Source organism: Cephaloticoccus capnophilus (assembly GCF_001580045.1).
In the GTDB taxonomy this organism is placed as follows: Bacteria; Verrucomicrobiota; Verrucomicrobiia; order Opitutales; family Opitutaceae; genus Cephaloticoccus; species Cephaloticoccus capnophilus.
Map to the genome: position 1 here is coordinate 1 of NZ_LSZP01000032.1, position 57,671 is coordinate 57,671.

Annotated in this window: 43 protein-coding genes, 2 tRNA genes and 3 pseudogenes (1 of these 48 running past the window's edge); 27 read left to right on the plus strand and 21 right to left on the minus strand. The window is 58.0% G+C overall.

All coding sequences use genetic code 11. The features are described from left to right. The 4 genes from AXK12_RS03435 to AXK12_RS03450 form a co-directional block, all read right to left on the minus strand. Positions 1 to 1,002: phytoene desaturase family protein (locus AXK12_RS03435; RefSeq protein WP_068711480.1), on the minus strand; the 1,002-nt coding region annotated here is incomplete at its 3' end. 185 nt (positions 1,003 to 1,187) lie between these two features. Next, positions 1,188 to 2,699 carry a phytoene desaturase family protein gene (locus AXK12_RS03440; RefSeq protein ID WP_068711482.1) on the minus strand — a complete coding sequence of 504 codons (1,512 nt, stop codon included), beginning with the start codon at positions 2,697 to 2,699 and terminating at the stop codon, positions 1,188 to 1,190. 120 nt (positions 2,700 to 2,819) lie between these two features. Continuing rightward, positions 2,820 to 3,077, minus strand: a complete 258-nt coding sequence (locus AXK12_RS03445; protein ID WP_068711484.1) for an acyl carrier protein — start codon at positions 3,075 to 3,077, stop codon at positions 2,820 to 2,822. Between the two features lie 44 nt (positions 3,078 to 3,121). After that, positions 3,122 to 4,360, minus strand: a complete 1,239-nt coding sequence (locus AXK12_RS03450) for a beta-ketoacyl-[acyl-carrier-protein] synthase family protein (RefSeq protein WP_068711486.1) — start codon at positions 4,358 to 4,360, stop codon at positions 3,122 to 3,124. A gap of 68 nt (positions 4,361 to 4,428) precedes the next feature. Between AXK12_RS03450 and galE the strand changes: the two genes are divergently transcribed. Further along, positions 4,429 to 5,421 carry a UDP-glucose 4-epimerase GalE gene (gene galE / locus AXK12_RS03455; RefSeq protein ID WP_068711488.1) on the plus strand — a complete coding sequence of 331 codons (993 nt, stop codon included), beginning with the start codon at positions 4,429 to 4,431 and terminating at the stop codon, positions 5,419 to 5,421. A 106-nt stretch (positions 5,422 to 5,527) separates the two neighbouring features. After that, a tRNA-Ala gene (locus AXK12_RS03460) sits at positions 5,528 to 5,603 on the plus strand. Positions 5,604 to 5,731: 128 nt separating this feature from the next. On the opposite strand, the gene lepB is transcribed toward AXK12_RS03460, so the two are convergent. Genes lepB through fabD form a run of 3 tightly spaced genes read right to left on the minus strand, consistent with a single transcriptional unit; the run spans position 5,732 to position 9,887 of the window. After that, the gene (gene lepB / locus AXK12_RS03465) at positions 5,732 to 7,054 is read right to left on the minus strand and encodes a signal peptidase I (RefSeq protein WP_068711490.1); all 1,323 of its coding nucleotides are present in this window, start codon (positions 7,052 to 7,054) and stop codon (positions 5,732 to 5,734) included. 52 nt (positions 7,055 to 7,106) lie between these two features. Next, positions 7,107 to 8,903: a translation elongation factor 4 gene (lepA, locus tag AXK12_RS03470; RefSeq protein ID WP_068711492.1), complete on the minus strand. Its 1,797-nt coding sequence runs from the start codon at positions 8,901 to 8,903 to the stop codon at positions 7,107 to 7,109. Positions 8,904 to 8,957: 54 nt separating this feature from the next. Further along, positions 8,958 to 9,887 (minus strand): ACP S-malonyltransferase, encoded by a 930-nt coding sequence (gene fabD / locus AXK12_RS03475; protein WP_068711494.1) that lies wholly within the window; start codon positions 9,885 to 9,887, stop codon positions 8,958 to 8,960. A 72-nt stretch (positions 9,888 to 9,959) separates the two neighbouring features. On the opposite strand from fabD, the gene dapA reads away from it, so the two are divergent. Genes dapA through ruvA form a run of 3 tightly spaced genes read left to right on the plus strand, consistent with a single transcriptional unit; the run spans position 9,960 to position 12,365 of the window. Beyond that, positions 9,960 to 10,856 carry a 4-hydroxy-tetrahydrodipicolinate synthase gene (dapA, locus tag AXK12_RS03480; RefSeq protein WP_068711496.1) on the plus strand — a complete coding sequence of 299 codons (897 nt, stop codon included), beginning with the start codon at positions 9,960 to 9,962 and terminating at the stop codon, positions 10,854 to 10,856. Positions 10,857 to 10,905: 49 nt separating this feature from the next. Beyond that, entirely contained in the window at positions 10,906 to 11,739 is an 834-nt protein-coding gene (gene dapB / locus AXK12_RS03485) for a 4-hydroxy-tetrahydrodipicolinate reductase (protein WP_082782621.1), read from the plus strand. Continuing rightward, positions 11,736 to 12,365 carry a Holliday junction branch migration protein RuvA gene (gene ruvA, locus AXK12_RS03490; RefSeq protein ID WP_068711500.1) on the plus strand — a complete coding sequence of 210 codons (630 nt, stop codon included), beginning with the start codon at positions 11,736 to 11,738 and terminating at the stop codon, positions 12,363 to 12,365. The genes dapB and ruvA overlap by 4 nt, the downstream gene beginning before the upstream one ends. A 63-nt stretch (positions 12,366 to 12,428) precedes the next feature. On the opposite strand, the gene AXK12_RS03495 is transcribed toward ruvA, so the two are convergent. Together AXK12_RS03495 and AXK12_RS03500 are read right to left on the minus strand one after the other, a co-directional pair. Beyond that, the gene (locus AXK12_RS03495; protein WP_068711502.1) at positions 12,429 to 13,286 is read right to left on the minus strand and encodes an anti-sigma factor; all 858 of its coding nucleotides are present in this window, start codon (positions 13,284 to 13,286) and stop codon (positions 12,429 to 12,431) included. A 4-nt stretch (positions 13,287 to 13,290) separates the two neighbouring features. Next, complete coding sequence (locus AXK12_RS03500) at positions 13,291 to 13,905, minus strand: RNA polymerase sigma factor (protein WP_068711504.1); 615 nt, start codon at positions 13,903 to 13,905, stop codon at positions 13,291 to 13,293. Positions 13,906 to 14,162: 257 nt separating this feature from the next. Here AXK12_RS03500 and AXK12_RS03505 point away from each other — a divergent pair. Together AXK12_RS03505 and AXK12_RS03510 are read left to right on the plus strand one after the other, a co-directional pair. Continuing rightward, positions 14,163 to 14,237: transfer RNA gene (locus AXK12_RS03505), tRNA-Lys, on the plus strand. A 123-nt stretch (positions 14,238 to 14,360) separates the two neighbouring features. Further along, entirely contained in the window at positions 14,361 to 14,921 is a 561-nt protein-coding gene (locus tag AXK12_RS03510; protein WP_068711506.1) for an OmpA family protein, read from the plus strand. Between the two features lie 183 nt (positions 14,922 to 15,104). On the opposite strand, the gene acs is transcribed toward AXK12_RS03510, so the two are convergent. Next, positions 15,105 to 17,054 (minus strand): acetate--CoA ligase, encoded by a 1,950-nt coding sequence (gene acs / locus AXK12_RS03515; protein WP_068711508.1) that lies wholly within the window; start codon positions 17,052 to 17,054, stop codon positions 15,105 to 15,107. A 249-nt stretch (positions 17,055 to 17,303) separates the two neighbouring features. Here acs and rho point away from each other — a divergent pair, with 249 nt between their 5' ends. From rho to AXK12_RS03545, 6 genes are all read left to right on the plus strand, one after another. Beyond that, a complete protein-coding gene (rho, locus tag AXK12_RS03520) occupies positions 17,304 to 18,413 on the plus strand; it encodes a transcription termination factor Rho (protein WP_068711668.1) in 1,110 nt (369 codons plus the stop codon). A 175-nt stretch (positions 18,414 to 18,588) separates the two neighbouring features. Further along, complete coding sequence (locus AXK12_RS03525; protein WP_231863517.1) at positions 18,589 to 20,352, plus strand: hypothetical protein; 1,764 nt, start codon at positions 18,589 to 18,591, stop codon at positions 20,350 to 20,352. Between the two features lie 147 nt (positions 20,353 to 20,499). Further along, positions 20,500 to 21,282, plus strand: coding sequence for an imidazole glycerol phosphate synthase subunit HisF (gene hisF / locus AXK12_RS03530; RefSeq protein ID WP_068711510.1), 783 nt, complete (start codon positions 20,500 to 20,502; stop codon positions 21,280 to 21,282). A 21-nt stretch (positions 21,283 to 21,303) separates the two neighbouring features. Next, complete coding sequence (locus AXK12_RS03535) at positions 21,304 to 21,894, plus strand: hypothetical protein (protein ID WP_068711513.1); 591 nt, start codon at positions 21,304 to 21,306, stop codon at positions 21,892 to 21,894. Positions 21,895 to 22,064: 170 nt separating this feature from the next. Further along, positions 22,065 to 23,123 carry a Gfo/Idh/MocA family protein gene (locus tag AXK12_RS03540; protein WP_197456981.1) on the plus strand — a complete coding sequence of 353 codons (1,059 nt, stop codon included), beginning with the start codon at positions 22,065 to 22,067 and terminating at the stop codon, positions 23,121 to 23,123. A 168-nt stretch (positions 23,124 to 23,291) separates the two neighbouring features. Then, positions 23,292 to 24,353 carry a 3'-5' exoribonuclease YhaM family protein gene (locus AXK12_RS03545; protein ID WP_068711515.1) on the plus strand — a complete coding sequence of 354 codons (1,062 nt, stop codon included), beginning with the start codon at positions 23,292 to 23,294 and terminating at the stop codon, positions 24,351 to 24,353. On the opposite strand, the gene AXK12_RS03550 is transcribed toward AXK12_RS03545, so the two are convergent. Then, the gene (locus AXK12_RS03550; RefSeq protein WP_068711518.1) at positions 24,334 to 25,602 is read right to left on the minus strand and encodes a type II secretion system F family protein; all 1,269 of its coding nucleotides are present in this window, start codon (positions 25,600 to 25,602) and stop codon (positions 24,334 to 24,336) included. The genes AXK12_RS03545 and AXK12_RS03550 overlap by 20 nt on opposite strands. A gap of 141 nt (positions 25,603 to 25,743) precedes the next feature. On the opposite strand from AXK12_RS03550, the gene AXK12_RS03555 reads away from it, so the two are divergent. Then, the gene (locus AXK12_RS03555; RefSeq protein WP_068711520.1) at positions 25,744 to 26,715 is read left to right on the plus strand and encodes an acetylxylan esterase; all 972 of its coding nucleotides are present in this window, start codon (positions 25,744 to 25,746) and stop codon (positions 26,713 to 26,715) included. Positions 26,716 to 26,737: 22 nt separating this feature from the next. Here AXK12_RS03555 and AXK12_RS03560 read toward each other — a convergent pair whose 3' ends face one another. The 4 genes from AXK12_RS03560 to AXK12_RS03580 form a co-directional block, all read right to left on the minus strand. Then, on the minus strand, positions 26,738 to 28,477 hold the full coding sequence (locus AXK12_RS03560) for a GspE/PulE family protein (RefSeq protein WP_068711522.1): 1,740 nt from the start codon (positions 28,475 to 28,477) through the stop codon (positions 26,738 to 26,740). 289 nt (positions 28,478 to 28,766) lie between these two features. After that, complete coding sequence (smc, locus tag AXK12_RS03565; protein ID WP_068711524.1) at positions 28,767 to 32,696, minus strand: chromosome segregation protein SMC; 3,930 nt, start codon at positions 32,694 to 32,696, stop codon at positions 28,767 to 28,769. 605 nt (positions 32,697 to 33,301) lie between these two features. After that, complete coding sequence (locus tag AXK12_RS03575; RefSeq protein ID WP_082782623.1) at positions 33,302 to 34,363, minus strand: LacI family DNA-binding transcriptional regulator; 1,062 nt, start codon at positions 34,361 to 34,363, stop codon at positions 33,302 to 33,304. 111 nt (positions 34,364 to 34,474) lie between these two features. Further along, positions 34,475 to 38,233: a TonB-dependent receptor plug domain-containing protein gene (locus AXK12_RS03580; protein WP_068711529.1), complete on the minus strand. Its 3,759-nt coding sequence runs from the start codon at positions 38,231 to 38,233 to the stop codon at positions 34,475 to 34,477. Between the two features lie 304 nt (positions 38,234 to 38,537). On the opposite strand from AXK12_RS03580, the gene AXK12_RS03585 reads away from it, so the two are divergent. The 6 genes from AXK12_RS03585 (at position 38,538) to imm9 (AXK12_RS08490) (ending at position 43,835) form a co-directional block, all read left to right on the plus strand. Then, the gene (locus tag AXK12_RS03585; RefSeq protein ID WP_231863519.1) at positions 38,538 to 39,989 is read left to right on the plus strand and encodes a DHA2 family efflux MFS transporter permease subunit; all 1,452 of its coding nucleotides are present in this window, start codon (positions 38,538 to 38,540) and stop codon (positions 39,987 to 39,989) included. Positions 39,990 to 40,075: 86 nt separating this feature from the next. Beyond that, entirely contained in the window at positions 40,076 to 40,291 is a 216-nt protein-coding gene (locus tag AXK12_RS03590) for a hypothetical protein (RefSeq protein ID WP_068711531.1), read from the plus strand. Between the two features lie 168 nt (positions 40,292 to 40,459). Then, positions 40,460 to 41,116 carry a hypothetical protein gene (locus AXK12_RS03595; RefSeq protein WP_156468828.1) on the plus strand — a complete coding sequence of 219 codons (657 nt, stop codon included), beginning with the start codon at positions 40,460 to 40,462 and terminating at the stop codon, positions 41,114 to 41,116. Positions 41,117 to 41,171: 55 nt separating this feature from the next. Next, positions 41,172 to 42,773, plus strand: coding sequence for an Imm9 family immunity protein (gene imm9 / locus AXK12_RS08485; protein WP_082782624.1), 1,602 nt, complete (start codon positions 41,172 to 41,174; stop codon positions 42,771 to 42,773). Between the two features lie 11 nt (positions 42,774 to 42,784). Continuing rightward, positions 42,785 to 43,267 carry an Imm9 family immunity protein gene (imm9, locus tag AXK12_RS03610; protein WP_068711540.1) on the plus strand — a complete coding sequence of 161 codons (483 nt, stop codon included), beginning with the start codon at positions 42,785 to 42,787 and terminating at the stop codon, positions 43,265 to 43,267. Between the two features lie 85 nt (positions 43,268 to 43,352). Beyond that, positions 43,353 to 43,835, plus strand: a complete 483-nt coding sequence (gene imm9 / locus AXK12_RS08490; RefSeq protein WP_082782625.1) for an Imm9 family immunity protein — start codon at positions 43,353 to 43,355, stop codon at positions 43,833 to 43,835. An 83-nt stretch (positions 43,836 to 43,918) separates the two neighbouring features. Here the strand turns inward: imm9 (AXK12_RS08490) and AXK12_RS03620 are convergent, their stop codons facing one another. After that, entirely contained in the window at positions 43,919 to 45,358 is a 1,440-nt protein-coding gene (locus AXK12_RS03620; RefSeq protein ID WP_068711544.1) for an FAD-binding oxidoreductase, read from the minus strand. Between the two features lie 139 nt (positions 45,359 to 45,497). On the opposite strand from AXK12_RS03620, the pseudogene AXK12_RS09380 reads away from it, so the two are divergent. From AXK12_RS09380 to AXK12_RS03640, 5 genes and pseudogenes are all read left to right on the plus strand, one after another. Beyond that, positions 45,498 to 45,701 (plus strand): annotated as a pseudogene (locus tag AXK12_RS09380) (DDE-type integrase/transposase/recombinase); the annotation flags it as partial. 98 nt (positions 45,702 to 45,799) lie between these two features. Then, positions 45,800 to 47,356, plus strand: a complete 1,557-nt coding sequence (locus tag AXK12_RS03630; RefSeq protein ID WP_068711548.1) for a type I restriction-modification system subunit M — start codon at positions 45,800 to 45,802, stop codon at positions 47,354 to 47,356. Continuing rightward, positions 47,353 to 47,520: pseudogene (locus tag AXK12_RS09540) on the plus strand (restriction endonuclease subunit S); the annotation flags it as partial. The gene AXK12_RS03630 and the pseudogene AXK12_RS09540, both read left to right, overlap by 4 nt. A gap of 417 nt (positions 47,521 to 47,937) precedes the next feature. Continuing rightward, positions 47,938 to 48,528: pseudogene (locus AXK12_RS09265) on the plus strand (restriction endonuclease subunit S); the annotation flags it as partial. A 4-nt stretch (positions 48,529 to 48,532) separates the two neighbouring features. Beyond that, the gene (locus AXK12_RS03640) at positions 48,533 to 51,634 is read left to right on the plus strand and encodes a type I restriction endonuclease subunit R (protein WP_068711550.1); all 3,102 of its coding nucleotides are present in this window, start codon (positions 48,533 to 48,535) and stop codon (positions 51,632 to 51,634) included. A gap of 244 nt (positions 51,635 to 51,878) precedes the next feature. On the opposite strand, the gene AXK12_RS03645 is transcribed toward AXK12_RS03640, so the two are convergent. Continuing rightward, positions 51,879 to 52,727 carry a hypothetical protein gene (locus AXK12_RS03645; protein WP_156468829.1) on the minus strand — a complete coding sequence of 283 codons (849 nt, stop codon included), beginning with the start codon at positions 52,725 to 52,727 and terminating at the stop codon, positions 51,879 to 51,881. Positions 52,728 to 52,832: 105 nt separating this feature from the next. Beyond that, positions 52,833 to 53,714 carry a DMT family transporter gene (locus tag AXK12_RS03650; protein ID WP_068711554.1) on the minus strand — a complete coding sequence of 294 codons (882 nt, stop codon included), beginning with the start codon at positions 53,712 to 53,714 and terminating at the stop codon, positions 52,833 to 52,835. A gap of 275 nt (positions 53,715 to 53,989) precedes the next feature. On the opposite strand from AXK12_RS03650, the gene AXK12_RS03655 reads away from it, so the two are divergent. Next, positions 53,990 to 55,087, plus strand: coding sequence for a sugar kinase (locus tag AXK12_RS03655; RefSeq protein WP_068711556.1), 1,098 nt, complete (start codon positions 53,990 to 53,992; stop codon positions 55,085 to 55,087). 81 nt (positions 55,088 to 55,168) lie between these two features. On the opposite strand, the gene AXK12_RS03660 is transcribed toward AXK12_RS03655, so the two are convergent. Continuing rightward, positions 55,169 to 55,807: a hypothetical protein gene (locus tag AXK12_RS03660; RefSeq protein ID WP_068711558.1), complete on the minus strand. Its 639-nt coding sequence runs from the start codon at positions 55,805 to 55,807 to the stop codon at positions 55,169 to 55,171. Positions 55,808 to 55,857: 50 nt separating this feature from the next. Continuing rightward, entirely contained in the window at positions 55,858 to 56,946 is a 1,089-nt protein-coding gene (locus tag AXK12_RS03665) for an AAA family ATPase (RefSeq protein WP_068711560.1), read from the minus strand. 90 nt (positions 56,947 to 57,036) lie between these two features. On the opposite strand from AXK12_RS03665, the gene AXK12_RS03670 reads away from it, so the two are divergent. Continuing rightward, a complete protein-coding gene (locus tag AXK12_RS03670) occupies positions 57,037 to 57,534 on the plus strand; it encodes a hypothetical protein (RefSeq protein WP_068711562.1) in 498 nt (165 codons plus the stop codon). A gap of 42 nt (positions 57,535 to 57,576) precedes the next feature. Here AXK12_RS03670 and AXK12_RS03675 read toward each other — a convergent pair whose 3' ends face one another. After that, positions 57,577 to 57,671: the 3' portion of a PTS sugar transporter subunit IIA gene (locus tag AXK12_RS03675; RefSeq protein WP_068711564.1), read on the minus strand. 388 nt of this gene lie beyond the right edge of the window; only the last 95 of its 483 coding nucleotides appear in the window; its start codon lies off the right edge, out of view; it ends in the stop codon at positions 57,577 to 57,579.

The window sequence follows — 57,671 nt, forward strand, 5'->3', positions numbered from 1 at the left end:
GAGCTCGGCACTGCTGTAGCGCGGCGCATCGGAGGTGAAAACGAGGTCACCGATGTGCGGAATCGACTCTCCCGCACGGATGCCAAAGTAGACTTGGCAACTGCTTGTGTTGAGCCGCACGGCCTCGGCAGCCGCTGCATAATCGGGCGCGAAATTTTCCTCTCCGGCCAAACGGAAAATCGTGTTTTTGATGTTGGCGTTGGAGAGGATCGCCTTGGCGCGGATGACGCGGTCGTGGTGCCCAGCGACAACGCCGACCGCACGGCGAATCACCTTTCCGGTGGCCTCGTCGCGCTGCTCCTCGACGACGATTTTTTTGACGCGCACGCGCTTGCGGCACTCCACGCCGTTTCGCTTTAGCTCCTCGACCATCTTTTTAATCAGCGTGTCAGAGCCGCCTTGGAAGGTGTAGACGCCCGCGCCCATGAAGTTGGAAAACACGATGCCGTAGGTAATCGCGGGGTCTTCGGTTGTGGAGCCGTTGGCATAGGCGATTGGCTCCATGAGGAGCCGGTGCACATCGGCGCGGCCCGGGAAAAATCGCTCGAACAACTCGCCCGTCGTCTCGGGGTTATTGTCGTAATAATTCATTTGGCGCAGATGGTCGTAGAACGCCTCGACCTGCTCGCACGGCACGCCGAACTGATCGACGAGGGCGCGCGTATAGTCCTCGCGCGTAAAAGTCGTGCGCACATCCATCTGCGGGTTGATGAAACGGATGTCCCTTAACTGGTGAATCGAGTCGGCGATTTCCTGCGTCCAGTATTTGCGGCAGCTTTTCTTCATCCCCGAGGGGAAGCCGTGCAGTGAAATATCAAAAATGTGGCCGCCGCGCCGCGTGAACCACGTGGCCAGCCCGCCGAACTGGTAATGGTGCTCAAGGACGAGCACGCGGTGCCCCGCCTTCGCAAGCGTGTTTGCGGCAGTGAGCCCACCGAGCCCGCTGCCGATGACGATGACGTCATACTCATCGTCCACTCCTTTTAACCAGTCGTAAGCCATGCGCGTAAAAGGCGCGGAGAAAACGCACGCCCTCGCCCACTGGCAAGCTCGCGCCGCGTGCACTTAGGAGATTTTGCGTAAGGGCAGCTTAGGACGCTCAAGCGGTAATCTTCAGCCCAAACCGATGCAGGGGCTTACGCGCCTTAACTCATGGTCTGCATCCTTGGGGCGCAGCTGCCTGTAACTTACTCCTTCGCTAAAATATGATAGTTGGCCATTGAGATGCCGCTGAGCATTGCGCCGATAATCCCTAAAAAACCTTGGTCGGTGCCGCACAGATATAGGTTTCCCAAATGGGTGCGCCCACTGCGGATTTTTTCGGGCGAGCCGTAAATCGCTCCGTTTACATGGCCGGTGTATTTGTGAATCGTGCGCGGTGTAAACATATCGGTCGCCAAAACCTCAGGCGTTTTAGCAAGCGGCGGCAAAAAGCGGCGGGCACTTTTTTCGATTTCGGCGAACCACTGTGCCTTGTCCGCACGATAACGCTCTTCGGGCAGCCCAAACCATTTTTGCGGATTGGCGAGACAGGTGAAGCGAACGAGTCCTTCGGAGAGTTGCTGGCCTTCGGGATAGGCAAAGTTGTTGGGCAAGCAGATAACGCCGCTTCGCACATCGACTTGGGACTCGGGGCAGCCGTAAGCGAATTTTTCGGACTCATTGAAAAACACAATCGTGTCTTCCCCCCAACCCAGCTCGGCGGGTTGTTCGCGTAGCACGCTAATCGTTTCCACAAACGAATGAGGGCGCGCTGCCTTTCCATTAGGCGCTGCCGCGCCGGAGCCGCCTACGCTTTCATTAGGCACGACTGCGCCGGGTGTGACTGCGCTTCCAGCTTCAGAAATTTCCCCCTCTCGGATCATGGAGAAAGTTTCCGGTGCACCTGCCGAGCTAAGCACATGCGTGGCGAGCACTTCTTCCCCCGAGTCGAGCACGAGCGCGGCGACACGCCCCCCGCGGGCGATGATTTTTTGTACGCCGCACTTCATTCGGCGGATGCCGCCTGCGTCGCGGTATTTCCCTAAAAGCACGCGCAAAATCACACGGACGCCATCGAGTGGCCGCGCAAAGCCTTCAAAAAAGAGCGCTTTGAACATGATGACGAACTGGCCGAAATCCATGTCTCCCGCGCTCGCACTGCCATAGTACATGACGGGGCAAAAGAGCATGTCTTCGAGCAGCGGGTCGCTGATATGGCGGCGCACGATGGCGCGAGCCGAGACAGAGGCTGCGTCTAGTGAGACATCGTCATAGCTGCGGATCGTCTCAACAAGCGCGCGGAAGCCGTCGATTTGCGCAGGAAAGGTTTTCGCAACCTCGCTCTCTAGGAGCGCAAAATCGTTGTTAAACTGCAGCGTACACTCGCCGCGAGGGCCAAAGCTTACTCGGCTTTGTCGCTGCTCGCAGAGTGCAAATTCGTCGCGGTCAATACGCAGTTGGCGGAGCAGTTTGGTGAGCGGCGTGCCTTTGACTCCCGGGCGCACGTAGTTGGTCACCGCGTGCAGGCCCACATCGTATTTGCGCCCGCCAATCGCGTAAAAGCTGTTGAGCCCACCGATCGCGTTGTGCCGCTCGAAGATACAGACGCGCTTGCCGAAGTGCGCGAGCCGGATTCCGGCTGCGAGCCCAGACATTCCCGCCCCGATGATTGCTACGTCGTAGTGCTCGGGCTGTTGCAGTGAGGTGCTATCAGGCATGCATCTATTCCGACGCAGCCTCTCCCGCTCGCCAGCAAAAAGGCCCGACCAAATCTTAGGCCGGGCCAGCAAGGGGGGAGAAACTGGAGGAGGGCGGAGGTTGCGCGGCGCTTCCGGCACCTATTTTCCGAGCGCAGCAAACTTGGGCGTTAGGTATTCGGCGCAGCTATCGAGACTGGCGAGCTCGGGATAGTCGGCCTCGGGCACTTCGATGCCGTGGCGTTTGCGCAGCTCCATGACGATGTCCAAAAAGTCCATCGAATCGAGTTCGAGCTGGTCGCGCAGGCGCAGGTCGGGCTTGAGGTTGCTCAGGTCTTCATCGGGCGCGATATCGGCGATGATTTCGATGACCACCTGTTTGCATTCGTCTTTTGTCATATCGGTTAAAGGAGCGGAGGGCTTCGTGTAAAAGGGGCGCGGACTCAAGCGGTGAAGCGTTTCACAATCAACGCGGAATTTATCCCGAGCATGCCGAAGGAATTGTTCAAAATCGTGTCCACGCGCACGACTTGGCGCGGCGAGTTGAGGACGAGGTTGGGGAGCGCACAGGCGGGGTCGAGCGCGTCGACGTTAATCGTCGGATGGACGATCCGGTCGTCAAAGGCAGGCAGGTTTCCGGCGAGCTCCAGCGCACCTGCCGCGCCCATGCAGTGGCCGATGTAGCTCTTCGTGTTGTTAAAATAAGTGTCCGGGCAGCCTTCGCCAAAGACAGTGCGCAGGGCCTCGCACTCTTGGATGTCGCCGAGCGGGGTCGAGGTCGCGTGTGTATTGACAATATGGATATCGGCGGGAGTGAGCGCAGCGTGAGCGATCGCCTTGCGCACGCACTGGGCTTGGCGAGTGGGGTTGGGCAACACGTAATCGCTGGCGTCGCTGTTAACGTGGTAGCCCGCGATTTCGCCGTAGATTTTTGCGCCGCGTGCCTGCGCGTCTTCGAGCCGTTCGAGCGTAAAGAGTGCGCCCCCCTCCGAGACGACAATGCCATTACGCGCGCTATCAAAAGGGCGGCTCGCCTTGTGCGGATCGGCATGGCTCGCGAGCGCGTTCTGGCTCTTGAAGCCGGCAAAAATCCCAAAGGTGTGAATGCTCTCGCTGACGCCGCCGCAAATCGCGAAATCGACCTCGCCGAGCCGCAGCATTTGCGCGGCGTGGATTAGCCCGAGGTTTCCCGCCGCGCAGGCCGCCCCGATCGTGTAGGCCGGGCCGGTCACGCCGAGGTTGAGCGATGCCTCCCCCGCCGGATTATTGGCGACGGTGCGCGGGTTGTGGTAGTGCGACCAATACTTCGTGTCGTAGTTAAACTTCGAGATAGCGTAAATCTCGTTCTCCGTCTCGACGTTTCCGTGCTCCGTGCAGCCGATGTAGATGCCCACACGATCTTTGTCCGCTGCTGCAAAGTCCACGCCGCTGTCGACCACTGCCTCTTGCGCACAGTAAATCGCGATCGAGCCCGCGCGGGTGCCGACGCGCAGCTCCTTCTTTCGCTGGTATTTGAGCGGATCGTAGTGGCACACGCCCGCGAGCTGCTCACCCACGTAGCGGATATCCATCCGCTCAATCCCCGCCACGCCCGCGAGCAAATTTGCGCGAAACTCGGCAAGCGAATTGCCATTGGGAGCGGTAAGGCCGAGGCCAGTGATGACGATGCGAGTGTGCTTCATGTGGGCTCAAAAAGAAGGGGGGAATCGTGCTAGCCAATCGGCCCAATCTCACAATACAAGGCTTCGCAGTGAAAGTTCTCGTCATAGGAGGTGCCGGTTACATCGGCAGTCATTGCGTTCGCCAACTAGTGGCTGCGGGACACTCGCCCGTAGTGCTCGACAACCTCGTCTACGGACACCGTGAGGATGTCGCCCCGGACTTGCCCTTTTACAACGCCGACCTTGGCGACGAGGCCACCGTCACTCGCATCCTGCACGACGAGCAAATCGAGCTCGTCATGCACTTTGCCGCCTTTGCCTACGTCGGCGAAAGCGTCACCGACCCGCTTAAATACTATTTTAATAACGTTGTCGCGACGCTCCACTTATTGCGCGCGATGCTCAATGCGGGCGTTAAGAAATTTGTCTTCTCCTCGACCTGCGCCACCTACGGCATCCCCGAGAAAATGCCGATTACTGAGGCTACGCCGCAGTCGCCCATCAACCCCTACGGCCAAACCAAACTCGACATCGAAAACGCGCTCAAAGCCCTCGCACACGCACACGGCCTGAGCTTCGCCTCCTTCCGCTACTTCAACGCAGCCGGAGCCGCCGAAGACGGCTCGATTGGCGAAAAACACGACCCCGAGACGCACCTCATCCCGCTCGCCTTCGACGCGGCGAGCGGTCGCCGCCCCGCCCTACAAGTATTCGGCGACGACTACGACACGCCCGACGGCACCTGCCTACGCGACTACGTGCACGTCGACGACCTAAGCCGCGCGCACATCGCCGTCTTCCCTAAACTCACCGAGCCCGGCACCGCGCTCTTTTACAACCTCGGCACCGGCACCCCCAGCTCGGTGATCGAGGTCATCCGCGCCATTGAAAAAATCTCGGGCCGTCCCGTCCCACACACTTTTGCGCCGCGCCGTGCAGGTGACCCACCGGCCCTCTACGCCGACTCCAGCAAGGCGAAAACCGAACTCGGCTGGACGCCCAAATTTACGAGCATCGAGCCCATCGTGGAAACCGCGTGGAAATGGTATGCGAAAAACGTCTTGGGCGAAGCGTCTGCGTAAACCAGCGGCGGCCCCGCTTTGATGCGCACGATAGTGTAATAAATCGCTTGCAATCCGGCGCACATCCTTGATTTTCGCCGCTTTCCGCTTCGGCGGAACTGGGAACGGGCTCTTAGCTCAGTTGGAAGAGCGCCTCAATGGCATTGAGGAGGTCAGCGGTTCGAACCCGCTAGGGTCCACCAAGGGCACAGCCCCTTGCATTTTTGGCGAGCCGTATTCGCCTACGGTGCCTCTCCCGGTTTCCAAAATACAAAAGCCGCCCATTCACTCGGGTGGCTTTTTTTATAAAAACTTCGAGATCGAAGCGAAGCTAGCGGGCAATTCCGGTGCGGTGGGTAAAGGGGTAGTAGATGAGGATCGGGCGGCCGACGACTTCGGTGGCAGGGACGTAACCCCAATAGCGGCTGTCTTGGCTGTTCGCAGAGTTGTCGCCTAAAGCCATGTAGGCGTCTTTCGGTACGGTCATCGTTTTGCCGAGCGAGAGGGCTTGGAGGTTGCGGTAGCCGACGTAGTCGCCTTCGCGTTTTGCGTTTTTATCAAAGGACACCGAGCCAGTAATGGGCGCACCGTTGCGGTAGAGTGTGTAGTCTTTGATTTCGAGTGTGTCGCCCGGAAGCCCAGTAAGCCGCTTGATGTAGTATTGGGCGATTTGCTGGCCGTTGCGGTCTTTCATCAGCGGACTGTCGATTTTGCCCGTGCGAAAGACGAAGCCTTGGCCGACTTGCGGGCGGACGAAGTGGTAGCTCATCCGATCAACGAGGAGTTGGTCGCCGGTGAGGATGTCGAAGCTGAGCACAGCTTGGCCTTTGGCGAGGTTGCGCCCGAGCGGCACGCGTAGGACTTCCGCTGCACGGCTGACGCCGGGGTAAACTTCCAGAAAGTGACGTTCGATTTTCGTACGATCGCGTTGGAGTGCGCGGAGGTGTTCGGCAAAGCCGCTATCCCCGCCAAAAAGCGTGTCGCGCATGGCTTTGTCTACGCCTTGGAGATCCTGCGGTACTTGGATGCGCACGGGCACACCATCCACGTAAAAGGTGTATTCGCGCACGGTGGTCGGCAGGACAAACCAAGAGCGGCCTTGCTTAAAGGTGTAGGCGAGTTCGAGGTCGTTCCCCCCCGCGCTCACGAAGAAGTCAGCACTGAGCTCACCGCTTCGCGGGGCGACGATTTCGCGACGCTGTGCGCCGAGGCTGAGTAGGCGCCAGAGCCGCCCTGCCCCGCTGGGCGCGTCTTCGGCGGTCTCGAAGTTGTCGATGGTCATCCCGTAGTAACTCGGCCACATGGAGTTGGTAGGGATTTTGAAGGGCTGAATAAAGAAGGCGCGGAAGCCGAGTATCACGATTGCCGCTACGAGGAAGAATTCGACGTTTTCGACGAGCGAGGTTTTCGGGTAGTGCGTGCCGCTGACTTGGCGCAGGACGGATTCGAGGGCGTCAATCGCGAGTTTGAGCTTCATGGGCTCGCCGCGTTCGCGCAGGAGTTGGCGCAGTGCGGCACTGTGCGTTTGGAGGCTGCGAAGTTCGTCCGCGCTCAACCTGTCGCGCCGGTAGTGGTAAACTTTTGTGGCGAGCTCCAACCATTGTTTGGCACTGCGGCGCATCTTTTGTTTTTGGGAGGCGAAGAGGCTAAACATGTGGCGGCGTAGGTGTGGGGAAAAGAACGGCAGAGTGGCGAGTGCGGAAAGCTCAGTTGGTCTTTAGCACTTTGATGAAGGCATCGGAGGGGATGGAGACGCGGCCAAACTGCTTCATCTTTTTCTTACCCTCCTTTTGCTTATCGAGGAGTTTGCGCTTTCGCGAGATGTCGCCGCCGTAGCACTTGGCAGTCACGTCCTTACGCATTTCCTTAACATTGTCGCGGGCGATGATTTTGCCGCCGATTGCCGCCTGGATGGCGACCTTGAACATCTGCGGCGGGATGATTTCGGCGAGGCGTCCGCACAGTTCACGGCCTTTGCCTTCGGCTTTTTCGCGGTGGACGATGGAGGCGAAGGCATCGACGGGTTCGGCGTTGATGAGGATCTCCATTTTTACGAGATCGGCGCTGCGGTACTCTCCGAGTTCGTAGTCCATCGAGCCGTAACCGCGCGTGATGCTTTTTAGGCGGTCGTTAAAATCGACGAGGATTTCGTTTAGCGGGAGCGTGCAGGTAAGCATGACGCGCGAGGCGTCGAGCGTATCGGTATGGTCGATACTGCCGCGCTTTTCCATGATGAGCGCAAAGATGTCGCCCATCGATTCGTTGGGGATGTGGATGGCGGCCTTGATGGTGGGCTCGCGAATTTCGCGGACTGCGGCGGGGTCAGGCAGGTTAACGGGATTATCGACTTCGCGCAGTTCGCCGTCGTCGGTGACGACGTGGTAAATGACGCTCGGGTAAGTGGAGATGATGTCCACGTCGTGCTCGCGGCGGATGCGCTCTTGGATGATCTCCATGTGCAGGAGGCCGAGGAAGCCGCAGCGGAAGCCAAAGCCGAGGGCGACCGAGCTTTCGGAGGCGAAGACAAAGGCGGCGTCGTTTAGCCGCAGTCGGCCCATCGCAGCCTTCAGTTTTTCGTAGTCGGAGCTTTCTACCGGATACAGTCCGCAAAAGACCATCGGGCGGACTTCTTGATACCCGGGGAGCATTTCGGTCGCGGGCTTTTGCGCGAGCGTGATGGTGTCGCCGGTTTTGATTTCGGAGGTGTCCTTGATGTTGGAGACAAGGTAGCCGACGTCGCCCGCAGCGAGTTTTTCGGCCTTCTCCATTTTCGGCGTAAAGATGCCGAGCTCCTTTACCTCCGACTTCGTGCTGCTGCTCATGAGGAGCATGGAGTCGCCGGGCTTTATCTCGCCGGAAAACACGCGGACGTAGGCGATGACGCCGCGATACGAGTCGTAGAGTGAGTCGAAGACGAGCGCGCGAGTTTGCGCGTAATCGCTCCAGCGTGGAGGCGGCACGCGCTCGACGACGGCCTCTAGGATTTCCTCAATGCCGATGCCTGCTTTACCGCTGGCGAGAATCGCTTCCTCAGCGGGAATGGTGAGGATGTCTTCGAGCTGGGTGAGGCAAAGGTCGAGGTTGGCGCCGGGCAGGTCGATTTTGTTGATGACGGGGATGACCTTGAGGTTTTGCCCGAAGGCGAGGTGCGCATTGGCGACGGTCTGCGCTTCGACACCTTGGGCCGCGTCGATGAGGAGCAGCGCGCCTTCGCAAGCGGCGAGACTGCGCGAGACTTCGTAGGAAAAGTCTACGTGTCCCGGCGTGTCCATGAGGTTGAGCTTATAAACCGTGCCGTTTTTCGACGGGTAGAGCATCGTGACCGGATGCGATTTTATCGTGATGCCGCGTTCACGCTCTAGGTCCATCGAGTCGAGGTGCTGGTCGGTGAGCACGCGCTGGGCGACGGTGTTGGTGTGCTCCAGCAAGCGATCGGAGAGCGTCGTCTTACCGTGGTCGACGTGAGCGATGATACAAAAATTTCGAGTATGGGCGATTTCCATGTGCGGCGGCGGCGGGACTGAAACGATCAGTGCGTAGGGCAAACAATCGGCGGCTTACTTCGCCAAATCGTCGAACTCGCTAAAGCTTTTCACGGCCCAGGATTTTTCGGTGCGGCGGGCCAGACCTGCGAGCACGCCGCCCGGGCCGAGCTCCCAAAACTCGCTCGCGCCCGCAGCCACTGCGCTGCGCATGCAGTCTTCCCATAGGACGGAAGAGACGACTTGAGCCGCGAGTGCCGCGCGCAGTTCCTCAGGGTCAGAAATCGCGCGGCCCGTCGTGTTGGTAAACACGGTGAAGGCGGGGCGGGAAAACTCGACCTCGCGCAATACGTCGGCGAAGGCCGCGCGCGCCGACTCCATTAGGCGGCTGTGGTAGGCCCCAGCGACGTTGAGCGGGATGACTTTTTTCCCTGCTGCCTTGGAGGCGGCGACGGCAGCAGCGACCTTTTCCCTCTCGCCCGAAACGATGATTTGGCCGGGCGCGTTAAAGTTGGCGGCCTCGATGTCGAACTCCTTGCAAAGCACCGCGACGGCTTCGCGCGATTCGCCGAGGATTGCCGCCATGCTTCCTACCGTTTGCTCGCAGGCGTGTTGCATGAGTCGCCCGCGCTCAGCGACGAGACGCAGCCCAGTTGCAAAATCAAAGACTCCTGCCGCCGCATACGCGGTGATTTCGCCCAGGCTTAGCCCCAGTGCGTAGCGAGGCGAGGGCTGTGACGCGCCGGCAGCCGTCGCGGAAAGCTTCCCCTGCTCTTCGAGTGCAGCGAGGAGGGCGAGCCCGTGGACGTAGAGCGCCGGTTGGCAGACTTTTGTCTGCGTCAGCTCCTCCTCGGGCCCCTCGAAACAAGTGCGTGTCAATGACCAGCCGAGGATTGAGTCCGCCTCGTCAAAGCGGGCGCGGGCCGCCGCTGATTGCTCGTAAAGGCTGCGGCCCATGCCGACTTTTTGCGCGCCTTGTCCTGAAAATAAAAGTGCCAGTGCCATTAAGTAAAAGGAGCGCAGCGAATCTCTGGCCTTGCGAAAAACCAAGCTCTAAACTTTCACCGCTGCTTACCGATGGCTAAGAAAACCGCTCCCTCCCTCACCGGCACACTGACTGCGCTCGTGACCCCATTTAAAAAGCAGCAGGTCGCCTACGATGATCTCAAAGCCCTCATCGAGTTTCAGATTAAAGGCGGGATCGACGGCTTGGTTGCGGTGGGCACGACGGGCGAGTCGCCCACGCTCACGCACGAGGAGCACATGCAGGTCGTCAAGGCGACGGTGGAGTTTGCCCGGGGGCGTTTACCCGTCGTTGCAGGCACAGGCTCGAACTCAACAAGCGAAGCCATCGCCTTCACAAAACTCGCACACGAGGCGGGTGTAGACGGCATGCTGCTCGTCGCCCCCTACTACAACAAGCCGAGCCAAGAGGGGCTTTTCCTGCATTTTAGCGCAATTGCCGAAGCGACAGACCGGCCTATTTTACTCTACTCGATCCCGGGCCGCTGCGGCATCGAGATCGGTGTCGGTGTAATCGAGCGGCTGCGTGCGAAGTATCCGCATGTCCGCTACATCAAGGAAGCGGGCGGCTCGGTCGATCGCGTTGACCAAATCAAACAAGCACTCGGCAGCGACATCACGGTGCTCAGTGGCGACGATTCGCTCACCCTGCCCTTTATCGCGGCGGGCGCGGAGGGCGTCATCAGCGTCGCCTCGAACCTCTATGTGCGCGAAGTCTGCAAGCTCGTGAGCACCGCGCTCAAAGGCGACTTGCGCGGCGCGGCTAAAGAACACCGCCGCCTCTACCCGATTTTCAAGACCCTGTTTAACGAGCCGAACCCGGTGCCGATAAAGCTCGCGCTGCACAAAGCTGGGATCATCAGCCGCCCGGATGTGCGACTGCCGCTTTGCCCGCCGAGTGCGGAAAACCGTAACGCACTCTTCCGCGTGATGGCCGCGCTCGAAAAGTAAGCGGGCGGAGCTAGGAACCACACCACAGACCACACACTACACGGACGACATGCCCTCCTCTAATCCGCAACACGACGAACCCGCAACGAGGGCTCGCCCAATAAAAGGGTCTGCGACCCTTATTGGCGCACGCGGACGGATGGGCCGCACTATCGCCGAGCTCGCGCCCGAGTTCGGTTTCCAGGTTGCTGCTGCACTCGAAGTTGGGGATGACCTTGCCGCCGGAATCGAGGCGGGCGGCGAGACAATCATCGACTTCAGCTTTCACGAAACGACTGCCGAAGTCATTTCCCACGCGGTGCGCTTCGGCAAAGCACTCATCATCGGAACGACTGGTCACTCGATTGATGCGCGTGCCTCACTGCTCAAAGAAGCGGCCAAAGTCCCCTGCGTATGGGCAGGCAACTACTCTGTCGGCGTCAACCTCCTCAACGCGCTCACCCAGCGCGCCGCCGCTGTCCTGAGCGACGACTACGACGCTGAAGTCGTGGAGATGCACCACCGCTTTAAGAAAGACGCGCCGAGCGGCACTGCCGCGCGCTTGCTGGAGATTATTCTCGCGGCGCGCGGGCTCGGCCCCGAGGCACTGCGGCACGGGCGTGAGGGCATCCCGGGCGAGCGCACGCGCACCGAAGTCGGCATCCACGCGCTGCGCGGTGGCGATGTCGTCGGCGACCACACGGTGATTTTTGCCGCGCTCGGCGAACGGCTCGAGCTCACGCACAAAGCCAGCGACCGAGCGATTTTTGCGCGAGGAGCGCTCCGCGCCGCCCAGTGGATTCGCGGCAAGCGCCCCGGCGTTTACGACATGCAAGACGTGCTCGGGCTGAGCGAGCCAAACGGCAATACAGCCGCCATGAGCGGCCATTCGTCCAGCCGATGATTACCTCGATTCAAGGCGTATTGGCGGCAGCCACACCGCTGCGCGCAGTAGTCGAGCTCGGCGGGCTCGGCTACGAGGTAAACATCCCCGTAACCACTGCGGAAAGGCTCCCTGCTGTCGGCGCAGAAGTCCGACTCCACACACTCGTCATTTACCGCGAGGACTCGCAGACGCTTTACGGCTTCGCGAGTCCGGCAGATCGCGATTTTTTCCGCCTCATGATTGAGCATGTTAAAGGCGTCGGCCCCAAAGTCGCCCTTACCATCATGAGCAAGCTCTCGCTGCCTGCGCTCCAAGCCGCAATCGACGCAGCCGACGTGCCCCTACTCGCCAGGTGCCCCGGCATTGGCAAAAAGACCGCCGAACGACTCGTCATTGAGCTAAAGGGAAAAGTCGGCGTAGGCAGCAGCGCCGCGCTCTCGGCGGCCAGCGCGGGTAAAGGCGACGACGCAGCAGGCGAAGACGGCGGAGCGGCCCCCGCGCACAACTCGCATCACGATGCGATTCTTGCCCTAGGTGCACTGGGCTACAAACCTGCCGATGCAGACAAAGCTGTGCGCACCGCTGCCCTAAAACTCGGTACCGCCGCCACCACCGAAGCCCTCATCAAAGAAGCCCTGAGCTAGTGAGTTGGGGCATGGGCGCGGCGGCTAGTTTCGCACGAGATAACAGCCCGTGCGCGCGCCCGCTCAGCGTTGAAACTGGAAGCGGGTCATTTCCACTCGCCCGCCCTCGAAACGCCGCTCTTTTCGGTGATACACGCGCGGGCTCGGAGTCACTGAAGGGCGGACGCGGAAAGAGGGCAGCGTAGTTTGCTGCTCCATTATTTCCCTAAGGTCGATGAGCGGCCCCCAATCCAAGCGCTCGCGCTCCATCGCAGTTGGCCCCGCAGTATAAACTGCAGAGAAATGGAAAGGCGTAGCGGGGTGGCTAGGCTCATATTCCGGACTGTAGGCAGCCTGCAGTTGTTCAGATGCAGGCGCAGGTGCGGACAGGGCAGCAGCCGTGGCAAATGCGTGCCCCGCAAGGCTGGCCTTATCGCCTCCACCGGCAAGAAGCGCGCGGCCTTCTCCGGCATGCGCCCTAAGCGGTGTGGCAATCGTCACAGGCGAGGGAGTCGGGCTGTTAAGCGGTGCAGCACGAGGCGCAGCGAGTAAGGCAGGCGCAAAAGTATCCGTGCCGCCGCTGAGTGCCGGTGCACTCCTATGCTTGTGCGAAAAGACGAAGAACACGAGTGCGCCACAGGCAGCAGCGAGTCCCAGCCCACCCACCCACGCGCCCCAGCCAAACTTGGCGCGCGAAGCTTCGAGATCGCGTGCGACCTTAGGTGCAAGCGAAGCGCTCTGCGCGGCGGTCATTTCGGACTGTGGCGCGAAGGTACGCGCGAGCTCGAGGCAGCCTTTGTGCATCGCACAGTACTGGCGATAGAGCGTATGTCGGGCGGGGTTGCTCAAAATCTCCGCCTCCAGTACGCGAACCTCATCGGCACTGATCTCGTGGTCGAGGTAGAGGTTGAGCAGCTCGATAAACTTTTTGTCGCTGATCATGGGGTTAACGCAGTTTTACAGAAAAATCTTCCCCGAGCTTTGAGCGCAGGTGTTCACGGGCGCGGGCGATACGGCTTTTCACGGTGCCCACCGAGATTTGGAGGACGCTAGCAATCTCTTCGTAAGAGAGGTTTTTCACATTTCTAAGGACGAGTATTTCCCTGTGCTTCCTACCGAGCTTTTCCATCGCTTCGCCAATGCGTTCGACAAACTCGTGGGTCACCGCGATGTCGTCCGGGGATTCAGTTTGGGAAGGAAGCACATCAGCCAAAGTCATGCTGCCTTCGGGGCTCAGCGGATGATCGAAAGACAGGTTTTTATCACGCTTTCGCCGCCACCAGTACCAGTAACGGTTACGTGCGACGTTTGTCGCAATTTGGTAGAGCCAAGTCGAAAAGGCCGACTCACCGCGAAATTGGGGCAGCCCACGATGCGCACGAATAAAGGCATCTTGAGTGACCTCCTCCGCATCCTGCGTATTGCGCAAGAGCTGGTGAACCATCGCATAGATGCGTGTCCAGTAGCGACTTACAATCTCGTCGAAGGCCGATTGATCTCCATTTTTAAAGCGATCGACCAACAGCCGATCGAGGGCAACTTCTTGGGCTTTGGCTGACATACGTTGGACGCCCCCCTGACCAACGTAGTTTTCTAGGGTTCCCTGAGTTATGGGCTGAGTTGTCGAGAGGCGGCGGCTCATTCGGAGGTGCAGAACAGCGATAAAGGCAAAGTCACAGCGTGCGGTCAACTGAAGCACAGCGACTTAGCCTATTTTGCACTTCCTACGGCGAAAAACTACGCAGCTCCGAGAAAGTGCTTGCCATCGCTTCCGGCCAAAAATCTAGTCCGCGACTCCCCTTCTGCGGAGGGCTTCTTGGGTTGATAGCTCAACGGTAGAGCAGTTGCCTTTTAAGCAATTGGTTCAGGGTTCGAATCCCTGTCAACCCACCACACCAGCGAGCTCCCTATCGGGAGAGATAAGTAACTAAAGGCGGAGTTGGGAAAGAGGCTTGCCGTGCCAACCTGTGCAGCCCTTTTCTGTGCGCTTTTCCAACCGCACGCTTTTCTCTCTCAATGAATACCATCGCCTTTAAGAAACTCTTTCTCGTCCTGCTCAGCGCAGCGGCACTTTCCAGCGGCTGCTTAAAGAAGCCGCAACGGCCCGATCCGAGTGCGACGGTTTTGGGAGGCGGTGCGGGTAGCGGCTACGACTCTTCTCTCGACCCGATAGACCTCTCGCTGCTCGCGCCCGGCACAGGGCTCGAAGGACGTGGCGCGGGCTTTGACCTAAACGGCCAAATGCGCGGCGTGCTGGAGGCGGTCTACTTCGACTTTGACAAGTCCAGCATCAAAGCGGAAGAGCGCGCCAAACTCCAAGCCGCCGCCGAGCACCTGCGCAACAATCCCTCCCACCGTCTCCTCCTCGAAGGGCACTGCGACTGGCGCGGTACCGCCGAGTACAACCTCGGACTGGGCGACCGCCGCGCAAATGCCGCCCGCCAATACTTGGGCACGCTGGGCATCGCCCCGAACCGCTTAGAGACGCTTTCTAAAGGTAGCCTCGAAGCGGTGAGAAATGCAGATCGTGAAACCGCCGCACGCGACCGCCGTGTTGAGTTGGTGGTCATCCAGTAACGGCCATCCGGCTTCCGCTTTATTTCAGCCTAACGAAACGCCCCGATTTTCATCGGGGCGCTTTTTTTTCCTACGCACGGACGGGCTTGCTCCAAGACTCGGCCCCGCCTGCTAAGCGGGGAGAGTCTGTTGCGTGCTTCATCGCGCTCGCACGAGCGTGACTATCAGCGGCGACACGCCGCCTCACTCTTCGGATTGGAGGCTGGCGACGACATTGAAGTCTTCGAGCGTAGTGATGTCGCCTTTCACGTCTCCGCCGGCAGCAATTTCCTTAAGAATCCGGCGCATGATTTTGCCCGAGCGGGTCTTCGGCAGGGCGGCGGCGAAGCGAAGCGCGTCCGGTCGAGCGATTGCCCCGATCTCCTTAGCGACATGAGCGCGGAGCTGATCTTTCAGCTCGTCGCTCGCAGTTTGGTTGCCCTTGAGTGTCACGAAGCAAACGAGGGCTTGGCCCTTCAACTCGTCGGGGCGGCCAACCGCAGCGGCCTCGGCCACGGCGGGATGCGAGACCAGCGCACTTTCCACTTCTGCCGTGCCAATGCGATGGCCGGAGACGTTGAGCACGTCGTCGATGCGGCCCACGACCCAGAGGTAGCCGTCTTTATCAAAACGCGCGCCGTCGCCCGCAAAGTAGAGTCCGGGGACTTCGCTCCAATACTGCTTTTTGAAGCGGGAGTCGTCGCCCCAAAGCGTGCGCAACATTGAGGGCCAGGGCTGCGTGAGGAAAAGTTTCCCGCCTTCGCCGCGCCGCACTTCTTTGCCGTTTTCGTCCAAGATTTTTGGGACAACTCCGAAAAAAGGCCGCGCGCAAGAGCCGGGCTTGGTCGGCGTGACGCCGGGGAGCGGAGTGACCATGATCGCGCCGGTTTCCGTCTGCCACCAAGTGTCCACAATCGGACAGCGTTTTTTGCCAACCATCTTGTGATACCACATCCACGCTTCGGGATTGATAGGCTCGCCAACGGAGCCGAGAAGCCGCAGCGAGGCGAGGCTGTGCTTGGCCAGATACTCGTCGCCCCAGCGCATGAAGGAGCGGATGGCAGTCGGCGCTGTGTAGAAAATCGTGACGCCATGCCGGTCGATGATTTCCCAAAAGCGGTCGGGTGCCGGCTGGTTGGGCGCACCCTCATACATGAGAACGGTCGCGCCGGCGGAGAGCGGCCCGTAGACGACGTAGCTATGGCCGGTGATCCAGCCGATGTCGGCAGTGCACCAGTAGATGTCGGTTTCCTTTACGTCGAAGACGTAGTGCGTCGTCATCGTCGCTCCGAGCAGGTAGCCCGCTGTCGTATGGAGAACGCCCTTGGGCTTTCCAGTGGAGCCGCTGGTATAGAGAATAAAAAGCGGATGCTCACTCGGAAGCGGCTTAGCTTTGTGCACGGCAGGCGCGGCGGCCATCAACTCGTGCCACCACAGGTCGCGCCCCTCCTGCATGGCGACAGTGTTTCCGGTGCGCTTGAGCACGACGACGTGCTCGACGCTCGGGCTCGAGCTGAGCGCACGGTCGACGCTCTCCTTTAGCTCAACAATTTTCCCGCGCCGCCATCCGCCATCGGCGGTGATGACCAACTTCGCATTACAGTCGTTGATCCGATCTTTGATCGCTTCGGAGCTGAAGCCGCCAAAAATCACCGTATGCACGACGCCGAGCCGCGCACAGGCGAGCATGGCGACGGCCGCCTCAGGCACCATCGGCATGTAAATCGCGGCGCGCTCGCCTTTGCGTAGTCCGAGCGATTCGAGGACGTTGGCGAACTTACAGACTTCGCGATGCAGCTGCTTGTAAGTGAGTGTGCGGATGTCGCCCGGCTCGCCCTCAAAAATAATCGCCGCTTTATTTTCACGCGCCGTGCCAAGGTGACGGTCGAGACAGTTTTCAGCGGCGTTGAGCATGCCACCGGTGAACCATTTGGCGTGCGGGGTCTTCCATTGGAGAGTTTGCGAAAAGGGTTTTCGCCAAGTCAGGAAGTCCTTGGCCTGTCGGCCCCAGAAACGCGCTGGGGAGTTGACAGACTCGGCGTAAAGCCTCTTGTAGGCGGCTTCACTCCCAAGATTTGCTTGGGCCTTGAACTCGGCAGATGGCTTGAAAACCCGACTTTCTCGGGACACGGAAGTAATCGTCTGATCAGTCACAAATGCTGGCGGGATTGGGGGTTACGGAGGGGTAAGGAAGACGAACGGGTAGTTCGGTCAGCTTTATCCCAGTGCGATTTTCGAGCGTCAAGAGCGAGCCACATTTTTAAACAACTCTGTATGGATACCAACACCCCGTCCGCGACTGCGGAGACCAACGAAGAGCCCGTGCGTCATGGCGCGACGGATACGCCTGAAATCCCTAGCCAAGCCGAGCCAAATCCCCCCGCTCCTACGCCCGCAGAAAACATGCTCCGTGTCGAAGGGGTGCTCGATATCGACCGCCAGCGCGGTGGGAACGGCCAACTACTCGACCTGTCGCGCGGCGGGAAACGCAGGCCAGACGATACCTTTGTCCCGAAAGAATTGATACGCCGCTTTAAGCTCCGTGAGGGCAGCTTGATTGGAGGCACCGCGTTTCCCCCCGAGGGACGTTTCCCAAATCCAAAGATGCGCTTCATCGAAACGGTCGATGGGGTGCCACTAGAGGAGCGGCGCAGCAAATTTGAATTTACGACGCTCACCACAATCTCGCCCGAAAAGCACTTGAAGCTCGAAACCAAAGACGGGCGCATGACCACGCGTGCGGTCGATTTATTTTGCCCCATAGGCAAAGGCACGCGCGGACTCATCGTCGCGCCGCCGCGCACAGGTAAGACCACACTCTTGCGCGACATGGCACTGGGCGTTCTCGAAAACAACCCCGAGTGCCACGTTATGATTTTGCTCGTTGATGAGCGCCCCGAAGAAGTGACGGACTTTCGCCGAAATGTGCCGGCCGAGGTTTGGGCCTCCTCCAACGACGAGCAAATCGACAACCACATCCGCGTCGCCGATCTGTGTATTGAGCGCGCCAAACGGCTCGTCGAGGTCGGGCGCGATGTCGTGCTCTTCGTCGATTCGATTACGCGGCTATCCCGCGCACACAACACGCTGCGCAACTCAGGCCGCACCGGCTCGGGTGGTCTCGACGTCCGCGCACTCGAAAAACCGCGCCAACTCTTTGCCGCTGCGCGTAACACCGAAGAGTCCGGCAGCCTGACAATCGTCGCCTCCGTCCTCGTCGAAACCGGCAGCCGGATGGACGATGTGATTTTCCAAGAGTTCAAAGGCACCGGTAACATGGAGCTCGTGCTCGACCGCAAATGCGCAGAGATGCGGCTATGGCCCGCGATCAACGTAGCGGCCTCCGGCACGCGACGCGAAGAACTCCTCATCGATCCGAAGCTCTTAGACGGCATCCACTTTTTCCGCCGCGCTCTCGTTCAACAGCGTATCGAAGACGCGACCGAAACGATGATTACGCGGCTCTCGAAAACGAAGACCAATGCCGAATTCCTTAAGCTCATCGCGCAATAACACCGCGTGCTCCTGCGCGCCGAGTCGCCCACGCACCACTGCACTTCTTGTAATTCCCTAGATTCTCTTCTTGCCGCGCCCCACGACGGCGCGTCACAAACTCCCTCCCCAGAGCGACGGCCCGCTGCCCAAGCGGACGCGCCGCCCGAGTCAGACGACATAAAACCTACCACGAATGCATAGCTTCTCCGAGCAGTGTCTCGACATGGCCCGCTCAATGTTGGCCCACAACATTGATTCCATCCAACCCAACGGCACTGTCCTCCCCGTCCCCGGCGAACAATCCCGAAGCGATGAGCCCGGCCACGTCGCCTTCGCCCTTGGCGAATATTACCGAAACACTGGCGAGACTACGCTTGGCGGGCACGACCTGATCGACCTCGCCGCGCGCTGCATCACCGCGCAAATGTTTACCGAGCCCGCCGCGGAAAACGGCCTCGCCTACGCGGCACTCGGACTCCTCGCCTTCGGCCCCTCCAAGGAGCGCAACCCCATCTGGGAACGCCTCGTAGACGAGACCAAAGAGCGCATCGACAAACAGCTCCTGCACCGCAGCGACTACGACAACCACTGGCAGTCCTTTAACATCGCCAAGGCCGTCGCGCGCTTCAGCCTCGGACTCTCTAAGAAAGACGAAACCTCGCGACTCATTGAGCGCATGGTCGACAGGGTGCAGCACACCAGCTCAACCGGATTTTTTGACGACGCCGCGCCCGGCCTCGGCGGTCACTTCAACCTCTACGGCGTGCTCGCCTTCGTCTTTACGCGCTCCGCACTCCAGCTCCACGCCAACAGCGGCGTGCGCGACCGCAAACTGCCCACGCTGCGCACCTACGCCGAGAAATACATTAAAATGATGCCCGACCTCGTCCGCGCTGACGGGCTCGGCTGGGCCTTTGGCCGCGCCGCCGGAGCCTACGGGCAAATGCACTGCATCAGCCTAATCCTCCAAGGCCTGCGCGACGGCTGGATCGCCGATACGGATAAGCCCAAATACTTCGACATCCTTCGCCGCCTCTTCCTGTTTTTCTACCAAACTTACCTCGACCAAGAACACGGCTTCCTCGACCTGCGCGACGACGAGCGCACCGCCTACGAGCCGCACACCACACGCATCGCAAACTTCGATGCCGCACGCTACTTGTGCCAATGGTCACGACTCGCCCAGACGGTGCAAATGCCCGCCGGTGCGGCCGCCCAAGTCCCCCCCCAAGGCAACAGCGGCCGCTTCGTCGTCTTCGACAAAAGCAACCGTAAGGAGCAAGGCGTCTTCCTCTTCCGCGACGCAGCGAGCGGCCTACACGCGCAAATCCCGCTCATCAGCGCAGGCTCGACCGTCACCAGCGACTCGCTCCCCTTCCCGCACTGCCCGGGCGTCTTCGATTGGCCGAACAACGTTTACATGCCCGTCATGGTGCCCGAACTCACCTTCGGCGATAAAGTCACCACGCCCGCCTTCTATGGTCGCAACTGCGTAACAGGACTAGGACTACGCAACAGCTTTTTCTTCCGCTACGAGCAGCCCGACCTCATCACCACTGAGGAAGAAATCCTAAAAGGGCTCGGCAGCGTAAAGGTGCAGTGGAACTTCTCTGGCCGCCAAATCAGTTGTGAATACGCCTACACTGTCCGCCAGCAAGTCACGCTCAACCGCTTCCGCTACATGCTCGTGATTGCCGCGCCTCACTCCCAATACCGTGTGGGTGGCTCGCTCGCACTCGGCACCGAAGGCCACCGCTGCACCGTTTCCAAAAACGATTTCCAGGCCAACTGGGCGGAGACCGAAGTCGTCAGCACCGACCCGAACTACCGCACTAACTACGGAAAAATTCACTACGTGCAAACGCTGCTACGCGACCATCCGCTCATCATGCGTCCCGGCCAAGTCTACCGCCTCGCGGTTAACTTCGACCCCGACGTGGCGCAAATCGAAGCCTAATACGCGTCGGGCTGCGTGTGTGCGCAGCGAAGGGGGGTAACCCGCTTGGGCGCGGCGAAAAATTCACGCGCTCAAACTCGTCTCTCTCGCGAATAAGCCGCACAAAGCCCTTCCTCTCCTGCGCGCAAAACTGACAGTCTGCCTCCTATGCTCAGCCGCCGGATAATCCCCTGCTTCGACGTTCACAACGGCCAAGTCACACGCGGCGTCCAATTCGGCAAAGCCGAGGCGGGAGAACTCACTAACGTGGGCGACCCGATCGCGATGGCGCAGCGTTACGACGCACAGGGGGCCGATGAGTTGATTTTTTTGGACATCACCGCCTCAAGCGAAGGCCGCAGCATCATGCACGACCTCGTCCGCGCAACCGCCGAAAAGTGCTTTATGCCGCTGACCGTCGGCGGCGGACTGCGCAACACCGACGACATCCGCGCCATGCTCAACTCAGGCGCCGATAAGGTCTCGCTCAACACGGCAGCCATTACCGAACCCGAGTTTATCCGCGCGGCGGCGAGCAAGTTTGGCAGCCAATGCGTCGTCGTCGCCATCGATGCGAAACGCGCACCGGACGGCGGCGACTCTTGGCAAGTCTACACGCACGGCGGACGCAAGACGACCGGACTCGACGCGATCGAGTGGGCGCGCCGCGCCGTCGCACTCGGTGCAGGCGAGATTTTGCTCAACAGCATCGACCGCGATGGGACCAAGGCCGGCTTCGACATCGCACTCACGCGCGCAGTGAGCGACGCCGTGCCCGTGCCCGTCATCGCCAGCGGCGGCGCAGGCTCGCTCGACGACTTGGGAGATGCCTTTATTGACGGACACGCAAGCGCAGTCGTCGTCGCCAGCCTCTTCCACTTCGGCACCTACACCGTGCAGCAAGCGAAAGACGCCCTCCACGCACGCGGCGTGCCTGTCAGGCTACCTTAAAGCCAAGTCGCCAAACTACACATGGATTTAAACCTACAGCCTTTGGCGACGACGTGTTTTGTTTCGGGCGAGCGCTTTGAGGAAGGCAGCCGCGTGGTCAGCCTGCTTGTGCGCAATCCGCAAATGGAGGTCGCCCGTTACGATCTGCTCGAAACGCAGCGCGGCGAACTGGCAGTCGAGGGCACGCTGGTGTGCAGTTGGGTGCAGCCCTACAAGCCGCGCCAAAAACAGGAAAATCCCGACAGGGCGTTAAAGATGACGGCGGAGAATCTTTTTCTCACGCTCGCGGACCCGAGTAACGAACCGGAGGAAGAGACACTGCGGTTGATTCAATTCCTTGCGCTGATGCTTGAGCGTAAACGGATCCTCCGCCCGAAGGGGACGCTCAAAGATGGCGAAGACGTGTATCGCGCTCGCTACGAACACGCAAAAACCAAACAAGTCTTTGACTTTCCTCAGTCGGATTTCTCGCCCGAATTTTTCCTCGCAGTCCAAGCGCAACTCAGCGTGCTGCTCGGCGGAACAAGCAAGCAAGAAGTGCCAGAAGCAGGAAAGACACACGCAGAATCTGCCGTTAAAGAGCCAGTGGCTGACGCTGAAACGGTTTCATAAACAGCGCAAACACCTCTTGCTTTTCTTTTTGGAATTAGAAGCGTGCCGGCTGTTTCTCTCATGGCCCCTCCGCGCGCCATTTCCCCCACAAAAAACATAATCCCTCTCATGTCTATCCAAGTAACTGTCTTCTCCAAACCGCGTTTCGGTAACATAAAGGAGGATGCCAAATGAGCACTCCCAAGCCTATCCGCCTTCTTATCGTAGGCACTGGCAGCATGGCTGCCTACCACGTTGAGGCTTTCAAAAAAATACCTAATGTCGAAATCGTCGGCGGTGTCGATGTGCGTGCAGAACAACTCGCTGCCTTCAACGAAAAACACGGCATCGCTAACGGCTTTGCGTCTGTCGAAGAAGCGATCACTTGGGGCCAGTTCGACGCGGCAAGTAATGTAACGCCAGATCGTTTCCACTACCCTACGACGCTATCGCTCCTCGCTGCAGGTAAGCACGTCCTCTGTGAGAAACCTCTGGCGACCAATGCGGCCCATGCACTCGAGATGGCCGAGGCCGCCGCCAAAGCGGGTGTTGTAAACGCTGTTCACTTCTCATATCGCAGGGGAGCAGCGCTGCAGAAGGCCGCTGAGTTAGTGAGCGAAGGTGCGATTGGCGAAGTCCGTTTCTTTGAGGCTAGCTACCTGCAAAACTGGCTACATCTGGAATGGCAGACGCGCCCAGAGTGCCTGTGGCGACTCTCGACTGCCCACGGGTCAAGAGGTGCACTCGGTGATACCGGTGTGCACATCGTAGATTTTACTACCTATGTCGCGGGCCAAGCAGTGACTTCGGTCTCTGGACTGTTAACCACTTACGACAACAAAGCTCCCGGAGGGAAAGTCGGTGACTACGTCCTAGACGCCAATGACAGCGCGACGATGCAGCTTAAGCTGGCCAACGGAGCGGTGGGCACTATCACTACGACCCGTGTCGCCAGCGGCCACGGCAACGACCTTCGCCTAAGGATTTACGGCACTAAAGGTGGCCTAGAAGTCTCAGATAAAGATGGAGCTAGCCAAATGCGTGCCTGCATCGGCGCCGACATGGAAACGTCGGAGTGGCGAGTCGTAGACTGCCCGGCAATAACGCCGATCCACGAACGCTTCATTGCGGCTATTCGGGGTGAGAAGACTCCCCTTCCTCCTAATTTTGCACGTGGAGCGGAAGTTCAACGCGTCCTTGATGCGGCTGAGGAATCCGCAGCGAAAGGCTCACAAATCATAACTTTGTAGGGCTCGCATCGGCCGTTATTTCTCAAAATGCCCGCACCCTTTCTGGTGCGGGCATTTTCCGTTTGCAGGCCCAAACCTTATTGTAAGGCACTGAGCCGCCGAGCACACTGGGGTCTGTTCCCCTGCGAAACCAATCGCTCTTCACTTCGCGACACGCAGTTTAGCGCTATGTCCGCCGAAACCACAACGCCCACAGCCTTACTCTCCGTCTCTCGCTTAAAGGACTACATCGAGGCGGATCGGGGACGCACCTTTGTGAGCCTACTCATTGCCCGCCGCGTCACTCACAAAACTGCGGCCAACGGAAATCCGTTTTGGAGCCTCGAACTTGGAGACCGAAGCGGCTCCTTTCGCTGCACCCTCTTTGGCGATAGCCCAGTGTGCGCTTCGCTGTCCCCTGCACTCGAAGGCAGTGCGCTGCGTTTTGAGGGAAAGGTCGATTTTTACCAAGGGACTTTTTCGCCGCGTCCTACCCACATCACCCCGCTTTCTGAAGCCGAACTCGCCGCGCTCCCGCCCGACGCACTCGACGAACTAATAGAGAAAGCTCCAGAAGAGGCCGCCCAACTTCGGGCCGAGTTTGAGGACTTCATCAAAAAAATCAGTCACGACGAACTGCGGATGACTCTACGCCAAGTGTTCGACGCAATCGGCGAAGCGTTCTACGCCTGCCCTGCCGCAATCGCCATGCACCACGCCTATCGACATGGGCTCCTAGAGCACACTGTGCACATGGCACGAGTGGCGCGCGCGACTCTGCCGCTTTATCCCGAAGTCGATCCCGACCTCGCGATGGCGGGAATCCTCGTCCACGACATCGGCAAGGTAATCGAATACGAAGGCACGCTCGCTGCGCACCGCAGTCGGCGGGGCGTCCTTCAAGGCCACGTCGTTCTCGGCTACCAACTGGTGCGACGCGCTGGGCTAAAAGCCGGGCTCGACGAAGACCGACTCGAACGGCTCGAGCACATCGTGCTTAGCCACCAGGGCGCCCCCGAGTGGGGAGCCGCCGTCTACGCCGCCACACCCGAAGCCGTTTTCGTCTCAATGATCGATAACCTCGATGCGCGGATGGGCATGGTCCAGCGCGCACTCCGCCAAGCCAGCGACCAAAGCGAATTTTCCGAGCGTATCCCCGGACTCAATACTACACTGCTCACCGCCCCAATCGGAGGCGCCCCGCCTACCCCTTCACAAAGGGAGTCGCTGCTCACCCCAAAGACTGGATGATCTGCATAATTGGCAGGAACAACGCGATGACGATCGTCCCGACCATGACCGCCATGATCACAATCATGACGGGCTCTATGAGCGAGGTGAGCGCGTTAACCGAATTATCGACCTCCTCGTCGTAGTTGTCGGCGATTCGGATCAGCATTTCCGGTAGCGCGCCAGTCTCTTCCCCCACCTCAATCATGCTCGGAACCATATCGGGGAAAACCCGCGTCGCGCGTAACGGATCAGCGACCGAGTCGCCCTCCTTCACGCGATCATGCACGAGTGTAATTGCCTCGGCGATACGCATGTTAGCACTCGTATCGCGCGCAATCCGCAGCGCATCCAGGATAGGGACGCCGCTCGGCAGCAGTGTGCCAAAGGTGCGCGCGAAACGGGCAATCGCCGTTTTGAGCAACAAATCCCCCAGCACCGGAATCCGCAGCGAAATCGTATCGATTAAACGAATACCGCGTTTGCTTTTAGTTGCGAAGCGGAAGGAAACCGCGAGCACTGCAGTCAGCCCGACCGCCAGTAGCGAGTGGTCTTTAAAAAAATTACTCGTCCCGATGACGACTTGGGTGAGCCGCGGCAGCGCTTGGCCTTTGAGAGTAGTCGCAAAAATGGCCTCAAACTTTGGCACCACAAAGACCATCAGTGCGACAACGATGGATACGGCCACTAGGATAATGACCATCGGATAAGTCATGGCCGATCGGATACGCCCGTGTAAACGCAGTGACTTTTCCTGAAATTGAGCCAAGCGCTCCAATACCACCGCGAGCACTCCTCCTGCCTCACCCGCGCGGACCATGTTTACATAAAATCGCTCAAAGACTTTGGGGTGCTGCTGTAGCCCTTCCGAGAAAGTCCCACCACCGCGAATTAGATCCCCAAGTGCAGCGATAATCAGGCGGAAGTGCCTATTGCGCTCCTGCCGCTCCAGCACCTCAAGACTGCGCAAAAATGGCATCCCCGCTTTGATCAGCGAGCTAAGTTGACGTGTAAAAACCGCCAATTCCTTCGGGCGCACACTACGACCAATGGTGAAAGCCGATTTCTTTTTCAGGCTAGCCGCAGGCCTCGGCGAAACCTCCTGTGACCCAGCGCCCGACTTCCGTGTTTCGCTCCGCTTAATTTCTAGCGGCACAAGCCTGAGCCGTTTCAACTCGAGGACAGCCGCCTCTTGTGACCGAGCTTCAAGCTCCCCCGACACCTCTCTGCCGGTGTGCTGCTCGATGGCACTATAAGCAAAGCTCGGCATCGGCGAGAATCCCAGTCCCACTTAGAAAAAGCGTCAAGTCAGTGGGCTTAAACTAGGTCTGTTCGCGTTTCAAACACGAACAGACCCTAGGGCTTCTCTTAGCTTGTTTGGCGGAAAAAGTACCACAAGCTACGCAATACTATGCCCCTAATTGATAAGCCCCTCGCTGAACTCTACACCTATCAAGGCCTTAATCCGCGCCCTAGCGATTTTGACGCGTATTGGGACGAGGCCTTGCGCGAGCTTGATGCCACTGACCCGCAGCCCAAACTCGTTCCCAGCACTGCAATCGCACCACAAAACGCTGAGGTCTTTGACCTGTGGTTTACCGGCGTGGGTGGGGCACGGATCTACGCCAAATACCTTCGTCCGAAAAATCGTGCGGCGGGTAAATGCCCGGCCGTGCTTCAGTTCCACGGCTACTCGGGTAATGGCGGCGAATTCTCGCCCAAACTCGCTTACACCGGCGAAGGATTTTGCGTCGCATCGCTCGACGCGCGCGGCCAAGGCGGGCGCTCCGAAGACATCGGCGGGGTGCAAGGCTCGACCTTGGCTGGCCAAATTATTCGCGGCCTCCCCGACCCCGATCCGCGCAAGCTACTCTTCCGCCAAATATTCCTAGACACCGCACAACTCGCTCGCGTGGTCATGGGTTTCGACGAAGTCGACCCCGAGCGCGTCGGTGCGATGGGCCCATCGCAAGGCGGAGCCCTTACTCTGGCCTGTGCCGCACTCGAACCCCGAATCAAACGCGCCGCGTCCGTCTATCCCTTTCTCTGTGATTACAAACGCGTTTGGGAGATGGACTTGGCCTATGGCGCGGCCTACGAGGAGCTGGGGAGGTACTTCCGCACCTTCGACCCGCGCCATGAACGCGAAGAGGAGATCTTTACTCGGCTGGGCTATATTGACTGCCAATACTTGGCCCCGCGCATCAAAGCCGAAGTACTCATGTATACCGGCCTGATGGACACCATATGTCCGCCCTCTGCCCAGTTTGCCGCCTATAACAAAATCTCTTCTAAGAAGGACGTCGTGATCTACCCGGACTTCGGCCACGATCACCTGCCCGACGAAGCCGACAAGACCTTCGACTTCATGCGCGGTCTTTGAGCGACCTTCGCGGCAGCTGCGCTCACGTATAACGCAGCAGTTCGTCTAAGGTCGTTTCCCCATCAAGGGCGGCCCGAAGCCCATCTTCGCGCAAGGTGAACATACCTTGTGCGATTGCGGTTTTGTGCAGCACCAAGGTCGGCTCGCGCATCAAAACTTGCTCGCAGATCTCCTCCGACATCGGCAGCCATTCAAAAATCCCCAGCCGCCCGAGATAGCCCGTGTTATGGCAATGCGAGCAACCGCGCCCGCGATAAAACGGCCTCCCTGCAACCGCTCGCGGGTCGATTCCTTCGCTCGCAAGCAGCTCCGTGCTCGGCTGGTAGCTCGTTTTGCAATGTGGACAAATCCTCCTTAGAAGCCGTTGCGCCAACACTGCCGAAACCGTCGAGCTAATCAAAAACGGCTCCACGCCCATATCCACTAGCCGCGTAATCGCGCCCGCAGCGTCATTCGTGTGTAAGGTCGAGAACACCAAGTGCCCGGTCAACGCAGCCTGAATCGCCACCTGTGCAGTCGCCAAGTCGCGAATCTCGCCGACCATGATCACATCGGGATCTTGCCGCAAAAACGCCCGCAACGCAGAGGCAAAAGTCAGCCCTATCGGTGCATTTACCGGCACCTGCATAATGCCGTCGATTTCGTATTCCACCGGATCTTCCACACTCAGCAGCTTCGCCTCGGTCGTGTTAATCGTGCGCAATGCGGCGTAAAGCGTCGTCGTCTTCCCCGAGCCTGTCGGCCCCGTAACAATCAAAATTCCGTTTGGCCGTCGGATGATTTCGCTGAGCGCGTCATGAATCCTTATGGGCAGACCAAGCTGCGAAAGGTCGAGCTGCACCGCCGCCCGGTCGAGCACGCGCAACACAATACTCTCTCCAAACTGCGTCGGCAGCGTCGATACGCGCAAATCGACTGTGCGTGCGCCCTGCCCTGCCAGCGTAAACTGAATTCGCCCATCCTGTGCCACGCGACGCTCCGCGATATTGAGGTTCGCCATCACCTTCAGCCGAGACGCGATCGGCAAGGCGAGTTGGCGCGGCGGCGGCGTCATCTCGTAGAGCGCACCATCAATCCGATACCGAATCCGAAACTCGTGTTCGAAAGGCTCGAAGTGAATATCCGACGCTTTGTCGCGAATCGCCTGCGTCAGCACCAAGTTCACAAAATGGATAATCGGAGCTTGCCCCGCCATCGCCTCCAAGTCGCGCTCCGCCAGATCGGTCTCCGCAGCCGCCCCCTGCTCGTAATGTCGTATATCAATCGACGTAAGCAGATCCTCCAGCGAACTCGCCCCCTCCCCATAACAACGCTCAACCAGCTTCCTCACCTCATCGGGATCAGCCACCACGAGCCGCACCTCTTTCCCGAGTGCAAACCCAAGGTCATCAACCACCTGCGTATTAAATGGATCGGTTGCCCAAACTTCCAGCAAGTGCGACTCGGCGTGATGCGGAAAAGCGCCATAACCTCGCGCAAGCTCTGGGCTCAGTGCGCCCAGCAATTCGGGAGAAAACTCGCTCTGAGCGATTTTGGAAAACTGGAATCCCAAACCCTTTGCCACCGCGACCAACAACCCATCCCGAGTAATCAATCCGCGCGCCAAGACGATATCCGCCAAAGGCTGCCCGGTCGCCTGATGAACTTCCCACGATTCTTTCAGTTTTTCCCGGTCAATTCCGACTCCACCGCCATCACTAGTCCTTGCCCCTTGATCCGCATTGAGAATCTCGAAGAGTTCTTGGCTGCGCTCGTCGAACATAGCACAGCGACCCTAGACGCCATGCGCATTGTCTCAACTCAAACTCTAGACTATTTGGGTTTGTGGAATAGAGGAGCGTCCGCACTCACGCGTCGATCGGCCGACTCCGCTACCACGGCAATGACTAAAGTTTACGACGCCAAATTAGCGAGCGGCATACACGAGCGAATCGTGCTCAGCTTCCGCCACAGCAAAACGCAGGCACAGGGAGTTAGCTGCAGTCTTTGACTCTGCGAGCATTCAGTCCGAGAGGCGGGCTTAGGCTGTTTTATTTTGGCAGCGGCAGCGGTCACTGCCCGGCCCGAGCGGCGACGACGGCTTCAGCGATGTTTGCCGGTTGGGGGCTGTCGCCGTCGCTGTGCGGGTGGTGGCTGAAGCGCATGGAGACGATTTTCGACACGCCGCGCTCCTCCATTGTCACGCCGTAAATCGCCTGCGCCGCCGACACAGTGCGTTTGTTGTGCGTGATGATGATGAACTGAGAATTGTCCACAAACTGCTTCAAGAGCGTGGTAAAGCGGCCAATGTTTGACTCGTCGAGCGGCGCGTCGAGCTCGTCGAGCAAGCAGAAGGGCGAAGGTTTGACCATGTAGAGCGCGAAGAGCAGCGCGACCGCCGTCAGGGTCTTTTGCCCGCCCGAAAGCAGCGTAATGCTCTTGAGTTTCGTGCCGGGCGGCTGGGCCACGATTTCGATGCCGCTCTCCAAGATGTCGTCGGTCTCGATTAGCTCCAACTCCGCCCGGCCCCCGCCAAAGAGCGTCTGGAAGGTTCCCGCGAAGTTTTTCCGAATCTGCTCAAAGGTGAGTTCAAACTGTTGGCGCGAGGTTTGGTTAATCTCGTCAATCGCGCCAAGCAGCTCGGCTTTCGCGCTGCTTAGGTCAGCCACTTGTTTTTTGAGGAAGTCGTGCCGCTCTTTGAGTTCGGCGTATTCCTCAATGGCGACGAGGTTCACCGCGCCCAAGCTACCGAGCCGCTGACGCAGTGCGTCAGCTTCGTGTTTAACCGCCGCCCAGTCGGTCGCGTCGAGCGCCGCCAAATCGGCCTCAGTCGGCTCGCCACGTTGCTCTTTTTTCTTCCGGCGGCGTTTCGGGGCAACTGCCGCAGCAGCACCGGAAGCCGCCTCGCTCCCCTCGCCTTCGGGTTCAGTCTCCGCAGCAGCCTCGCTGGACTGCGGGGTAGCCGCTTCGCTTGGCTGCCCGCCCTCGTCCTCTTCGTCGAGGTCGAGTGCTTGGATGCCTTCGGGCTCATCGTCGGCGCGCCAAAGCGAGAGCCGCCAATCCACCTCGCCGATCTCGATCGAGAACTCGCGCTGCACTTCCTCGACCAAGAACGCGACGCGCTGCCTCAACTCAGCCAGCTTGACCTCGTGGCGGCCGAGCTCGCTCTGCGCGGCGTCGGCCTGCTGCCGCTCGCTGTGCTGCGTGCCTTCGATTTGGGAAATCACACGCTCAAGCTCCACGAGTTCCACGCGCAGTGTCTCCACCTGTTGCTGCGCAGTTGCTAGGCTGGCCTCTAAGTCCTTCGCACGCACTTGGGCCGTGGCGGCTTCTTTTTCCAAATCGGCAATCTGCGTCGTGCAAAATCCGATCTCGTCGCGACGCTGTTTAAGCACGGCCTCCAACTGCTGGCGGCGGCGCTGCATTTCGCCAAGCCCGCGATCGAGGACTTCGACCTTTTGGCGGTGCTCAGCGAGATCGAGCCGGGCTTGGGCGAGGGCCTCGCGCTTGGCGTCGCGCGACGTGCGCACTTCGAAGGAGCGGGCTTCGGCGCTTTGGATCGTGTCGCGCTGCGACTGGACTGCGGCCTCGGCTTCCGCAAGGGCGGCCTGCGCTTTTTCCCAGCGCAGCTGCGCCTCGCGGCTCGCCTGTTCGAGCGAGCCGAGCTCGCGTGTCATCCGCTCAATCCGTCGGGCCACCTCTTCGCTGGCTTGGGTCGCGCTACGCTGCTCGGCTTGGGCTTGGGCGAGTTGTTGGGTTGCCGCGAGGACGGCGGATCGCGCTTGCTCAAGCGCGGCCTCGGCTTCGGCAAGCGAGGCGGCGATTTTTTCGATAACTGCCTTTTGCGCGTCGTGCGCCTTTTGCTCTTCGGCGAGGGCCTTAGCGGTTTCGCGCAAATCGATTTCGCGCTGCACGATGCTGTTAGCGGGTTTCTTACTCGTGCCTCCGTAAATGAGGCCGCGCCGGTCAACGAGTTCGCCTTTGGCTGAGGCAACGGCAAGGAAGCTAAACTCGGGATTCGCTTTCCAGTAATCGAGAAAGGCGGGCAGGTCGTCGGTGATGTAGCAGGCCGAGAGAATGCTCAGTGCGGGGTGCCCGGGCTCGGGCGCGATGAGGGCTTCGCTCGCCGCTTTAATGCAGTCGCAGGCTGTTTTATTTTGCGAGGCGACGTCGTCTCCTCGTCCCTTAAAATCACCGACATGGAGCACGGCGGCCCCGAGTGATTCGGCTTCGAGCTGGGCGAGGACGCGCTGGGCAGTCGCCGTATCGCTGACGCGAATCGCTTCGGCGGCTGCACCGAGCAGGGCCTCTATCGCGCGAGCGTGAGCGGGGCGGACTTCGAGCCCTTGGGTAATCGGCAGCGGCTTCTCCGCCTCGGCGTTTTGCTCGGTTTCGCCCGTTACATCAGAGCCCTGCGGCCCCTCGCCCGCGCGGGTAAACGCTTTGTTGAGTCGGCCTTGGAGGATAGCCTTCGCGCCTTCGCCAAAGCCTTCCCATTTTTCCTGCAATTGTTGAAGGAGCCGGAGTCGGGCACTGCGTTGAGCGAGTGCGCGGTCGATTTCCTGCTGCTTGCGTTGGGCTTCGCGAAACTCGCTGGTGAGCGCGGCGATCCGCTGCTGCGCGGCGGCGACGGATTCGGTCGCCTTCGTTTTTTCGGTGCTGGCTTCGGCAACGCGGGTGTCGAGTTCGGCGACGCGCTGGGTGCTTGAGGCCGATTGCTCGCGGGCTTGGGCAAGCTCGGCGGCGAGTGTCTCGTGCCGGTGTGCGCTGGTTTTTTGGTCGACTTCGTAGCGGGAGCAATCGGCGCGGAGGCGGGTGACGCTGCTCTCGGTTTGGAGAAGCGCAAACTTGGCTTGGCGGAGCTGTTCTTCGACTTTGCTTAGCTCGCCTTCGACGATGCCGAGCTCGCGGTTGCACTGTTGAAACACGTCGTCGGAAGAGCCGAGGAGCGTGAGTTGCTGCTGCTTGTCTTGCGCGCCGGTGTCGGCCTGTTCGGAGACTTCGCGGAGCTGCATTTCGAGCTCGCCGAGCGTGTTGCGCGAGCCGGTGAGTCGGTCTTCGAGGCCGCTGCGTTTGGTTTGCGCGAGGTTCGCTTGGTTTTCAGCCGCTTCCTTTTGCGAACGCAGATCGTAGGCGGCTTGCTGGGCGTCTTGGACGCGCTGGTTGAGTTGGGCGCGGGCGGCTTTCTTTTCGTCGAGGGAGCCTTGCTGCGATTCGAGCTCGCGGCGGCGGGTGTCCGCCTGGGCGCGAAGCGCGGTCACTTGTACGTCGAGCTCGCCGAGTGTCGCGGAAAGCGCGGCGTGTTGATGGCTGTTCCACGCGAGCGCGAGGTGGCGCATCCGGTGGTTGAGCCGCTTGTAGCGGAGGGCTTTGGCGGCTTGACGGCGGAGGCTACCGATTTGGCGCGAAACTTCGCCCACGACGTCGGCGACACGCGAAAGATTTTGGTCGGTGAGCGCGAGCTTGCCGAGTGCTTCGCGCCGCTGCGCTTTGTATTTGGTAATGCCTGCGGCTTCCTCAAAAACGGCGCGCCGCTCCTCGGGTTTTGAGGAGAGGATTTGGTCGATTTGGCCTTGGGCCATAATCGAGTAACTCATCCGGCCCACGCCGGTATCCATGAAGAGCTTGTGAATGTCTTTTAGGCGGCAGGCGCGGCCATTGAAGAAATACTCGCTCGCACCGTCGCGGTGGACGCGGCGCATGATCTCGATCTCGTGAAACTCGCTGCCGAGCTGTTTTTCACAGTCGGTGAGCAGCAGCGAGACTTCGCAGAGTTGGGCGGCCTTGCGCGCGTCGCTACCCTCGAAGATGACGTCCTGCATCTTGCCCCCGCGCAGTGCTTTGGCAGACTGCTCACCGAGCACCCAGCGAATCGCATCGGCGATGTTCGACTTTCCGCACCCGTTGGGGCCGACGACTGCCGTGACGCCGGGCTCGAGATTGAGGGTCGTGGGGTCGGAAAAGGACTTAAAGCCGTGCAGTTTGAGTGCCTTGAGATACATGAAAAGCCGCCGAGTGTGAAACCGCGTAAGTCGCGGGCAATCTAAACTGCGGGATTTCCCCATTTTGTGGCCGTAGGTAGGTTTTAGTCAGCGCGCCACCCGCTGGCTGCGCGACACGCGCCTAGGGTCTGTCCCCGTTTCAAACGTGGCCGCGACGATACGCTTTTTTCCCACTACGCGTGGGGCGGCAGCGTGTCGCTGCACCCATTTACAGAGCCGCTTGGCCGCCGTGCATGCGCACAATAGCCAAGCGTTCGGTAGAAAGGAACCCAAACTTGGAGGCGGGAAGTTTACTGGTGATTTCCCCCACCTCGCCCAAGCGGGTTATCACTCTACTTTCCCCTCCCTGTCGCAACGCGACAGGGGGAGTGCTTTCAAATTTGGGATTTCGCTTTCGCGCGATAGCGCGTCGCGAAATCCCAAATTGAATGGACGGCGGGCCAACGAGCCCGCCGCCAAATAAAACAGCCTACGGCTGCGCCCCACGCGTAGGGGGAAAGTGCTCCGGCGAGCGTGCGCAGCACACGTGAGTGGCGAGCTTCTAGCCAGATGCCCTGCCCCTTCGGGCTGCGCTCAATCACCGCATGGCCGATTTTTTAGGTCTTTTACCTCTCTATTCTCCGCGCGGTTTCGCCTTCGCACCAGTAGGCGTGCAGCAAAATCGTGCGCGGGATCGCGGGGATGCCGCGTTCGCCGAGGCGCAACTTAGTCATGCACAAGTCCACACCGGCAGCGGAAATCTCGTCGCTACTTTGATCGAGCCCAGCCCAAGGCAAGGGCACGAAAGAGCGGTCGAGCGTCGCGACGGCCACCTCGCCGGGACAGGCTACTCCCGCTTCCTTGAGCCAGCGCAGCATCGGATTTTGGCAGCGGTGCATAATCGAGATCGTCATCACCGCGTCGATGCGGTGTTTGCGCAGCCAAGCGATGAAGGCCGCTGCGCCCATCTCCGCCTCAATTAAGGGCGGGATGTCGCCTAAGTGCGGATGTCGCTGCTGGAGGAGATGAAAGCCATCCACCCATGCGCCGTTGGTATCGGCGACGTGACGTTCTTCGAGCGCAAGTCCGATACGGCGGTAGCCGCGCTCTAGAAGTTTTTGGCCCGCCAGGAGCACGCCGCGACTATGGTCACTGACCACACAGTCGAGCCCCGGGCTGCGCAGCGCATGGCCCACTAAGACGCTCGAAAACTGCCCCCACGGGAAGCTCTCTACAAATGCCTTACCGGGGAAGACCTCCAACACCACTCCCTCAATGCCGCGAGCTAAGAGGATTTTGGCGAGCCGCTCGGGCTCAAAGTCCGGCACTCCGAGCGGGAATGGGGCGACGCCAAAGTTGTAACGCAGCGCGTGCGCCTTGACTGCCGGGCCGTAGCGCCCGAGCCGATTCTTGCTGCCGGCTTCCCAAAACTCGGGCTCCACGAGGTGGGCCAGTGTGCCGAGGAGCCGATCGGGCGCACGGCGGCGCACAAAGCGCATCACCTCGCCGAGGAGCGGGTTACTCTTATAGCCGAGCGCACGCGCGGCAGCCCGCACCCGAGCCTGCGTAGTGGCCCGGACATTACCGACTGTGCCCTGTCGCAAGCAGCGCGACGCCGTGGCAAGCGAGACTCCGGCCCGAGCTGCGACCTCGCGCAGCGTGGCCTTTCGTGATGGGGCAGAAAGCATGGCCGATTATCTGCACGAAATACGTAGCTGCCGCAAGTGGGGGCAGTGCGCCCGCATCCAGTTATGCGCGCGGCTCGTTGGCCGCGCGCCGGTTTACAGAAACACCCTCCACTAAAAACTTAGCGTATTAATGAGGCTCCAGCTTTGGCCGGTGGTGATGCGGTAGGCGGCGGGACGGCCATTTGGATTATAGGTGATCGGGACGAGGCCGGGCCGCTCAAAGGCGTCCTTCAAGTTGAGCTGCACTTTCCAATGCAGCTTACGCGTGAGTTGGCGCGAGTAGCCAATCCATAGGTCGAGGTTGGTCTCGGCGGGGCCTTTGTAGGGACGGCTAAAGTCATATTCGATTTTCAGCGGGTCGTTCGGGTCGCCAGTCGGCGGGTAGCCGAGTGCGATGCTTGACTGGTAGCGGACGCCGCCGCCGATGTTTACGCCTTTGAGCGCAGTTTTATCGAACTCGTAGTTGGTAATGACGTTAACTCGCCACTCGCGCAGCTCGGGAACGGTGGTGTTTTCGTAAAGCTGGGCACGCCGCCACTCGCTGCCGGGCGCACCGGAAAGCCCCTCGCCGTCGAACCAGTTTTTGCCCGCCGTAACGACGTCTTCGGTGCCGTAGTAGTGGTGCATGCGGGCGACGCCATTCGGGATTTTGAGCGCGTCGTTTATGAGGCCCATCAGTTCGCGCATGTTGGCATTGCCGACGTTTACGCGCCGCGCCTCGGTCTGGCTCGCGTTGAGCATTACGCGCCAGTTTTTGGTCGGCTGTGCGCTGAGCTCGATTTCCCAGCCCTCGGAAATATTGTCTTCGGTAATGGAGAATCCAGCGGGCACGCTGTAGGGTGTTTGTCCATCCGGCGGGCCGAAGTCGCCGAAGGTATTAATCCGCCAGGCCTGCCAGAAGCGCGGGTCAACGCTGCGCTGAAAGGCGCGAGTCGCGTCGACGACCGCCTTCTCGCGTGCGGGCGAGACAATCCACTTCCCATCTCCGGAGAGGAATTCTCCGGGCTCGAGTGGGCGGTTGGCGAAGAAGTGGAAGTTGTAGCGCATGGCCGACTCGTCGCCGGTCGCCGAGTCGTAAATGTCGGTATCGCTGCCTGTCGCACCGGGGGCGGTCGCATCGAAGGCCCAGGGCTTGATGTTATACTCGAAGACGTTGGCGAAGTTCTGGGTAAAGGCCATCCACTGACCGATTGAGGCGGCGTTTATCTGTGCACTGCTGGCATTGGAATTGCTCGTGCGGTAGCGCGTCACGCGCAGCGAGTAGCGACCGTCCTTGGTCTCGATGCGCAGACCGCGATCTTCGGTTTTTCCGGCGGGCGCGGGAAGCGGCTCACCGTAGATGCCCACGCGGCTGGCATCGGGCTTGAAGTTTTGCGAGCGGTTATGGAAGAGGCTCACGTTTACCGGCAACCACGCGAGCGCGTCGCGCAGGCCGGGCAGGTCATTTAGGTGGGCGACGAAGCTGTAGGACTTTGACTCGACGGCGATACGCGACGCGTCATTGCCCAGCCGGTAGTTGCCAAAGTCGAGTTGGCCGCGATTGGGCAAAACCGGGAAGTCGCTGGGCGTCATGTCGAAGCTCCACGCCTTGGCGATGTCGCGCCGCCAGCCGATGGTCGAGATGAGCGCGTTATCGAGCCACTTGCCCTGCCAAACGAGTGCACGCGACTCGACCGTGCTTTTGTCTAAGGTGGCACGGCGAGTGAGGCGGGCGCGGTTGGCGGCGGATTGATCCGCATCGACGATGTTGAGCTGCGTAGTCGTCCAGCCGACGTAGTTGGCGGGATTTTCCGACTGCGTGGAGCGTTGCGCCGATGGATCGAGGTAGAACCCGTTTAGCCACGGGTCGCCCGGGTTTACCCCGACGGCATTCCAAGTGGAGTCGAAGTAACGAATCGGCCCGCTCGTAAGCACGTTACCGTTTCCGAGTGTGGGAAGGCTCGCGCCGGCCAGGTCTCGCCCGAGAAGCGAATCGCCAAGGTAGAGGATTTGCAGCGGCGCAAAGGTGTCGAATCGATTTCCGGCGCGGCCCGAAAGCGCATAGTAGTCGTTGTCAAAAAGGCCGTAACGTTGCCACTCGCGGGCATCACTTTTAGCGCGTTCGCGGCCCACGAGGCCGGTGAGCGTGTGTTGCCCGAGCGCGCGAGCCCACCAAGAGGCAGCGCGGCCCTTGTCGCTAAAATCGTGTTGGGCAAAGGCAGTTGCGCGGGCGGCGGTCTGCTCGGTTTCGCTCCTGCGGTTTCCTTGCGTGTTATTGGTGGCGGTAAAGACACGACCGAGATTGGGGTTGGGCGTGCCATCGGCATAAGGGCGCTGGCCGGGGATGAGTCCGGTGTCTGGCGAGCCATCGCCGAAGACGCGGATCGGGTCGATTTGGAGAACGACTTCGCCGGGGAGCGTAGCGCGTTTCTCGCTGTCGTAGCTTTCCTTGGAGAGGTCGATCGAGAGCCCGATCCGGTTGTCGAAATAGGTTTGCGAGAGGCTAAGGTTGCCCACGCCGAACTTTTGGCGTTCGCGCTTGGTGTCGCCGTCGATGAGCCGGTTATGAAAATCGAACACCGAGGTGTCGGTGAGAACGTTGTTTTTCCAAACGCCCGCCGCGGCATAGGGCGCGTTTGCGTTGATGGCCCACTGGCCGGTGGGCGTTATGGTGATTAGCCCATTGTCTGGGATGGAGGCGAACTGGCCGTCGAGCGCGCCGCTCGCATCGAGCCCACCGCGCAGGAAGGCGCCGGTGATCGCCGTCACCCAGCGGTCTTGTGCGCCATTGCCCGGGCTGAAGACTGTGGTGCCATTACCCGCGGTAAAGATCGCCGCCCAAGGTTCGTAGTCGGGGTTGGGCCCACCGGTCGTGAAAAGATTGCGCCGCCATTGGCCGCTGACGGGGCGACCCGAGAGGTGGTCAAAGGCTTGGAATTGGTCATACGTGCGCTGGCCGAGCTCGGTAAACCAAGGCGTCAACCCGTCGGTGGGCGGGAGCATGCGCGGGGCGTTGCTGCGGATGCGCCCGCTCTCGAAGTTGGCTTTGATGGTCGTGCGCACGCCACCGCGATTGAGCGCGCGCGGCTCGTATCGAAGCGCGGCATACACGCGGCTATCCTCCGAGAAGGCGGGTTTTTGGCGATACCTCTCATCGCCGTGCAGGAGCGAGACGCGCAGCGCGAGTTCCTTGGGGAGCAGCACGCGATTTACGTCGAGCGTGCTGCGCGTCGTCCCGTGGCTGCCGACTGTGAAGGCGGCCTCGCCGAAGTTGCGAAACTGCGCGCTTTTTAGGCCGGTATTGATAATGCCGCCCGGGCTGCCTTGCCCGAAGAGGATAGAGTTTGCGCCACGCTGAAGCTCGACGCGGTCAATATTGTAGGCATCCCAAGGGATGGAGCTTCGGAAGTAGTCGCGTGTGTTATCCGCCGCCGAGAGCCCACGGACACGGGTGTTACTGTTTTGCGCGAGCAGGTCTTCGGAGAGTGCCGAGCCGTCGCCCAAACCGGCGAAATTACCGCGCAGGCCGCCGACTTCGGTTCCGACCGTGTATTGGAGGAGCGAGCGGTTATCCGTTGCGCCGATGTCGCGCAAAAGCTCCTCAGTCACGACCGTCACCGCGCTTCCCACATCGCGAAGCTGCGTGTTGAGCCGGTTGCCCGCCAAGGTCGTCGCCGCCGTGTAGCCAGTCGTCTCGTTACCCGTGGAAACCTCAAAGGGAGTCAGGATAAAAAGCTCATCGTCGGCTGCGTGAGCTGCCGCAGCGCGCTCGGGCGGCAGCGCTTGGGCGGAGGCCGGAGAAGTCAGCCGCGCAGAAAACAAAAGCGCACAAGCCGCAATTGCGGCGCAAGCGAGCCGCGCGCCGCGCACTCTAAAAAGAAGCGTAGTCATGGGGTATAGCACTCCGCGAGCGCACGCAGAGCGGGCGGGCGGAGAAAGAGTTGGGGTTAGGGGTAAAACTAAACAGCGAGGGGTCGCCGATTAGCGGGGTAAGAGGGAGTAATGCGTTTTCCAATACACACCGCGCACGCAATCTAATTTCGCTGCGCTGCACGCATTACGTAGGGAGCGCGGCTCGCTTTTTTTGTGGGGCGGCTCGTTCGTGGCCCGCCAAGAAAGCCCCAAGGCCTCTACGCAGTTTCACAATTATACGTGGTGTTGATTCAGGCACGCGACCGCATAGCCCTTTTGCCTAGTGTCTTCCGCATCCGCAGAGCAGCTCTCCGAGTCACCCGCGCCCTCCGACTCCGCAAAGCGCATCCTCCCTTGGCTAGTCGCCATTGCGCTATTTATGGAGCACCTCGACTCCACGATTTTAAATACGGCCATCCCCGCCATGGCGCAGAGCCTGCATGTCGCGCCGCTCGCACTACGCAGCGTTTCCACAAGCTACATGCTGGCACTGGCGGTCTTCATCCCGATTAGCGGTTGGATGGCCGACCGCTTTGGCACGCGGCGCGTGTTTTTCGCGGCAGTCGGGCTCTTCGCGCTCGGCTCACTCGTCTGCGGGCTCTCGCTCAATGTGCAGATGCTCGTCGCCGCGCGGATCCTCCAAGGCATGGGCGGTGCGATGATGACGCCCGTGGGACGCGTCGCGCTCGTGCGCACCTTTCCGCGCTCCGACCTGCTGCGCACCATGAACTACGTGATCGTCCCCGCGCTCGTTGGCCCGATGGTCGGCCCGCTGATCGGCGGGCTAATCGTTCACTGGCTGCATTGGCGGATCATTTTCTTCCTCAACCTGCCGCTCGCGATCTTCGGGCTCTGGCTCGTGCACCGCACCATGCCCAACTATCTCGAGTCCGATACGCCGCCGCTCGACCGCACGGGCTTCCTCCTCTTTGGCGCAGGCATCGCACTGCTCTCTTATGCGCTCCAAGTCTTTGGCGAACACACAATGGCTACTGCGCCACTTAGCCTGTTGACCGCGCTCTCGCTGCTGCTCCTTGCGCTTTACGGCTGGCACTCGCGCCGTGTGGAAAACCCTGTCTTGGCACTCTGGCTGCTGCGCGCACGCACGCTCCAAGTCTCGGTCATCGCGGGCGGTGTCTCGCGGCTCGGGATAGGCGGCATGCCCTTCTTACTTCCCCTGCTCTATCAAATCGGGCTCGGGTTCACGCCGTGGGAAGCCGGGCTGCTCATGATGCCCAATGCGGTGGCAGCCATTCTCATGAAAATCAGTAGCGGGCGCGTGCTCGCCCGACTCGGGCACCGCACGACGCTCATTAGCAACACCGCGATCGTGGGGCTAACCATTGGGTGCTTCTCGCTCGTCGGCCCAGGCGTTTCGGTCTGGGCGCTCGCCGCGCTAAGCTTCGTGCAGGGCTTCTTCATCTCGCTGCAGTTCACAAGCATCAACTCACTCGTCTACGCCGAGGTCGAAGACCGTGACGCCGCCAAAGCCAGCAGCATCGCCAGCACCGCCCAGCAACTCACCTTTAGCTTTGGGACGGCACTGGCCGCACTCTTGGCCGGCTGGTTCTTGAGCGGACTCGACCAAACTAACCCTGCCCAAATCCTACCCGCCCTCCATCGCGTATTTCTGACAATGGGCATACTCACGATTCTCTCCTCGCTGTGTTATCTGCGGCTCCGGCCCAGCGACGGGAGTAACATCAGTGGGCACGGCCAAGGACGCAGACAGTGAAGAGGCGGACAATCTGCGATTGTGAAGAACTCCGACCCTGCGGTCGGAGCTTCTCCTCCACAAGCTAGGGGAGCCTTCGGCTCCATATGACGATGACCTCGCTTGACCTCGCCGTAAACGGCGAGGTGCGCGCTTGGATTCGTGGTCACGACCGCCAGACGCGGCGGCAGCAACTATCGCGTCAAATCAATCCACTCGTAAAGCAGTCGGCCAATTACGACTCCCTCGCTCATTTGCATGAGCAAAATCGCTACTCACGCCTTGCTGCGCGAAAAATCTGGCTCCGTCGCGGCCACGTTTGAAACAAGAACAGCCCCTAGGGTAAGCATCACGCCGTTAACCCTCGTGTTGATCTGCTAATTCCGGCTTGGCAAGCTGCCGACACAAGTAACGCTGAGTCTATCGAAGCTACCGCCCCAGCCCCCCACTGACAATCATCAGGCCAAATACGCCATTAAAGAGCAGATTTTATGACCACTTTTCTTAAAATATTGAGGCGTTTGACCATGATTGCCGCAGCCGTAGCTGGAGCTGGTCGCAGTCCAGAAATAAATGCCCAAGGAGCCAATATGACCCTGACAGCCAGTAATGAACAGTCCGTGAAGTTACCGCGCCCGCCACTCAAAATCCCGATGCCGCTGGGCAAGGCCGGATACAAGGTCGATGTGATGTTTGAGGTGCCACGGTTACCCAGGAGGGCAACGCACCTGAGCCATTTGATCGGGTTACGCATTTTATTCACTACGGGAGATCTAAGTTTACGAGACGCCTTGGAAGCGCATCCCGTTAAAGTGCGCCTTTCTCTGCATCGTATCGAAGACGGCAAGGAAGTTAGAATTCCATTGTTCGACTCAAAAAGGGTTTCTGGCTTTGGTGAATATCCTTATCGATATGAAACATTTGAGATTCCAGAAGGAATAGCGACGGCATCTGGATATTACGCCGACCACTCCGGCGCACCGGAAGGGACGCCCAATGGTTCGACCAGGGTACTGAATTTGGCTCACGCGAGTACGGCCGTTACCCCTGGTGTTGATCGATTTCAAGTCGAAACCTTGGAGGATATTCCCGCGCTGAGTGGCTTCACCTCATTTTTTGTATACGAAAAATACCTGAAAGCTAAATAATACGACGCACTGTTATTGTTAAGGGCACTGTTCTGTCACAACTAGGGGATACGTAATGGAAAATAAACAAATAATGACCATTGTGTCGGCAGATGGACTCTACTGGCTTCGTAATTTCGCCGACCTAGATTCAATTGAGGAAAAAATAGACATTTATGCTGAGTCTATTTTACCAAGGATAAACACTGAAGACCTACCGGAGGGATGGAGCCTGATTTTACAAGTCAACTGCCAATGCACAGACCGTATTGCAATTAATAAAAAACTTTATCAGTATCCTTCTCCAGGAGAATACGGGATTACGATTGAAATACCTATCCCCGATGCTACGCAAGCGCCTTATGGCCTGCCGCTCGACGAAGACGGAACAATTGGCCATTTTTATCGAGCAGAAAGCGGCAGCGCCTATCTTTTGGATCCTGAGTATGACAAATATGCCAATCTTGAACAATATATTCTCGTATCAGCAATAACGGCTATAGAACTTGGCCTCAGCAAAGGTTTCCCTTGTAACGGTAAAGAACTAAAATTTTCACGATTGATAGACACTCCCCCATTAATCCCCCCTCATAGTAAAGACGTAATAAAACACAATCAAGTAAGGGCCCGTGTGCCGATTGAAGTCCCTGAGCTTGATAATTTTGTTGATATAGATTCAATTAACGAAAGAATAAATAACTTTCTTGAAACTATTCCATCAAGGATAAACATCGAAGACCTATGGGGGTGGAGGCTAAGTTTCCGCATTAACTCCTTCTGCACAGACCTCATTGCAATTTATAAAAAAATCTGGGTAAACGAGACAGCAAAGGAATACATAATTCCAATTGCCATCCCCCTCCCCGATAATACGCAAGCGCCTTATGGCCTGCCTCCTGGAGGAAATGGTAGAAGTGGCGCTTTTCCTCCAGTAGAAAGCGATCACTTCTACCCTTTGGCCCCTGAGTATGATAAATATGTCAGTCTTGAACAATATATTATCGTGTCAGCAATAAAGGCGATAGACTTTGGCCTCACCAAAGGCTTCCCTCGCAATGGGAAATCAATAAAATACTCAGACTCGAGGTATAATCGCAGACCACCTCGCAGGGAATTCGTGATAAAATATAAGCAAGTAAGGGAGCGCATGCCGATCGAAGTCCCTAGGCTTGGTGATTTTGCTGACATAAGTTCAATTAACAAAAAAATAAATACTTATGTTGATTCTATTTTGCCAAGAATAAATACTGAAGTCCTATCGGGATGGAGGCTGTTTTTACTCACTAATTATGCATGTACAGACTTTATTGGAGTTGACAAAGAACTCAAGCAGTATGCTCCAGTTAGAGAATACGGAGTTTCGATTACGATCCCCATCCCCGATAATACTCAAGCGCCTTATGGCGTACTGCCTGACAAGGATGGAAAAATTGGCCATTTTCACCCAGGGAAAAGTAAATACTCCCATCTTTTGGATCCTGAGTATGATAAATATGTCAATCTTGAACAATATATTATTGCGGCGGCAATAAAGGCTATAGACTTCGGCTTCACCAAAGGCTTCAACTGTGATGGGAAGGAAATAAAATTTCAGGATTTATGGCGACTCGCAAATTACTCTCCTCCCCATATCAACTCTCAGCGAGGAGGGGGCTTGGGGGGAAAGCGTAAAAAATAAGGGAATCCGTAATGAAACCTAAACAGATAAGTGCCCTCATGTCGATTAAAGTCCCTGGGCTTGGCAATTCTGCTGACATGGACTCAATTGAGAAAAAAATAAATACTTATATTGAGTCTATTTCGCCGGGAATAAGCATTGAAGACCTGTCGGGGTGGAGGGTGACTTTCGACATTAATTCCTTCTGTACAGATCTTATCGCAATTTATAAAAAATTCTGGGGCTATCCTTCAGATAGAGAATACGTAATTTCAATTGCCATCCCCCTCCCCGATAATACGCAGGCGCCTTATGGCATGCCGCCTGGCGAAAATGGTAGAAGTGGCTCTTTTCCTCCAGTAGAAAGCGACCACTTCTACCCTTTGGCCCCTGAGTATGATAAATACGCCAGTCTTGAACAATATATTATTGTGTCAGCAATAAAGGCTATAGATTTTGGCCTCACCAAAGGTTTCACTTGCGATGGGAAGGAAATAAAATTTCAAGACTTATAGCGACTCGCACATTGCTCTCTCCTGATATGGCCTTTCAGCGCCGAGCAATTTTTTTGATAAATCGTAAAAAACAAGGCAATCCGTAATGAAATCTGAACGCGTAATAGTCCACACCTGGGCTGAAGTCACTGCGCTTAGTGATTTCGCTGAAATGGACTCAGTTGACGAAAAAATAACTGCCTATATTGAGTCTATTTTGCCAAGAATAAACACTGAAGACCTATCGGGATGGATCCTAGTATTCAGGGTTAATTACCGATGTGCAGAGTTCATTTCAATTGATAAAAGGTTCACTCGTGTTCCTTCAGATAGAGAATGCGGACTTACGGTCGGTATTCCCATACCCGATAATACTCAAGCGCCTTATGGCATACCGCCTGTCGAAGGTGGAAAACTTGGCTCTCGTTATCCAGCAGTCCCCAAGCACTTCCATCTTTTGGATCCTGAGTATGATAAATATGCCAACCTTGAAAAATATATTTTTGCGGCCGCAATAAAGATTTTAGATTTCGCCTTCACCACGGGCTTCACTTGTTATAAGAAGAAAATAAAATTTCAGGATTTATAATTGCTCGCGCATGACTCTCCCCTCATATAGCCTTTCGGCGATGGGGGAATTTTTTGGCGAAGCGTAGGTCACTGACTGCCGCCTTACTTATGGTCCCAAGGCAGTTTCAAATTGAGCTTCTCTTGTTTCCAGACCTCGAAGACATCGAACATCTTTCCGGGGTTAAGAATGCCGCGCGGGTCGAGTGCGGCCTTGACCGCCTGCATGGCGCGCACTTGCGCGGGCGAGTGCTGGATTCGCAAGAACGGCGTCTTGGCGAGCCCGATGCCGTGCTCACCCGAAATCGCGCCCCCGAGCTCCACGACCTTGCGCATCAAGCGCTCGACCGCGGCCTCGGCCCGTCGCGCTTGGTCGGCATCCTCACGGTTAAACATGATGTTCACATGCAGGTTGCCATCGGCTAAATGCCCAAAGGTCGGAATGTGCAGCCGCGAACTCTTCTTTAGCTGCGCGAGGAAACGCATGAAGCGCGAATAGGCCCGCATCGGCACGACGATGTCCTCGTTTAGCTTGCTGTCTCCAAGCTCGAACATCGCTCCCGAGCACTTCCGCCTCACCTCCCAAAGTTGCTCGGCCTCTTCGCGATTTTTCGCGACGCGCTGCGCCACCGCGTGCGTCTTCGCCCAGGCGAGTAGCTTTTTCGACTCCTCGCGCACCTCACTCGCACTGCCTGCCAACTCAAAGAGCACCACCGCGCGGTCGCGTTGCCCCACAAACACAGGCCGCCCCGTCGCCCGCTCCGCACAGTGCACGCTGTCGCGATCGAGAAACTCGCAAATCGCAGGCTGCACCCGCACCTCACGAAACAGCGCACGCACGGCCTCGACGGCCTCGACCTCACTCGCAAACGCAGTGAGCAGCGTCCAGCGCGCAGCAGGCGCAGGCACCAGCCGCAGCACCGCATCGGTCACCACGCCCAGCATCCCCTCACTGCCGATCCACAAATCGCGCAGATTAAACCCAGCGGAAAACTTCCGCGTCGCCACGCCCCACTGCACCCATTCGCCAGTCGGCAGGTAGCCGCTAAGCGCGATCACGAAGTCCCGCGTCACCCCGTATTTTCCTCCATGCATCCCGCCCGCGTTGCACGCGATATTACCGCCGATTGTGCAATACGCCTTCGAGGCCGGATCCGGCGGATAAAACCAGCCCGCCGCCGCCGCCGCACGCTGCACCTGCGCATTCACTGCACCTGCCTGCACATGCGCCATACCTGCCTCGGCATCAATTCGGACTTTGTTGAGCCGCAACATGTCGATCACCCAGCCGCCCGCGATCGGAGCCGCCGAGCCCATAAGCGTTGTCCCGCGCCCGCGCACAGTCACCGGCACGCCCTGCGCATTGGCCAACTCCAGCACCGGCCCGATATCTTCGTGCCGACGCGGCATGATCACCGCCTCCGGCAAAAACGACAATTTACTGCTGTCGAAAGAGGCCGCCCAACGGCCCTCCTCCGAGGTATCAACAAGCGCAGGCCCGAGACGGCGCACAAGGGCACGAGTGGCTTTGGCAAAAGGTAGCATAGGCTACGACATGAAGAGCCCCTTAGACTCAACATTCAAGTGCAACACTTGTCCTTTTGGCTGTGGCTAGGCCGACCGCCTCGCATCACCTGAGCCGCGCAGGCGGCTCAAGGCGATGCCCAGCGCCTCGCGGGTTGAAATCGCCGATGACCTTGAGCGCGTTGTCCGTACCCTTAACCAGATCGTGGATTGGCGCGGCAAACCGGCCAGCATCCGGTGTGACAACGGGCCAGAATATCAGAGCCGCGCAATCACCGAGTGGGCCAACGCCAAGCAGATCAAATTGGCCTATATCCAGCCCAGACAGCCGCAACAAAATGCGTATATCGAACTGCTCGACAGGAAGTCGCTACGTGCGTTTCCTGTAAAGACAATGCCCCATTTTCTTGGTTCAAGCCCCATGCTTGAGCCAAACCAAAAACTTGAAACAGGAAAAACCCTATGACCAGCACCCAGCAACGCGCCGCCCTGCAACGCCAGATATGGCAAATCGCCAATGACGTGCGCGGCGCAGTCGATGGCTGGGATTTCAAGCAATACGTCCTCGGCACCCTGTTCTATCGCTTCATCAGCGAGAATTTCACCGCCTACATCGAGGCCGACGATGACAGCATCCAGTACGCCAAGCTGTCCGACAGCGTCATCACCCCGGAAATCAAAGACGATGCCGTCAAAACCAAAGGCTACTTCATCTACCCCAGTCAGTTGTTCGCCAACGTGGCCGCCAGTGCCAACACTAACGAAAGCCTGAACACCGATCTCGCCCGTATCTTTGCCACCATCGAAAGCTCTGCCAATGGTTATCCATCAGAGCGTGACATCAAAGGCCTGTTTGCCGACTTCGACACCACCAGCAACCGCCTCGGCAACACCGTGGCCGACAAAAATGCCCGCCTGAGCGCCGTACTCAAAGGTGTCGCCGGGCTGGATTTTGGCAATTTTGAAGACAACCATATTGACCTGTTTGGTGACGCCTACGAATTCCTCATCTCCAACTACGCCGCCAATGCCGGCAAATCCGGCGGCGAATTTTTCACCCCGCAACAAGTTTCCAAACTAGTGGCGCAACTGGCCATGCACAAACAAACCCGCGTCAATAAAATCTATGACCCTGCATGCGGCTCAGGCTCGCTGCTGCTCCAAGCCAAAAAACACTTTGACGCGCATATCATAGAAGACGGGTTTTACGGCCAGGAAATCAACCACACTACGTATAACCTAGCGCGGATGAACATGTTCCTGCACAACATCAACTACGACAAGTTCAATATCCAGCTTGGCGATACGCTGCGCAACCCGCATTTCGGCGATGAAAAACCCTTTGATGCCATCGTCTCCAACCCACCGTACACGCTCAAATGGATCGGCAGCGATGACCCAACGCTCATCAATGACGACCGCTTTGCCCCGGCTGGCGTACTCGCCCCGAAATCAAAAGCTGACTTCGCCTTTGTGCTGCACGCGCTGCACTATCTATCAGCCAAAGGCCGCGCCGCCATCGTGTGCTTCCCCGGCATCTTTTACCGGGGCGGAGCCGAGCAGAAAATCCGTCAATATCTGGTGGACAACAACTATGTCGAGAGCGTGATTTCTCTCGCGCCAAACCTGTTCTTCGGCACCACCATTGCCGTAAACATTCTGGTGCTCTCAAAACACAAACCCGATACCACCACCCAGTTCATTGATGCCAGCGCCCTGTTCAAGAAAGAAACCAACAACAACACCCTGCTTGACACGCATATCGATAAGATCATGCAGATATTTGACAGCAAGGCGGATGCGGCACATTTTTCCAAATCGGTAGCATTTGAAGCCATCGCCAAGAATGACTACAACCTTTCCGTCAGCAGCTATGTTCAAGCTAAGGACACCCGCGAGGTGGTGGATATTGCCAAACTTAACGCCGAACTGAAAACCACCGTCGCCCGGATTGACCAACTGCGGGCACAGATCAACGCCATCGTCGCTGAGATTGAAGGCGAGGAGTTGAAGGCATGAGCTTCTTGAAACGGCTACTAAATGAGGTTGAAGTGCAGTGGAAGCCACTTGGCGACGTAGCCGAGATTAAACGCGGCACGTCAATCACTCAGAAGAACGTAACACCCGGCGATATACCCGTGATCGCAGGCGGACGCACGCCCGCCTACTACCACAACGCCAGCAATCGCACAGGCGAAACGATCGTCATTGCAGGATCAGGGGCATATGCAGGCTTTGTTAGCTGGTGGGATCAGCCAATCTTTGTGTCCGACGCATTCACTGTAAAACCCCACGCCGAGTTGGTGCCGAGATATTGCTTTTATTGGCTTGAGGGCATGCAACAGCAATTGCATGAGTTAAAGAGCGGTGGCGGCGTCCCCCATGTTTATCCACGCGATGTGGCACCCTTGCAAATCCCCATTCCCTGCCCTGACAACCCCAAAAAATCGCTGAAAATCCAGGCCGAAATCGTTCGTATTCTGGACGCTTTCACCGAGCTTACTACCGAGCTTACTACCGAGCTTACTACCGAGCTTACTACCGAGCTTACTACCGAGCTTACTACCCGCAAAAAACAATACAACTATTATCGTGACCAGTTGTTGAATTTTAAAAACGGGGATGTTGAGTGGAAGGCTCTTGGGTCTGTTACGACAATAAAGACAGGCCAGTCCGTAAATAAGCAAATAATTTCTGCTTACCCTGGTGCTTACCCTGTGATTAACAGCGGTCGCGAACCCCTTTGATTCATCAACGTGTGGAATACTGATAACGATCCGATCGGAATCACGACACGGGGCGCTGGCGTGGGATCAATTACATGGCAGGAAGGAAAATACTTTCGCGGAAACTTGAATTACTCCGTCACCATCAATAGTAACCATGAAATTAGTAAAAGGTATCTTTATCACCTATTGCTTGAAATGCAATCAGAAATTCAGGCTTTGTGCACGTTTGATGGGATTCCTGCTTTAAATGCAGGCAATTTAAAAGAAATGCAAATCCCCATTCCCTGCCCTAACAACCCCAAAAAATCGCTGGCAATCCAGGCCGAAATCGTCCGTATTTTGGACAAATTTGACACCCTGACCACCTCCATCAGCGAAGGCTTGCCCCGCGAGATCGAATTGCGTCAAAAGCAATACGAGTACTACCGTGATCTGCTGTTAAGCTTCCCCAAACCGGATATCGCACATGGTTGACTTCAGCAAGCCGATTGCCGAATCGAACAACTTCATCGTCCTCGACAGGTACGTCAAAGAGTGGAAGGTTGCTGAAAGCTACCAAAGCGAAGGCGACCTAGAACGCGAGTTCATCCAGGATTTGGTCAATCAAGGGTATGAATATCTGCCGGAACTGAAAACCCCGGAAGCGCTACTAATCAACGTGCGCGAACAGTTGCAGGCGCTGAACCATGTTCGCTTCTCGGACGGCGAATGGGCACGTTTCATGGAAACCTGGCTGGACAAGCCTGGCGATGGAATCGTCGAAAAAACCCGCAAGATTCATGACGACTATATCCATGACTTCGTGTTCGACGACGGCCGTATCCAGAACATCACCCTGCTCGACAAGAAGCACATCACCCGCAACAAAGTGCAGGTGATCAAGCAGTTCGAGCAAACTGGCAGCCATGTCAACCGCTATGACGTAACGGTGCTGGTCAACGGCCTGCCGCTGGTGCAGGTAGAGCTGAAAAAGCGCGGTGTCGCCATCCGCGAGGCCTTCAACCAGGTGCATCGCTACAGCAAGGAGAGCTTCAACAGCGAACATTCGCTGTTCAGATATTTGCAGTTGTTCGTTATCTCCAACGGCACCGATACCCGTTATTTTGCCAATACCACCCAGCTCAGCAAGCACAGTTTCGATTTTACCATCCACTGGGCCAAAGCTGACAACAGTCCGATCACTGATCTGAAAGACTTTACCGCGACTTTTTTCCAACAGCACACGCTTGTCAATGTGCTGCTGACCTATTCGGTGTTCGACGTCGGCAATGCCCTGTTGGTGATGCGCCCCTACCAGATTGCCGCGACCGAGCGCATCTTGTGGAAAATCAAGAGTGCCTATCAGGCTAAGCATTGGAGCCGCACCGAGGGCAGCGGCTACGTCTGGCATACGACGGGATCGGGCAAAACCCTGACCAGCTTTAAGGCCGCGCGTCTGGCGACGGCGCTGGAGTTCATCGACAAGGTGTTCTTCGTGGTGGACCGCAAGGATCTGGATTACCAGACCATGAAGGAATACCAGCGCTTTTCGCCCGGGAGCGTCAACGGTTCAGACAGCACGGCGGGCCTGAAGCGCAACCTGGGCAAGAACGACAACAAGATCATTGTCACGACCATCCAGAAGCTCAATAACCTGATGCGCAGTGAACACGACTTGCCGGTGTATCGCCAACAGGTGGTGTTTATCTTCGACGAGTGCCATCGCAGCCAATTTGGCGAGGCGCAGAAAAACCTGAAGAAGAGGTTCAAGAGGTTCTACCAGTTCGGTTTTACCGGTACGCCGATCTTCCCGGATAACGCACTGGGCGCAAAGACCACCGCCAGCGTGTTCGGCTGTCGGTTACACTCCTATGTCATCACCGATGCCATCCGCGACGAAAAAGTGCTCAAATTCAAGGTAGATTACAACGATGTACGTCCGCAGTTCAAAGCCATCGAAAGCGAACAGGATGAAAAGAAGCTCAGTGCGGCGGAAAACCGGCAGGCGTTGCTGCATCCTGAGCGCATTCGTGAGATCACCCGCTATATCCTGAACAATTTTCAACAAAAAACCCATCGCTTGCAAGCGGGCAGTAATGGTTACAATGCCATGTTTGCGGTCAGCAGTGTGGATGCGGCCAAGCTGTATTATGAGTCATTCAAAGTCTTGCAAAAAGATGGCGATAAACCGCTCAAAGTCGCCACCATCTTCTCGTTTGCCGCCAATGAAGAACAACATGCGAAAGGTGATATTGCCGATGAGAGCTTTGAAATTTCGGCGCTGAACAAGAGCGCCAAGGAGTTTTTGAGCGCCGCCATTGCCGATTATAATACGCTGTTCAAAACCAATTTCGGCGTAGACGGCAAAGGATTCCAGAATTACTACCGGGATATTGCCAAGCGGGTCAAACAGCAGGAGGTTGATTTGCTGATTGTGGTCGGCATGTTTCTGACCGGCTTCGATGCGCCCACGCTGAACACCTTGTTTGTGGACAAAAACCTGCGCTACCACGGCTTGATCCAGGCCTATTCGCGTACCAACCGTATCCATGATGCCAGCAAGAGCTTTGGCAATATTGTGACTTTTCGTGATCTGGAACAGGCCACCATCGATGCCATCACCCTGTTTGGCGATAAAAATACCCACAATGTCGTGCTGGAAAAAAGTTACCGCGACTATATGGAAGGTTTTACCGATGCCACCACCGATAAAACACGGCGCGGCTTTATGGATGTGGTCAGTGAATTGGAACAGCGCTTCCCCGACCCCGCCCAAATCATCAGGGAGTCTGACAAGAAATCCTTTGTCAAATTGTTCGGCGAATATTTGCGGCTTGAGAATGTGCTGCAAAACTACGATGAATTCGCCAGCCTGAAAGCCCTGCAAAATATCGACATGAATGATGTTCAGGCGGTTGAGGCATTCAAAGCGCGATATTATTTGAGCGATGCTGACCTGACGGCACTGCAAGCCATCAAGCTCCCTTCCAAACGCACGATTCAAAACTGCAGTTCAACCTATCACGACATCCGCGAGTGGCAACGCCAGAAACGCTTTGCAGCGGAAAAAGAAAGCTCCTCGATTGACTGGAATGATGTGGTGTTTGAGGTGGATCTCCTCAAATCACAGGAAATCAATCTTGATTACATCTTGGGGTTGGTTTTTGAAAACAACAAAAAGATCAACAACAAAGATGCCTTGATCGAAGATATCCGCCGGATGATTCGCGCCAGTCTTGGCAACCGCGCCAAGGAAACACTGGTGGTTGATTTCATCCACCAAACCGACCTTGACCAGCTTGGCGACAAACCCGAGATGATTGCCGCCTTTTTCAGCTTTGCCCAGGCCGAGCAGCAACGCGAAGCGCGGGCGATCATCGATGCGGAAGGTTTGCAACCTGAAGCGGCGACACGTTATCTTCAAATTTCACTCAAACGCGAATGTGCCAGCGAGAACGGCACCGAACTCAATGCCCTCCTGCCCAAGATGAGCCCGCTCAATCCGGCGTACCTGACCAAAAAGCAAAGCGTCTTTCAGAAGATTGCCGCGTTCGTCGAAAAATTCAAAGGGGTAGGTGGGCAGGTGTAAGCGACCAGAGCTATCGCACAGGCGGTAAAGCTGCTTGGTCGACGTACAGACCCCGTGGAGATACTTGGTGTGAGTAGCAAAAAATTGATCCTCAACAGCACCGCCGAGTTTTTGATTTTCACTGGCCAGGCTGGCCGCCTCGCGGGTTGAAATCGTCGATGACGTTGAGCAAGCGAATACTGCGACCATCGGCGAGCGGGTCGTGCATGAAGCCCATCGACCAGGTCCTAGGACAGGATCGACTTTAGCGATCTGTGCTTACCGGGGGCACGACCTTGTAATTTTGATTTATCGTGCGCCTATTTAAGCCGTACGTATGCCGCCCCAGCAACTTGGCAAATTGGCTGTCGTAAGTCTCGCCATTAAAAATAACTGGATTCAGCTCTAATCGTGGTCTGCCAAAACCAAAACGCGGCGGCAACACTTTCCCCCAGCTAAACGCTTCGGCAGGCACCTTAGTCCCTGCTGGCTCAATCAGCAATATCACGGCGCCCTCGCGCTCAATAATAATAGTCAAATAATCGTCGCTGTATAAATCAGCAATGGGTGAGTTCGCGCAGATAATCAGATCAATCTCATGCGGCTTGTAATGCGAAAGCTCAGTCCGGGTTGACACTAGACCAAATGAAAATTTCCCAAAAATGTTTTTGTATGAGGCTTTTTCCAGCTCCCATTGATTGGCATTGATACAAGCGGCCACGCGGGCAACCTCATCCGCGCCAAACTGCTCAGGCGGGAAATACAACGTAAACCCCGAACGGGTAATCTGTTCACGAAGCTCAGGATCCACCTGGTGCAGATACTTAAGCAGATACTTGTCATAGCCGTTGTAACTAATTCCTGTTAGCACAACACCGCGATAACGATAACGAATATCTAAAAAAGCAGTCCCGGCCAGGCTAGGGTTATAAGGTCGTACATCAATCACAAACTCACCATCTGGGCAATCAAGACGGGCAATCAACTGATACCTAACCGGAATAACTTCCGGAAACATCAAGACGAGCATTAGCAAAAGCAACGCGCAGAATAATACCAAAACAGTCATGATCATTGACATCATCGGCTTTCCACGTAGAATAATTTTTTTCACTGGTCGTTGATTGACGCGAGCTCAGGGGTTGCTCCCGCTTCAAACATCTCAAGTAAGACCTCATGAATATTGAATATCGGCATATCAAATCTCTCCATTTCTCAATCATTTTTTTCTACAAAGTCCCACACCTAACAGCGCAAACCCAAAGCCGAGTATCTGCAGCGCAGTGAGCTTGTCGCCAAACAACAACCAAGCCTCCAATGCAGCCAGCGGTGGGGCAAGCAGCATCAAGGATGTCGTTTTCGTCGCGCTCCCACCGCGAACCAACAAGACAAGAAGATAGGTTCCAAGCCCGGACAGAATGAGCACAGCCCACGAGAGCGCAACCAGGAACTGGGCGTTAAGCGATAATCGGGACTCGCCCAGCAGCAATGCCAGCGCAATGGCAGTAAGCGTGGCCGATGCGTTCTGGATCGCCAGGGACGGCAATAACTCAGATTTCGCGATAGACATTTTCTGCATGATGGTTCCCCAGGTTATGGACAACACGGAAACCAGTGCGATGATCGGAACCACGAAGGTGTAGCTTTGTGTTCCTTGCAGGCCGATGGTTGGAAAAAGCACCATCGCAACGCCAGCTAGACCGACAAGAATGCCCGCAGTCTGGATGGGCTTGACGTTCTCGCGCATAAACGCGACGCCGATCACCATGGTGAATGCTGGCTGCAAGGCCCCTAGCAGCGCCATGAGCGCGGCAGGAAACCCCTGTGATATGGCCCAATAGCTTCCACCAAGGTAGATGCCATTGATGAATACGCCCGCCAGCGCATGTTTGTGCCACTCGGTAACAGGGGGAAACTTCCTCCTGAGTACCATCGCGATGACCGCGAAAAGCAGAAATGAAAGAAAAAACCTGATCGCCAGGAATATGTTTGGAGAGGCTGAATCTACGATCAGCCTGCCAACAATAAACCCTGTGGACCAGAGCAGCACAAAGAGGCCGGGGATCAGTAAAGCGGCGCCTGCGTTTTTATTTTCTGTCATGCGTACATTCTGGTGTGTGTCAGAGCGTGCGATCGGTCATGAAGTACACGGCGGGTGGTTCAGGTAGCCTTGAGAAGGCAGGGAAATCGAGAAGTTTCATCGCGATATCGACAACGGCCATCATCGCCTTGCGCTTTGCCCAAGCTTACCGAGGTCAATGGGAGGCGGTCATTGACCGCCTCCGCAATGAATCGCATAGGCACTCCCTTGACTGTCCTGCACGGGCTTTCTTGCTTCGCGCCTCACACGTTAAGCCCCCCAACCCCAAATCCCCCATGAGTCTTCCGATTAAGCCCGCGTCAGCGTGTCACTTTGACCAAATCTCGCTCGGCGAGGTTATGCTTCGGCTCGACCCCGGCGATGGCCGCATCCGCACCGCACGCCACTTCACCGCGTGGGAGGGCGGCGGCGAATACAACACCTCGCGCGGCTTGCGAAAGTGCTTTGGGCTAAAAACCGCCGTTTGCACCGCCTTCGTCGATAACGAGGTAGGCCACCTCATTGAGGACTTCATCGCTCAAGGCGGCGTGGCGACCGACTTTATCCAGTGGCGAGAGGATGACGGCATAGGCCGCAGCGTGCGCAACGGGCTCAACTTTACCGAGCGCGGCTTCGGCATTCGCGGCGCAGTCGGCGTGCCCGACCGTGGTAACACCGCCGCCTCGAAGCTCCGTCCGGGCGACTTCGACTGGGAGCACATTTTCGGCAAGCTCGGCGCGCGCTGGTTTCACACCGGCGGCATCTTTGCCGCACTCTCCGAGAGCACCGCCGCACTTACCATCGAAGCGGTCAAAGCCGCCAAGAAGCACGGCACCATCGTGTCCTACGATCTCAACTACCGCCCCTCGCTCTGGAAAACCATCGGCGGACTCGCCAAGGCCCAAGAGGTCAACCGCGAGATCGCCCGCTACGTAGACGTCATGATTGGCAACGAGGAGGACTTTACGGCCTCGCTCGGCTTCGAAGTGCGCGGGGCCGACCACGCGATTTCCAAAATCGAGGTCGATGCGTTTAAGGAAATGATCGAAGCGGCAGTCGCCGAGTTCCCAAACTTCAAGGTCGCCGCGACGACGTTGCGCCGCGTCATCACTGCCACGAAAAACGACTGGTCAGCCATCCTCTGGCACGCGGGCCAGTTCTACCGAGCCCGGCAATACGCCGAGCTCGAAATCCTCGACCGCGTGGGCGGGGGCGACTCCTTCGCCTCGGGCCTGCAATTTGGCTTCCTCGAATTTAATGACCCGCAAAAAGCAGTAGACTACGGCGCCGCACACGGCGCACTCGCCTCGACCACCCCCGGCGATACCTCGATGGCCACCCGCAAAGAAGTCGAAAAACAAATCGCAGGTGGCGGAGCCCGCGTCGTGCGGTGATCGTGCGCCTTCTCTCCACTATGCGTGGGGCAGCAGCGTGTCGCTGCCGCCCCACGCGGAGTGGATGATTTTTTCCCGCGGTCACTGACCGAGACAGGCCTTCAGGTCGCGCGCCAATGCACCGAAGCCGCCGGGGAAGTCCGCCTCCAGTCGGCGCATATCTCCGCGATGGCGGGCGAGTTCGCGCCGTGCGCATTCGATTTCCAATTGCAGCGAGGGCCGTGAAGTCCCGTAGACGCGCTCCTTAAGCTCGACCCGCGTATAAGGCAGCTGCCCGCGCTCCTGCCCTGCAAGCCATGCGGCCTCGCCCACGCTCTCGTCGCGCCCGCACAAATACCACGCCTCCATCGTGGGCACTGCTAGCCCGACACCGCGCAACACGCGTTGCCGCCCGCGCGCCGGAGGTAGGTTCTTTGTCGCCCGCCGAAAAATCGCCCGCAATTGGCACAGGCGACACTGCGGATGATGATACCCTGCGGCCTCGTGCTCGACCGTGTGCACCACCGAATCATCGGCATCGACCGAGACGACCAGCCCCACTGCGTCCGTATTAAAATGCAGGTGGTGAATGATTGGCGGGAGCACCTGCGCGACATTGGGCCAGCCGCGCGCGCGCAAGTTGGGCAAGACTCGCCGCACGCGCTCGCCCAGCACCGCTTCTGCCAGAATTTGCAGCGCGACCTCGTCAGCGGGCGACTCCCCCAGAAAGGCCAGTTTCATAATAAAGGATTTCCCTAAAAATGTGTCACACAGTTTTCATTACACAGCTTCTAAAACGCCTCCTCCTCCGGCACTCCGCCGAGGATACCGCTAAACCACAAGTCACCGAGCGACGCCTCGCCCAGTAGCGCGCCCAAGTCGGCGCGGTCACTCAAGCGCTCAAAGTGTGCGCTCAACCCGCATTTTTGAGAAATGATGATTTCCTCGGGGTGATCTTTGAAGAGGTCGAGCAAGTAGGGCGAATGCGTCGTAGCCAGCACCTGCACGGGGGCACGGCTTTGACCAAAGTCACGCGGATAGCTCAGCCGATAGAGCAAATCACGCAGCGCACGCAACCAACGCGGGTGCATCCCTCGATCAATTTCCTCAATGCACACGACGCTCGGCGGCGCGGGCTGAAAAACGAGGAAAAGCACGGCCAATAAATACAGTGTGCCCTGCGAAAGATTGTCTGCGGTCACCACTTCACCGCGCCCACCCGGCCCGCTGCCCCCGCGCAAGCGCAATCCGAGCTCGAGCGTTTCGCCACTCTCTGCCACGCCGCCGCGCCGCGAAACCTCAATCCCCGCAAACTCCGGCACAATCTGCCGAAACTCGGCTTCCAGTTGAGCAAAGTTTTCCGGATGACGCTCGTGCAAGGCCGCCAGCGCCGCCGCGAGGTTTCCGCCATTGCTCGCTAGGGTATCAGACCCGTTTTTTTCGCGGGCCTCTCGCTGTCGGCCCGCCTGACTCTGCGCTTCAACAGGCGTGTACAAACTCGGCTCCGCCATCGCGTAATGGTCGAATAGATACGCGCGAATTCCTTCGATTTTGCCTAAAAGTGCGCCGCGCTCGGAGTCGGCGACTCCCGAAAGCTCGATTTGGTCGCAGACGATTTGCTCGACGCACGACAGCCGCGCTAACGCAGCTTCATACGGAGCGGTGAACCGGAACTCTAAAACCGCGCGCTCTACATTCACCGACTCGACAGTGCCTGCGCCCCCAGCATGTAACCGGGCCAAGGTCCGCAGCCGGAGCAGCGCTTGGATGAGGCTCGTCTTCCCGCTGCCATTGGGCCCGACGATTAAGTTAAATGGCCGCAACTCCACACGCGCCTCGCGCAGTGCCTTAAAATTGTGAAACGCGACAGAGGAAATCACAGTGAGGTAAACCTACTTACCCGCGTAGCCGCTTCGAGCCTTTTCACGCCTCGACTCCACCAACACGCGCCCCTAGCCCTTCGCTCCATCATGCGCCGCCTTTCTCCCCTGCCCCTGCTCGCTCTACTCGTACTGCTCTGCGCCCCGCGCTCAGCTGCCGCCAAATCCGAGACGGCCGACAATGACGATGGGCCGCCAAGGCCAGCGCACACGTCGCCAAATGAAAAGGGCGAAGACCGAGTGCAGCAGCTCCCCGAGCTGGTGATTAGCAGCAGCCGAATCACCGCGCTCGACGTGCAGATCGGTAAACTCACCAAGAAAATCGACCGCGCGAGGAGACGGCTAAAGAAGAGCAGCTCACTCGACGAATCGCTCAATACCGACGACATCCCGAAGCTCCTCTCAATCCTCGGCGGCTACACGACGGGCCAACGCAAGAGTCTCGCCCGCGAGCGACTCATGCTAATGGAAGCCGAGCGCAGCATCTTGGAAGCGATGAAACACGTCCGCAGCTACCGCGAAGAGCAAGAGCTCAAAACCCAACTGCACACCCTCAAATCGATGGCGCTACTCCTCGAACAGTCGTGAGGGGAAGGCCTTGTCGGACGAGTACGGAAGCCCTGTCTCCCGTCAGTTTTTCCCCGCAGGAAATAGCATTTCTTCGGCTTTGGCGATTGCCGCGATAAAGGCCTCTGCACTCGCGGCCATCAGCAGGGCGGCCCGGT

What these genes read in the sequence shown, in the direction of transcription:
- AXK12_RS03440 (WP_068711482.1), bottom strand. Translation starts at nt 2,699, where the DNA reads ATGCCTGATAGCACCTCACTGCAACAGCCCGAGCACTACGACGTAGCA.
- AXK12_RS03445 (WP_068711484.1), bottom strand. Translation starts at nt 3,077, where the DNA reads ATGACAAAAGACGAATGCAAACAGGTGGTCATCGAAATCATCGCCGAT.
- AXK12_RS03450 (WP_068711486.1), bottom strand. Translation starts at nt 4,360, where the DNA reads ATGAAGCACACTCGCATCGTCATCACTGGCCTCGGCCTTACCGCTCCC.
- lepB (WP_068711490.1), bottom strand. Translation starts at nt 7,054, where the DNA reads ATGTTTAGCCTCTTCGCCTCCCAAAAACAAAAGATGCGCCGCAGTGCC.
- lepA (WP_068711492.1), bottom strand. Translation starts at nt 8,903, where the DNA reads ATGGAAATCGCCCATACTCGAAATTTTTGTATCATCGCTCACGTCGAC.
- fabD (WP_068711494.1), bottom strand. Translation starts at nt 9,887, where the DNA reads ATGGCACTGGCACTTTTATTTTCAGGACAAGGCGCGCAAAAAGTCGGC.
- dapA (WP_068711496.1), top strand. Translation starts at nt 9,960, where the DNA reads ATGGCTAAGAAAACCGCTCCCTCCCTCACCGGCACACTGACTGCGCTC.
- dapB (WP_082782621.1), top strand. Translation starts at nt 10,906, where the DNA reads ATGCCCTCCTCTAATCCGCAACACGACGAACCCGCAACGAGGGCTCGC.
- ruvA (WP_068711500.1), top strand. Translation starts at nt 11,736, where the DNA reads ATGATTACCTCGATTCAAGGCGTATTGGCGGCAGCCACACCGCTGCGC.
- AXK12_RS03495 (WP_068711502.1), bottom strand. Translation starts at nt 13,286, where the DNA reads ATGATCAGCGACAAAAAGTTTATCGAGCTGCTCAACCTCTACCTCGAC.
- AXK12_RS03500 (WP_068711504.1), bottom strand. Translation starts at nt 13,905, where the DNA reads ATGTCAGCCAAAGCCCAAGAAGTTGCCCTCGATCGGCTGTTGGTCGAT.
- AXK12_RS03510 (WP_068711506.1), top strand. Translation starts at nt 14,361, where the DNA reads ATGAATACCATCGCCTTTAAGAAACTCTTTCTCGTCCTGCTCAGCGCA.
- rho (WP_068711668.1), top strand. Translation starts at nt 17,304, where the DNA reads ATGCTCCGTGTCGAAGGGGTGCTCGATATCGACCGCCAGCGCGGTGGG.
- AXK12_RS03525 (WP_231863517.1), top strand. Translation starts at nt 18,589, where the DNA reads ATGCATAGCTTCTCCGAGCAGTGTCTCGACATGGCCCGCTCAATGTTG.
- hisF (WP_068711510.1), top strand. Translation starts at nt 20,500, where the DNA reads ATGCTCAGCCGCCGGATAATCCCCTGCTTCGACGTTCACAACGGCCAA.
- AXK12_RS03535 (WP_068711513.1), top strand. Translation starts at nt 21,304, where the DNA reads ATGGATTTAAACCTACAGCCTTTGGCGACGACGTGTTTTGTTTCGGGC.
- AXK12_RS03540 (WP_197456981.1), top strand. Translation starts at nt 22,065, where the DNA reads ATGAGCACTCCCAAGCCTATCCGCCTTCTTATCGTAGGCACTGGCAGC.
- AXK12_RS03545 (WP_068711515.1), top strand. Translation starts at nt 23,292, where the DNA reads ATGTCCGCCGAAACCACAACGCCCACAGCCTTACTCTCCGTCTCTCGC.
- AXK12_RS03550 (WP_068711518.1), bottom strand. Translation starts at nt 25,602, where the DNA reads ATGCCGAGCTTTGCTTATAGTGCCATCGAGCAGCACACCGGCAGAGAG.
- AXK12_RS03555 (WP_068711520.1), top strand. Translation starts at nt 25,744, where the DNA reads ATGCCCCTAATTGATAAGCCCCTCGCTGAACTCTACACCTATCAAGGC.
- AXK12_RS03560 (WP_068711522.1), bottom strand. Translation starts at nt 28,477, where the DNA reads ATGTTCGACGAGCGCAGCCAAGAACTCTTCGAGATTCTCAATGCGGAT.
- smc (WP_068711524.1), bottom strand. Translation starts at nt 32,696, where the DNA reads ATGTATCTCAAGGCACTCAAACTGCACGGCTTTAAGTCCTTTTCCGAC.
- AXK12_RS03575 (WP_082782623.1), bottom strand. Translation starts at nt 34,363, where the DNA reads ATGCTTTCTGCCCCATCACGAAAGGCCACGCTGCGCGAGGTCGCAGCT.
- AXK12_RS03580 (WP_068711529.1), bottom strand. Translation starts at nt 38,233, where the DNA reads ATGACTACGCTTCTTTTTAGAGTGCGCGGCGCGCGGCTCGCTTGCGCC.
- AXK12_RS03590 (WP_068711531.1), top strand. Translation starts at nt 40,076, where the DNA reads ATGACGATGACCTCGCTTGACCTCGCCGTAAACGGCGAGGTGCGCGCT.
- AXK12_RS03595 (WP_156468828.1), top strand. Translation starts at nt 40,460, where the DNA reads ATGACCACTTTTCTTAAAATATTGAGGCGTTTGACCATGATTGCCGCA.
- imm9 (WP_082782624.1), top strand. Translation starts at nt 41,172, where the DNA reads ATGGAAAATAAACAAATAATGACCATTGTGTCGGCAGATGGACTCTAC.
- imm9 (WP_068711540.1), top strand. Translation starts at nt 42,785, where the DNA reads ATGAAACCTAAACAGATAAGTGCCCTCATGTCGATTAAAGTCCCTGGG.
- imm9 (WP_082782625.1), top strand. Translation starts at nt 43,353, where the DNA reads ATGAAATCTGAACGCGTAATAGTCCACACCTGGGCTGAAGTCACTGCG.
- AXK12_RS03620 (WP_068711544.1), bottom strand. Translation starts at nt 45,358, where the DNA reads ATGCTACCTTTTGCCAAAGCCACTCGTGCCCTTGTGCGCCGTCTCGGG.
- AXK12_RS03630 (WP_068711548.1), top strand. Translation starts at nt 45,800, where the DNA reads ATGACCAGCACCCAGCAACGCGCCGCCCTGCAACGCCAGATATGGCAA.
- AXK12_RS03640 (WP_068711550.1), top strand. Translation starts at nt 48,533, where the DNA reads ATGGTTGACTTCAGCAAGCCGATTGCCGAATCGAACAACTTCATCGTC.
- AXK12_RS03650 (WP_068711554.1), bottom strand. Translation starts at nt 53,714, where the DNA reads ATGACAGAAAATAAAAACGCAGGCGCCGCTTTACTGATCCCCGGCCTC.
- AXK12_RS03655 (WP_068711556.1), top strand. Translation starts at nt 53,990, where the DNA reads ATGAGTCTTCCGATTAAGCCCGCGTCAGCGTGTCACTTTGACCAAATC.
- AXK12_RS03660 (WP_068711558.1), bottom strand. Translation starts at nt 55,807, where the DNA reads ATGAAACTGGCCTTTCTGGGGGAGTCGCCCGCTGACGAGGTCGCGCTG.
- AXK12_RS03670 (WP_068711562.1), top strand. Translation starts at nt 57,037, where the DNA reads ATGCGCCGCCTTTCTCCCCTGCCCCTGCTCGCTCTACTCGTACTGCTC.